This is a genomic window from Pseudomonas palmensis (genome assembly GCF_017848315.1).
GTDB classification, from domain to species: Bacteria; Pseudomonadota; Gammaproteobacteria; order Pseudomonadales; family Pseudomonadaceae; genus Aquipseudomonas; species Aquipseudomonas palmensis.
The window spans coordinates 1-55,134 of sequence record NZ_JAFKEC010000001.1 but is presented as its reverse complement, the minus strand read 5'-3'; the positions used below and the strand labels follow the sequence as shown (position 1 = coordinate 55,134).

Genomic DNA, 55,134 nt, shown 5'->3' with positions numbered 1-55,134 from the left:
TCCGCTCGGACGACGCCTACACCCCGGGTGGCCTGGCCGGCAAGCGCCCCGACCGTGCCAGCCTGGTCTACAGCCAGCGCTGCAAGGAAGCCTACAAGCACGTGCCGATCGTGCTGGGTGGCATCGAGGCCTCGTTGCGCCGCATCGCGCACTACGACTACTGGCAGGACAAGGTGCGGCACTCGATCCTGATCGACGCCTGCGCCGACATCCTGCTGTACGGCAACGCCGAACGCGCGATCGTCGAAGTCGCCCAGCGCCTGTCCTATGGCCACAAGATCGAAGACATCACCGACATCCGCGGCACCGCCTTCGTGCGCCGCGACACCCCGCAGGGCTGGTACGAAGTGGACTCCACGCGTATCGACCGGCCGGGCAAGGTCGACAAGATCATCAACCCGTACGTGAACACCCAGGACACCCAGGCCTGCGCCATCGAGCAGGAGAAGGGCCCGGTCGAAGACCCGCAGGAAGCCAAGGTGGTGCAGATTCTGGCCAGCCCGCGCATGACCCGCGACAAGACCGTGATCCGTCTGCCGTCCTACGAGAAGGTGCGCAGCGATGCGGTGCTGTACGCCCACGCCAACCGCGTGCTGCACCTGGAAACCAACCCGGGCAACGCCCGTGCGCTGGTGCAGAAGCACGGCGAGGTGGACGTGTGGTTCAACCCGCCGCCCATCCCGATGACCACCGAAGAGATGGACTACGTGTTCGGCATGCCCTATGCGCGCGTCCCGCACCCGGCGTATGGCAAGGAGAAGATCCCGGCCTACGACATGATCCGCTTCTCGGTGAACATCATGCGTGGCTGCTTCGGTGGCTGCACCTTCTGCTCGATCACCGAGCACGAAGGCCGCATCATCCAGAACCGTTCCCACGACTCGATCATTCGCGAGATCGAAGAAATCCGCGACAAGGTGCCGGGCTTTACCGGGGTTATCTCCGACCTGGGCGGGCCGACCGCCAACATGTACCGCATTGCCTGCAAGAGCCCGGAAATCGAATCTGCGTGCCGCAAGCCGTCGTGCGTGTTCCCCGGCATCTGCCCCAACCTGAACACCGACCACTCGGCGCTGATCCAGCTGTACCGCAGTGCGCGTGACCTGCCGGGGGTGAAGAAGATTCTGATCGCCTCGGGCCTGCGCTACGACCTGGCAGTCGAGTCGCCGGAGTACGTCAAGGAGCTGGTCACCCACCACGTGGGCGGCTACCTCAAGATTGCCCCGGAGCATACCGAGGAAGGCCCGCTGAACCAGATGATGAAGCCTGGTATCGGCAGCTACGATCGCTTCAAGCGCATGTTCGAGAAGTACTCCAAGGAGGCGGGCAAGGAGCAGTACCTGATCCCGTACTTCATCGCGGCGCACCCGGGCACTACCGACGAAGACATGATGAACCTGGCCCTGTGGCTCAAGGGCAATGGCTTTCGCGCCGACCAGGTGCAGGCGTTCTACCCGTCGCCGATGGCCTCGGCCACTGCCATGTACCACTCGGGCAAGAACCCGCTGCGCAAGGTCACCTACAAGAGCGACGCGGTGACCATCGTCAAGAGCGAGGAGCAGCGCCGCCTGCACAAGGCGTTCCTGCGTTACCACGACCCCAAGGGCTGGCCGATGCTGCGCGAAGCCCTGCAGCGCATGGGGCGTGCCGACCTGATCGGGCCGGCCAAACACCAGTTGATCCCGCTGCACCAGCCGGCGACCGACAGCTATCAGAGTGCGCGGCGTAAGAACTCGACGCCGGCGGGCAGCCACAAGGTGGCCAAGGAAACCAAGATCCTGACCCAGCACACCGGCTTGCCGCCGCGTGCCAGCGACGGTGCCAAGCCGTGGGACAAGCGCGAGCAGGCCAAGGCGGCCGCCTTTGCGCGTAACCAGGAAGCGGCCAAGGCACGCAAGGACGCCGCCAAGGGTGGCAAGGGCAAGGGCAAGAAGACCCGCGAGCCGGTGTTGCCACGCTGATACGCGTCGCGGCCATTGCGGGTCAAGCCCGCTCCCACAGGTACAGTGCAGATCCATAGGCCACTGACTATCCTGTGGGAGCGGGCTTGACCCGCGATGAGGCCCGCAAGGCCACATCCATCCTTCTCCCCATCCCCGCCACACGCTACCCTGCATCACCTGCCGTCACCGAGCACGCCCATGGCTGACCCGCTGGCCTCACCAAGCCCTGCCTCCTACCACGAGATGTTCGCGGCGGATGGCAGCGTGCGCCCGCATTGGCAGCGCCTGCACCAGCACCTGCAACGCAGCGGCCCCACCCAGCTGGCCCAGCGCCAGGCCCAACTGGCGCGCCATCTGCAGGAAAACGGCGTCACCTACAACATCTACGCCGACCCCGACGGCACCGATCGCCCGTGGGAGCTGGACCTGCTGCCGCAGCTGATCCCCGCGCAGGAGTGGCAGGCGCTGGCGGCGGGCATCGCCCAGCGCGCGCACCTGCTCAACGCGGTACTGGCCGACATCTATGGCCCGCAGCGCCTGATCGGCGAAGGCCTGCTGCCGGCTGAGCTGGTGTTCGGCCACAACAATTTTCTCTGGCCGTGCCAGGGCATCACGCCGCCTGGCTCGACCTTCCTGCATGTGTACGCTGCCGACCTTGCCCGCGGCCCCGATGGGCGCTGGTGGGTCACCGCCGACCGCACCCAGGCGCCCTCCGGGGCCGGCTTCGCGCTGGAGAACCGCACGCTGGTCACGCGCACCCTGCCGGACCTGTACCGCGACCTGCACGTGCAGCACCTGGCCGGCTTCTTTCGCAACCTGCAACAGAGCCTGCTGCGCCTGGCACCCAGCGGCCAGGAACCGCCACTGGTGGTACTGCTGACCCCGGGGCGCTTCAACGAAAGCTATTTCGAGCACCTGTTCCTCGCCCGCCAGCTTGGTTACCCACTGGTCGAAGGCAGCGACCTGACCGTGCGCGATGCCACGGTTTACCTCAAGACCCTGGGCGGGCTGCGCCGGGTGCACGCGATCATGCGCCGCCTGGACGACGATTTCTGCGACCCGCTGGAACTGCGTACCGACTCGGCCCTCGGCGTGCCCGGCCTGCTCGACGCGGTACGCCAGGGCCGCGTGCTGGTGGCCAATGCGCTGGGCAGCGGGGTGCTCGAATCTCCCGGCCTGCTCGGCTTTCTGCCGGCCATCAACCAGCACCTGTTCGGCGAGGCCCTGAGCCTGCCGTCGATCGCCACTTGGTGGTGCGGCGAGCCGCCTGCGCTGGAGCAGGCCCTGGCCAGGCTGCCGGAGCTGCTGATCAAGCCGGCGTTCCCCTCGCAGAGTTTCGCTGCGCTGTTCGGGCGCGACCTGGACGAGGCGGCGCGCGATGCCTTGGCCGGGCGCATCCGTGCACGCCCGTATGCCTACGTGGCACAGGAACTGGCGCAGTTGTCCCAGGCGCCGGTATGGCAGGGCACGCTGCAGGCGCGGCCGATCGGCATGCGGGTATATGCGGTGGCCACCGCCGATGGCTACCGGGTGCTGCCCGGCGGCTTGACCCGGGTGGCCGCCCTGGCCGATGCCGAGGTGGTGTCGATGCAGCGCGGCGGGGCCAGCAAGGACACCTGGGTACTCGGCGAGGCGGCCCCGGTCGGCGAACAGTGGCAGGCCAGCCGCACCCTTGGCGTGGCCGATCTGATCCGTCAGGACCCGTACCTGCCGTCGCGGGTCGTGGAAAACCTGTTCTGGTTCGGCCGCTATTGCGAGCGCTGCGACACCAGCGCGCGCCTGCTGCGCATTCTGCTCAGCCGCTACCTGGATGGCGAACATCCATCCACCTGGCAGGCGGCGGTGGCCCTGGCCGAAGAGCTTGAGCTGCTGCCCCCCGAGGGCACTCTGGCCGAGCGCCTGCGCGCCGCCTTGCTCGATGCCGACTGGGCGTTCAGCCTGCGCGCCAACCTGCAGCGCCTGCAGTGGACCGCCGCCCAGGTGCGCGGCAAGCTCTCGCGGGAGAACTGGCAGGCGCTGGTGGAGTTGCAGCACGAAGCCCAGGCGCTGGGTGGGCAGACGGCAGACTTCGGCGAGCAGCTGGATTTTCTCAACCGCCTGGTGATGTCGCTGGCGGCGCTGTCCGGCTTTGCCCTGGACGACATGACCCGCGATGAAGGCTGGCGCTTTCTGATGATCGGGCGGCGCATCGAGCGCCTGCAGGGCTTGAGCCTGAGCCTGGCCAGTTTTCTGCGCGGCCCCGGCGCCTTCGACCAGGCGGGCCTGGAATGGCTGCTTGAACTGGGCAACAGCAGCATCACCTACCGCTCGCGCTACCTGGCGGTGGCGCAGTTGATCCCGGTGCTGGACCTGCTCCTGCTCGACCAGCAGAACCCCCATGCGGTGCTGTTCCAGCTCAAGCTGCTGGTGCGTGCCCTGGAGCGATCCAGCGATGAGTTCGGCAGCCCGCCAGACCCGACCCTGGCCCTGCTCGCCGAGCGCCTGTACCACTTCGACCTGGGCAGCCTGGAGCACGCGCTGTTCGGCAAGGCCAGCGTGCGCGCGGTGCTCGATGGCCTGGCCGAGTTGCTGGGCGAGATCGCCAAGGCCAGCCTGCAGGCCTCCGAGCGACTGGCGCTGCGCCACTTCGTGCATGTCGATGACATCAGCCAGCAGACGGTGTCGGCCTGATGAGCGCGCGCTACCAGGTACTGCACGACACCCATTACCGCTATGACAGCCCGGTGTCCCTGGCCCAGCAACTGGTGCATCTGTGGCCACGCGCCTGTGCCTGGCAGCAGTGCGAAGACCGGCAATTGCAGGTCGACCCCCTGCCGACCCGGCGGCGCGACGAGCTCGACGGCTTCGGCAACCCGCTGACCCGGCTGGCGCTGGAGCGCCAGCATGATCAACTGCGCGTGGTGACGCGGGTGCAGGTGAACGTGCTGTCGCGCGCCGCGCCGGTGCTGGCTGCCTCGCCGCCGTGGGAACAGGTGTGCCAGGCGCTGGCGTATTCGGGGCAGGCGCTGCCTGCGGCCACGCTGGAGGCGTGCCGCTTTCGTTTCGAATCGCCGTATGTGCGGCTGAAGCAGCGTTTCGTCGCGTTTGCCGAGCCGTGTTTCGCCCCGGGCCAGCCGTTGCTGCTGTGCGTGCAGGCCCTGATGCAGCAGATTTTCAGCCAGTTCACCTTCGATGCCGGTGCCACCCAGGTGGCCACCCCGCTGGTGGAGGTGCTGCAGCGTCGCCGCGGCGTGTGCCAGGACTTCGCCCACCTGATGCTCGCGTGCCTGCGCTCGCGCGGGCTGGCGGCGCGCTATGTCAGCGGCTATCTGCTGACGCGCCCGCCGCCCGGGCAGGCCCGGCTGATCGGGGCCGATGCCTCGCATGCGTGGGTGTCGGTGTATTGCCCGGTCAACGGCTGGGTGGATTTCGACCCCACCAACAACCTGCTGCCGGCGCTGGAGCACATCACCCTGGCCTGGGGCCGGGATTTTTCCGATGTGTCACCGCTGCGTGGGGTGATTCTGGGCGGGGGCAGCCATGACCCGCAGGTGCAGGTGACAGTGTTGCCGCTGGATGAAGGCCCGGCGTGACGGCCCATCACTCCGGGCGCGCGAATTCGACGTTGCTGCCAGTGGCACCGCAGGCATAGGCAGCCAGCAGGCTGCGCATCAGACTACCAAGGGACATGTCCTGTACTCCTAATTGAGAGGTTGTCTCATCGTCCCTGAATGGCGCATGATGGTCCCGCGGATTTTGTGTATACAATCCATAGCGAAAATTTACTACCAGCGCGCCTAACCTGCCCCTTGACTCATATCAGGCCGGTGGGGGACGCTCTGGGGCAGTATAGAAACGGATAAAAAACCCCTGCCAAGGAGATTCACGATGTTTGCCAAAGCTGTTGCGGTATCCCTGCTGACCCTCGCCAGTGCCCAGGTCTTCGCTGCCGATTGCAAGGTCACGGTCGATTCCACCGACCAGATGTCCTTCAACACCAAGGCCATTGAGATCGACAAGAGCTGCAAGACTTTCACCGTCGAATTGACCCACTCGGGCAACCTGCCGAAGAACGTCATGGGCCACAACCTGGTGATCAGCAAAGAAGCTGACATGCAGCCAATCGCCACCGACGGCCTGAGCGCCGGTATCGACAAGGATTACCTGAAGGAAGGTGATGACCGCGTGATCGCCCACACCAAGGTGATCGGTGCTGGTGAGAAGGACTCGGTGACCTTCGATGTTTCCAAGCTCAAGGCTGACGAGAAGTACGGCTTCTTCTGCTCGTTCCCTGGCCACATCTCGATGATGAAAGGCACTGTTACCCTGAAGTAACGCGGCGTTGCCAATCGCGGGTCAAGCCCGCTCCCACAGGTACAACACTGGTCTTGAAGGCAGTGATGTACCTGTGGGAGCGGGCTTGACCCGCGATGCTTTTACGGGGCGAACGGCATCTCGCGCTTGTGATGCGTCTTCTCGTACGTGCGCCTGATGATCTCGAACGCTTCCTCGCTCACTGCCTCGCCGTGCAGAAACGCATCGATCTGCGCATAGGTCACCCCATGCGATGCCTCGTCCGGCTTGCCCGGCGCCAGGTCTTCCAGGTCGGCGGTCGGCACCTTCTCCACCAGTGACTCCGGCGCGCCAAAGCTGCGTGCGATGTCGCGCACCTGATGTTTCACCAGCCCGCTCAACGGCGCCAGGTCGCAGGCCCCGTCACCGAACTTGGTAAAGAACCCCATCACCGCCTCGGCCGCGTGATCCGTGCCGATCACCAGCCCGCCACGTGCCCCGGCAATGGTGTACTGCGCCACCATGCGCATGCGCGCCTTGGTGTTGCCCACCACGAAATCCACCAGCGCCGGCTTGCCGTCCCTGAGCGCCTCGACCTCGGCCGCCAGCGCCTGCACCGCCGGCGCGATGTTCACCGTATGGCATTCGTCAGGCTGGATGAAATCGATGCACGCCTGGGCGTCATGCTCGTCATGCTGCACCTGATACGGCAGGCGTACGGCGATGAAGCGGTAATGCACATCGCCCGTCTGTTCGCGCAGCTCGTTGATCGCGCGCTGGGCGAGCAGGGCGCCGGTCAGCGAGTCGACACCACCGCTGATGCCCAGCACCAGGGTCTTGAGCCCGGCGTCCTTCAGGCATTGCTGGATGAAGGCCACGCGCCGGGCCTTCTCCGCCTCGAGCGCGGCCGCGTCGGCGAACGGCGGCTGAACCTTGAGCTGCTGCGCAATCTCTCGCTGGACGGCTTGCATGGGTTACTCCTTGGGCACTTTGAATACGTGGCGCAGGTAGGCGACGAAGTTGGCGTCGCGGCATTGGGTCTTGGCCGCTTCATCGGAAATCTTCGCCACCGGCTGGCCGTTGCAGTCGGTCATTTTAAGTACGATGCTCATCGGCGCCACCCCGGGAATGTCACAGGTGAGGTTGGTGCCGATGCCGAAGCTGACATTGATGCGCCCGCGCAAGGCGCGGAATATCTCCAGAGTCTTGGTCAGGTTCAGCCCGTCCGAGAACACCAGCGTCTTGGTCATCGGGTCGATCCCCAGCTTGCGGTAATGCGCGATGGCCTTCTCTGCCCATTGCACCGGATCGCCGGAATCATGGCGCAGGCCGTCGAAGAGCTTGGCGAAGTACAGGTCGAAGTCGCCGAGGAATGCATCCATGGTGATGCAGTCGGTCAGTGCTATTCCCAACAGCCCGCGGTACTCGCGCACCCAGCAGTCCAGGGCGGCGATCTGGCTGTCGATCAGCCGCGGGCCGAGCTGCTGGTGGGCCATGATCCACTCGTGGGCCATGGTGCCCAGCGGTTTGATATCCAGTTTGCGTGCCAGGTGCACGTTGCTGGTGCCCACGAAGCGCGCCGGGAACTCCGCCGTCAGCACCTTCACCACCTGTTCCTGGACCTTGTAGGAGAAGCGTCGGCGGGTGCCGAAGTCGGCCACCTGCAGTTCGGCCAGCTCCTCGCTGCTGGCATTGGCGCGCAGCCAGTCGAACTTGCGGTACAGCTGGTCGCGTGCATCCACCAGCTTGATCTGTGGATAACGGTGCTGGTTGCGCACCTCGCTGATGATCGCCAGCAGCGGCACCTCGAACAGGATCACGTGCAGCCACGGACCGTGCAGGCGCAATACCAGTTCATCGTGCTCGATGGCCAGGTGCAGGTAGCGCAGGTTGAAGCGAAACAGCCCCAGAAAGCGCAGGAAGTCCGGCTTCATGAAGCTGATCTGCTCCAGGAAGCCCAACTGCTCGGCACTGATGCTCAGCTCGCTGAGGCGCTCGATCTGTGCGCGGATCTGCGCCAGATAGGGGCGCAGGTCTTCGCCGTTGCGGCAGCGGAACTCCCACTCCACATCCACGTTGGGGTAGTTGTGCAGCACCGCCTGCATCATCGTCAGCTTGTAGAAATCGGTATCGAGCAGGCTCTGCACGATGCGGTTGGCGAAGGCACTTTCGCTCATAAAGGACTCCAGGTCGGGCGTGCGCCCATCCGGGGCCGCCAATGCAGCCCATTGTGCCAGTCTTTTTGCCGCTGAGGCCGGCGCCGACGGGGTAATTCGGTAGCAGGCTATGGGTAGCGGCGGTTTTCGCATTGGCCAGCTAGCCTCTTATGGTGCCCGCTGTAGCAGATGCGCACCAAGGATGTGCAGTTCGGTTACGTATCTTGTTACAGGCTGGTTGCACGTAAACACAGGTCAGGGTTGCAATGATGGCACTCAAGGGTTGCGCTTCAAGCGGTTCGTGGGTGGCGCCAGGTGCAGGGCAGGAGGTTGCACGGCCCGTGGAAAAGGCGCGAAAGCGGCGCCTGCCGAACCTGATCGCGAGTTTTTACAGAATAAAAATCCAATGGCACGGCCCTTGCTCATCGCAATTGCTGAACGTTGTAGTGCCAACCAAAAAAACTCAGGAGCACCACCTCATGTCGCAGACGTTTTACAAGAAAGGCTTTCTGGCCCTCGCCGTTGCCACGGCGATGGGCGTGTCTTCGTATGTACAGGCCGACGTCAAGATCGGTGTAGCGGGCCCGATGACCGGTGCCAACGCGGCGTTTGGCGAGCAATACATGAAAGGTGCGCAGGCGGCCACCGACAAGATCAATGCCGCGGGCGGCATCAACGGCGAGAAGATCGTGCTGGTCAAGGGCGACGATGCCTGCGAGCCCAAGCAGGCGGTGGCCGTGGCCAACCGCCTGGTCGACCAGGACAAGGTCATCGGCGTGGTCGGGCACTTCTGCTCGTCCAACACCATCCCGGCGTCGGAGGTGTACGACGAGGCCGGGGTCATCGCCATCACCCCCGGCTCGACCAACCCGCAGGTCACCGAACGTGGCCTGAGCGCCATGTTCCGCATGTGCGGGCGCGACGATCAGCAGGGCATCGTGGCCGGCGACTACATCGTCGATGTGCTCAAGGGCAAGAAGGTTGCCGTTCTGCACGACAAGGACACCTATGGCCAGGGCCTGGCCGACGCCACCAAGGCGCAGTTGACCAAGCGCGGCGTCACCCCGGTGCTGTACGAGGGCCTGACCCGTGGCGAGAAGGACTTCAGCGCCGTGGTCACCAAGATCCGCTCCACCGGTGCCGACGTGGTCTACTTCGGCGGCCTGCACCCCGAAGCCGGCCCGCTGGTACGCCAGTTGCGCGAGCAGGGGCTCAAGGACGTCAAGTTCATGTCCGACGACGGCATCGTCACCGACGAACTGGTGTCGACCGCCGGCGGCAAGCAGTACGTCGATGGCGTGTACATGACCTTTGGCGCCGACCCGCGCCTGCTGCCCGACAGCAAGGCGGTGGTGGACGAGTTCCGCAAGGCCGGTACCGAGCCCGAAGGCTACACCCTGTACGCCTACGCCTCGATCCAGGCCCTGGCCGCCGCGTTCAACGGTTCCAAGTCGAACAAGGGTGAAGACGCTGCCAAGTGGCTCAAGGCCAACCCGGTGCAGACCGTGATGGGCGAGAAGAAGTGGGACGCCAAGGGTGACCTGACCGTGTCCGACTACGTGGTCTACCAGTGGGACAAGGACGGCAAGTATCACCAACTGGAAAAACAAAAATAACAACGGCCGGCACCCCGGGCACTCGCTGCCCGGGGCGCGCCCCGGTTTTTGCCGTACCTGTCTTTTCTCGTAGATCTGCACAACCCGGCGCCGCTTGTACCGCCTCAACGGCAGTGCAACGTGGTCGGCGCTTGTGCAATCTCAAATACGTGAGATTGCGTTATGGATGGTATTTTCCTGCAGCAACTGATCAATGGTCTGACCCTGGGGTCGGTCTATGGTCTGATCGCCATCGGCTACACAATGGTCTATGGCATCATCGGCATGATCAACTTCGCGCACGGCGAGGTGTACATGATTTCCGCCTACCTGGCGGCTATCAGCCTGGCATTGCTGGCGTATTTCGGTATCGAGTCCTTTCCCCTGCTGATGCTCGGGACGCTGATCTTCACGGTGGTGGTCACCGGCGTGTATGGCTGGACCATCGAACGCATCGCCTACAAACCCCTGCGCAACTCCACCCGGCTGGCACCGCTGATCAGTGCCATCGGCATTTCGCTGATCCTGCAGAACTACGCGCAGATCAGCCAGGGCGCCCGCCAACAGGGCGTGCCGACCCTGCTCGAAGGCGCCTGGCGCCTTGAAGTGGGCACCGGCTTCGTGCAACTGACCTACACCAAGATCTTCATCCTGGTGGCAGCCTTCGTCGGCATGGCCGCGCTCACCTACATCATCAAGTTCACCAAGCTGGGGCGCATGTGCCGGGCCACCCAGCAGGACCGCAAGATGGCCTCGATCCTGGGCATCAACACCGACCGGGTGATCTCCTACGTGTTCGTCATCGGTGCGGTGATGGCCGCGCTGGCCGGCGTGCTGATCACCATGAACTACGGCACCTTCGACTTCTATGCCGGCTTCATCATCGGCATCAAGGCCTTCACCGCGGCGGTGCTGGGCGGTATCGGCTCGCTGCCGGGCGCGATGCTCGGGGGCATCATCCTGGGGATTTCCGAGTCGCTGTTCTCCGGGCTGATCAACTCCGACTACAAGGACGTGTTCAGCTTCTCGCTGCTGGTACTGATCCTGATCTTCCGTCCCCAAGGCCTGCTGGGTCGCCCACTCGTGGCCAAGGTGTAAGTATGTCTGCTGCCAAAAACGCTTCCATCGATATCAAGCGCAGCCTGGTCGATATGGTTCTCGCCGGGCTGATTTCCCTGATCGTGTTCGGCCCCATCGTCGGCGTGGTGCTCGACGGCTACAGCTTCAACATGCAGCCCGCGCGTGTCGCCTGGCTGGTGGCGGGGGTGATGCTGGGGCGCTTCGTGCTCAGCCTGTTCCTGCAGACCAGCAAGGGCCAGGCCATCCTGCAGGGCTTCGAGAGCAGTGGCTCGGGTGTGCATGTGCTGGCGCCGGACTACAAGTCGCGCCTGCGCTGGATCATCCCGGCACTGATCGTGATTGCCATCGTGTTCCCGTTCTTCGCCAACAAGTACCTGCTTACCGTGGTCATCCTGGGGCTGATCTACGTGCTGCTGGGCCTGGGGCTGAACATCGTGGTGGGCCTGGCCGGGCTGCTCGACCTGGGCTACGTGGCGTTCTACGCCATCGGTGCCTATGGCCTGGCGCTGGGCTACCAGTACCTGGGGCTGGGCTTCTGGACGGTGCTGCCGCTGGCGGCGATCGCCGCGGCACTGGCCGGCTGCATACTGGGCTTTCCGGTGCTGAGGATGCACGGGGACTACCTGGCCATCGTGACCCTGGGCTTTGGCGAGATCATCCGCCTGGTGCTCAACAACTGGCTGTCGTTCACCGGCGGGCCCAACGGCATGCCGGTACCGTCGCCGACCTTCATGGGCCTGGAGTTCGGGCGCCGGGCCAAGGACGGCGGGGTACCGTTCCACGAGTTCTTCGGCATCGACTACAACCCCAACGTGAAATTCCTGTTCATCTACATCGTGCTGTTCCTGGTGGTGCTGGCGGTGCTGTACATCAAGCACCGGCTCACCCGCATGCCGGTGGGGCGCGCCTGGGAAGCACTGCGCGAGGACGAGATCGCCTGCCGCTCGATGGGCCTGAACCATGTGCTGGTCAAGCTCTCGGCGTTCACCCTGGGTGCGTCCACCGCAGGCCTGGCCGGGGTGTTCTTCGCCAGCTACCAGGGCTTCGTCAACCCGTCCTCGTTCACCTTCTTCGAGTCGGCGCTGATCCTGGCCATCGTGGTGCTCGGCGGCATGGGCTCGACGGTCGGGGTGGTGATCGCCGCCTTCGTGCTGACCGTGGCGCCGGAGCTGCTGCGCAGCTTCTCCGAGTACCGCGTGCTGCTGTTCGGCGTGCTGATGGTGTTGATGATGATCTGGCGACCGCGTGGGCTGATCCGCATCAGCCGCACCGGTGTGGTCCCGCGTAAAGGAGTGGCGCCATGAGCGACGAAGTGATTCTTTCGGTCGACAACCTGATGATGCAGTTCGGCGGCATCAAGGCGCTCAGCGACGTGAGCCTGAAGGTCCGGCGCAATGCCATCTTCGCGCTTATCGGCCCCAACGGCGCGGGCAAGACCACCGTGTTCAACTGCCTTACCGGGTTCTACAAGGCCAGCGGCGGCAAGATCGAGCTGAACCTGCGCGGCACCCGCACCAATGTCATCCAGCTGCTGGGCGAACGCTTCCAGGCGGCCGACTTCGTGTCGCCCAGAAGCTTTGCCAGCCGCCTGTACTACAAGATGTTCGGCGGCACCCACCTGGTCAACCGGGCGGGGCTGGCGCGTACTTTCCAGAACATTCGCCTGTTCAAGGAAATGTCGGTGGTGGAGAACCTGCTGGTGGCCCAGCACATGTGGGTGAACCGCAACCTGCTGGCTGGGGTGCTCAACACCAAGGCCTACCGTCAGGCCGAGAGCGACGCCCTGGACCATGCCTTCTACTGGCTGGAGGTGGTCGACCTGGTGGACTGCGCCAACCGCCTGGCCGGCGAGCTCTCGTATGGCCAGCAGCGCCGCCTGGAAATTGCCCGGGCCATGTGCACGCGCCCGCAGATCATCTGCCTGGACGAACCCGCCGCCGGCCTCAACCCGCAGGAAACCGAAGCGCTCAGCCGCATGATCCGCGTGCTGCGCGACGAGCATGACCTGACGGTGGTACTGATCGAACATGACATGGGCATGGTAATGAGCATTTCCGACCATATCGTGGTGCTGGACCACGGCAACGTGATCGCCGAGGGCGCGCCGCAGGAGATCCGCAACAACCCGACGGTGATCGCGGCCTACCTGGGCGCCGATGAAGAGGAGCTGGCATGAGCGTACCGATCCTCGAACTGAAGGACCTGGACGTGTTCTACGGCCCGATCCAGGCGCTGAAAAAGGTCTCGATGCACATCGACGAAGGCGAGACGGTAAGCCTGATCGGCTCCAACGGCGCGGGCAAGTCCACGCTGCTGATGTCGATCTTCGGCCAGCCGCGCGCGGCGTCGGGGCAGATCCTCTACCGGGGCACCGATATCACCCACAAGTCGTCCCACTACATCGCCTCCAACGGCATTGCGCAGTCGCCGGAGGGGCGCCGGGTGTTCCCGGACATGTCGGTGGAAGAGAACCTGATGATGGGCACCATCCCGATTGGCGACAAGTTCGCCGGCGAGGACATGCAGCGCATGTTCGAGCTGTTTCCGCGGCTCAAGGAACGGCGCAACCAGCGGGCGATGACCATGTCCGGTGGCGAGCAGCAGATGCTGGCGATTGCCCGGGCGCTGATGAGCCGGCCCAAGTTGCTGTTGCTGGATGAACCGTCGCTGGGGCTGGCGCCGATCGTGGTCAAGCAGATCTTCTCGACCTTGCGCGAGCTGGCCAAGACCGGCATGACCATCTTCCTGGTGGAACAGAACGCCAACCATGCGCTCAAGCTGTCGGACCGCGCCTACGTGATGGTCAACGGGCAGATCCGCATGACCGGCACCGGGCAGGAACTGCTGGTCAACGAGGAGGTGCGCAACGCGTATCTGGGTGGGCACTGACGGCGAACATTAAAGAAGACCCCGGCTTGCCGGGGTTTTTTTGTGCGTATTACGACCCAATCGCGGGTCGAGCCCGCTCCCACAGGGGCAGCGGTGAACCTTGTGGGAGCGGGCTTGACCCGCGATCGGGCCGCAGATCGGCCTTGCGGCAGATTGTGGAAAAGTTATTTGAAGGTGTGCAGGTAACGCGACACAACGTCGCTCCAGGCACTTGTTTTCAAAGGCATTGAAGTTGTCCCCGATTCGTGTGGAACCGACTGTGGGTAACTTGGTAGTACATGGCTGAAGACCATGTAATACAAGGCTTACAGAGGTGTGGTTGTTTTTTGAGCAGCGGTTTTTCTGACGCTGCAGCGGGCATTTGTCAAGGCTTTTATGGCGAGGTCAATTGCCCCTCATTTCATCTGTGCAGCCTGTGGATAACTCTGTGGGCAAGCACTGGAAAGACTGGCGCAGGCAGCGAGATCAAAGGCCTCGGGCCATCACTGCAGTTATCCTTTTGCATCTCTGGCTGTCGCGTTGTTCAAGGGGCGGCCGCCAGGTCAAGCGAAATACTTCCCACGCCAGGCCGCAGCCCGCTCAAACCGTGGGCCGCAGCCTGTGCAGTTGCCCCCAGTCTGTGTGGAAGGGCCTGTGGATAACGTGCGTACAGCTCGCGCCGGGCCTTGCGGGGCAAGGCTTTCAGGGTTTTGATCGTTTTTTGTACAGTTGATTTTCGGCTTGCTGCGCAGCGCGGTGGCGGGGCATGCTGCACGCCCTGTCGATCAGTTGCCCGTGGGCACGTTTTCCCGAGGAGATTTTTCATGACTTCCACCGTATTCATCACGGGCGCCACCTCCGGTTTTGGCGAAGCCTGCGCACGTCGCTTCGCCGAGGCGGGCTGGTCGCTGGTGCTGACCGGTCGGCGCCAGGAGCGCCTGGAGGCGCTGTGTGCGGAGCTGTCCAAGCAGACCGAAGTGCATGGCCTGGTACTCGATGTGCGTGACCGCAAGGCCATGGAAGCGGCCATCGAAGGCTTGCCGCCGACCTTTGCCAAGCTGCGCGGGCTGATCAACAACGCCGGCCTGGCCCTGGGTGCCGACCCGGCGCCCAAGTGCGACCTGGACGACTGGGAGACCATGGTCGACACCAACATCAAGGGCCTGATGTACAGCACCCGCCTGCTGCTGCCGCGCCTGATCGCCCACGGGCGTGGCGCGACGATCCTCAACGTCGGGTCGGTGGCGGGCAACTATCCGTACCCGGGCAGCCATGTGTATGGCGGTACCAAGGCGTTCGTCGGGCAGTTCTCGCTGAGCCTGCGCTGCGACCTGCAGGGTACGGGCGTGCGGGTCAGCAACATCGAGCCGGGGCTGTGCGAGAGCGAGTTCTCGCTGGTGCGCTTCGGGGGTGACAAGGCGCGCTACGACGCCACCTATGCCGGTGCCGAGCCGATCCAGCCGCAGGACATTGCCGAGACCATCTTCTGGATTCTCAACCAGCCGGCGCACATCAACATCAACAGTCTCGAGCTGATGCCGGTGAGCCAGGCGTGGGCGGGGTTCTCGATCGATCGTTCGAAGGCCTGAGTGCACTTTCGCCGGCAAGGCCGGCTCCTGCAACTCATGTAGGAGCCAGCGTTGCTGGCGAAGGCATCAGAGGGCGCGCTGCAACCCTTCCAGGCAGGTCGCCAGGTGGTACGGCGTGGTCGACGGCATATCGTGCCGGCTCACCGCGCCACTGGCGTCGCGGCATTCATGCCAGCCGCCGTCATGCAGAAAGTTCTGCTGCAATGCCTGCAGTTGCGCCAGCACCTTGCCCGCGCTGTCGGGCCGCAGCGCCAACGCACGCAGGTATTCGGCCTGGGCCCAGATGCGCTGGGTGGCGTCACGCACGCTGCCGTCGACATTGAGCATCGCCAGCACCGCACCGTCCTTTACCCCCTGTTGCTCGGCATAGCCGAATGCGCGGCTCAACGAGCCATGCAGCGCGCCGCCGCGCAGCAGCGGTGAGGATTCGAGCAGATAGAACCACTCGAACTGGTGCCCGGGTTCGAACCAGTTATCCACAGCGCCGCGCGGTTTCTCCAGCATCACCCCATGTGCCGGGTCGATGAAGTGCGCCTGCATGGCCTCGGTGAGGTTCACCAGCGCGTCCTGTACCACCGCGTCGTGACGCACCGACAGGGTGGCGAGGAAGGCTTCGGCCAGGTGCATCAGCGGGTTCTGCAACGGCCCGCTGCCCAGCGTCGACCAGTCTTCGGCCAGGCTCGCCTCGTACAGGCCCTGCTCGGTGGCAAAGCGCTCCAGCACCACTTCAAGGGCTGCATTCAAGGTCGACTCGGCCATTGCTTCGTTCACCTTGCCCCAGTAATGCGCGCAGGCGAACACGATGAAGGCGTGGGTGTAGAGGTCCTTGGTGCGGTCCAGCGGGTTGCCCTGGGCGTCGATGCTGTAGAACCAGCCACCGTGCTCGGCGTCGTGAAAGTGGCGTTGCAGGGTGCGCAGCAGGGCGGCGGCACGTTCCGCGGCGCCAGGCTGCTCGATGCGGCTGCTGAACAGGTACAGCTGGCGCGCGCAGGCCATGGCACGGTAGCGCTGTACCGGCAGGGGCCGGTGCTGCGGGTCGAGGGCTTCGAATGGCAGGGCCATGTCCGCGTTCCAGCCCGGGCCTTGCCACAGCGGCACGATGCGCTGGGCGAAGTGCTGCTGGACGCTGTCGAGCAGGGCAGGGAGTTCAGGCTGGGCGGTACGAAGGTCGGGCATGGAGAGGCGTCGTCGCGGTGGGCGTTTGTGGCGCATGGTAGCAGGAATTGCGGTTCGGCTTGAGCACCCCTTCGCTGGCAAGCCAAGGGCTCAGCGCAGATCGCCGAGCCCTTGCCAGTACTTGGCCCCGACAAAGATGAAGCGCAACTGCTGGGTGATCTTCGCCTGCGCGCTCAACTGCCCCGATACCGGCTCGGCCGGCGAGTCGATCAGCTCGGGCAGGGTGGCGAACACGGTCTTGACCACCAGGTCGGCCATCACCCCCAGGGCCGCGTCGTCCAGATGCCGCCAGCGCGGCATGCGTTTGAGGTCCGCCGCCAGGTCCGAGCTGATCCCTTCGCGCAGCTTGGCGATGGCCTGGCGCACCGGCTGCGAGCCACCGTACTGCTCGCGGGCCAGGAACAGGAACTGCGCCCGGTTGGCCGCCACCACATCGAGAAAGATGCGCACCGAAGCATCGGTGATGCCGCCCAGTTCGAATTCGTTGTGGCGCACCAGGCGGATGGTCTGGCGGAAGGTTTCGTCCACCTCGTTGACCAGTGCCAGCCCCAGCTGGTCCAGGTCGCAGAAGTGGCGGTAGAAGCCGGTGGGCACGATGCCGGCGGTCTTGGCTACCTCGCGCAGGCTGATGCTGCCGAAGCCTCGGCCGCTCTCCATCAGGTGGCGGGCGGCATCCAGCAGGGCCTGTCGGGTCTGTAGCTTTTGTTCGGCGCGCGGCAGCATGGCGAGTATCGGTTCACAGTCATACAGCCCTGCACTCTAGGGCCTGGGCCGCAAAAAACAAAGCCCGGTCGATGGACCGGGCTGTGGGCGCGGGCACTGGCGCATGGGCTCAGCTCGCGCGGCTGTTGCGTTCGATCAGACGGTCCGAGCCGCCTTCGGCGATGCGAGTGCTGCGTTCGACAAGGCGGTCGGAACCACCTTCGGCAACGCGGTTGCTGCGCTCGATCAGGCGGTCAGAACCGCCTTCGGCCAGGGTCTTGAGGGGCTGTGCAATGACGCTGGCGCTGTCGCGGGCTTCGGCCGAGAGGTTCTGTTCGGTGGCGGGTACGGCGAAGGCGTTGGCAGCCAGCAGGCTGAGGGCAAAACTGAGCAGCAATGGGCGTTTCATGATCTGGCGCTCCTTGGGAGGGCTGGTAAGTGGGTACGGCGCCAATGCTACGCTTGGGGGTCAGATAAAGAAGTTCATAAAGATAATGGTAACAATCGACGGCATTGATAGTCGGAAGTGTTAAGTGCCCTCAACGGGCATGGCTGTTCGCCATGCTGTCATCAGGAGATTCGTGCAATGACGCGCCCTGCCAAAATTCTCACCTGGACCTTCGCCACTGTGCTGTTGTTGCTGGCGGTCCTGATCATCGTCATCGCCACCTTCGACTGGAACCGCATCAAGCCCACCCTCAACGAAAAGGTCTCCGAGGCCTTGCACCGACCTTTTGCGATCAATGGCGACCTGGCCGTGCGCTGGCAGCGCGATCGCGACGAGGGCGGCTGGCGCGCCTGGGTGCCATGGCCGCGCTTCATCGCCCAGGACCTGACCCTGGGCAACCCCGAGTGGCTCAAGGCGCCGCAGATGGTCGGCCTGCAGCGCGTGGAGTTTCGCCTCTCGCCGCTGCCGCTGCTGGCCCAGCGCATCGTGATCCCGCGTATCGACCTGACCCTGCCGGTGGCCAGCCTCAAGCGCCTGGCCGATGGCCGCGCCAACTGGACCTTCGATTTCGGGCCCAAGGACGAGAACGCCGAGCCGTCCAAATGGGTGCTGGATATCGGCGCCATCGGCTTCGACAAGGGCGAGGTGGCCTTCGACGACCAGACCCTCAAGACCGTGGTGAAGGTGCAGGTCGACCCGCTGGGCAAGCCCATCCCGTTCACTGACATCGTCGGCAAGGCCAGCGCCGACAAGGCGGCGAGCCAGGGTTCGGCGCCCCAGGACTACGCCTTCGGCTTCAAGGTCGACGGCCGCTACAAGGGCCAGCCGTTGAATGGCAGCGGCAAGATCGGCGGGCTGCTGGCACTGCAGGACGCCACGCAGCCGTTTCCGCTGCAGGCTGACGTGCGCATCGCCGACACGCGCGTCGCGGTGGCCGGCACCCTGACCGACCCGCGCAACCTTGGCGCGCTCGACCTGCGCCTGCGCCTGTCGGGCGCAAGCCTGGGCAATCTGTACCCACTGACCGGCGTGACCCTGCCCGACTCGCCGGCCTATTCCACCGACGGCCACCTGATCGCCAAGCTGCACGAGCCGGGCGGGGCGGTGTTCCGCTACGAGGGCTTCAACGGCAAGATCGGCGACAGCGATATCCATGGCGACCTGGCCTTCGTCGCCAGCCAGCCGCGGCCAAAGCTCACCGGCAAGCTGGTGTCCAACCAACTGCTGTTCAAGGATCTTGGCCCGCTGATCGGCGCCGACTCCAACGCCGAACAGAAGGCCCGTGGTGGCGCGAGCAAGCAGCCGGCCGGCAAGGTGCTGCCGGTGGAGGAGTTTCGCACCGAGCGCTGGCGCACCATGGACGCCGACGTGAGCTTCAGCGGCAAGCGCATCGTGCACAGCGAAGAACTGCCCTTCAAGGACCTGGCCGCGCACTTCGTGCTCGATGACGGCGTGCTGCGCCTGGAGCCGCTGAGTTTCGGCGTGGCCGGCGGCAAGCTGGATGCGCAGATCCGCCTGGATGGCCGCGCGGTGCCGATGCAGGGGCGTGCGCGCCTGAGTGCGCGCAACTTCAAGCTCAAGCAGCTGTTCCCCACCTTCGAACCGATGAAGACCAGCTTCGGTGCGCTCAATGGCGATGCCGACATCAGTGGCCGCGGCAACTCGGTGGCGGCCTTGCTGGGCACCTCCAATGGCGACCTGCGGCTGCTGATCAACGATGGCGCGATCAGCCGTGGCCTGATGGAGATCGCCGGGCTCAACGTGGGCAACTACGTAGTGGGCAAGCTGTTTGGCGACAACGAGGTGAAGATCAACTGCGCGGCGGCGGACTTCGGCATCAAGGACGGCCTGGCCAGTACGCGCCTGTTCGTGTTCGACACCGAGAACGCGATCATCTACATCGATGGCACGGCCAACTTCGCCACCGAGCAACTGGACCTGAAGATCAACCCCGAGTCCAAGGGCCTGCGCCTGTTCTCGCTGCGCTCGCCGTTGTACGTGCGCGGGCCGTTTGCCAAGCCGAGTGCGGGCGTGCAGGCGATTCCGCTGGCGTTGCGCGGGGCGGGGATGGTGGCGTTGGGGGTGGCGGTAGCGCCGGCGGCGGCGTTGCTGGCGCTGGTGGCGCCCAGCGGCGGGGACGAGAACCAGTGCACGCCGTTGCTGGAGCAGATGCGTTCGGGCAAGGCGCCCAAGACCGTCAAGGCTGGCTAAACGCATCGCGGGTCAAGCCCGCTCCCACAAGGATCACCACGGACCCTGTGGGAGCGGGCTTGACCCGCGATGAAGTCGCTGCGGTTTACAGCCCTTTGAGCAGATCCGCCATATCGTCCGCGTGCTCTTCTTCCTGGGCCAGGATGTCTTCGAAGATGCGCCGGGTGGTCGGGTCGCTGTCACCGATGTACTGGATGATCTCGCGGTAGCTGTCGATGGCGATGCGCTCGGCGACCAGGTCTTCGAGCACCATTTCCTTGAGGGTCTTGCCTGCCACGTACTGCGCGTGGGAGTTCTTGCTCAGGTTGTCGGGGTTGAAGTCCGGTTCGCCGCCCAGCTGCACGATGCGCTCGGCCAGCTTGTCGGCGTGCTCCATCTCCTGGTTGGCGTGCTCCAGGAACTCTTCGGCGGCCACGTTGGCCTTGATCCCCTCGGCCATGAAGTAGTGGCGTTTGTAGCGCAGTACGCACACCCACTCGGTGGCCAGCGACTCGTTCAGCAGGCGCAGGATCTTTTCGCGGTCGGCGGTGTAGCCTTCGGTCACCGCACCGTCTTCCACGTGCTGGCGGGCGCGGTGGCGCAGGGTTTGTACATCGGTCAGTTCAACGTTGCTCATCATGTTCTCCAAGCTGAAAACGGGGTTTCACGCTCTGACGGCGCGTCGGGTGCACAGTGTGTGATTGATTGGCGCGCTAAAAGTTTTACGCGCCGGGAAGGGCCTGTTCGTCCTTCTGGCGTTGCTCGCACGTCTTGAAGCCCTTGGCATCCACATGCCCGGTGGCATCGAAACGCACGTAGTAAGCCTGTTGCTTGCCCTCATGGTTTAGCACGTAGTTGTTGCATGTGCCGCCGTGGGGCAGGTCGATGACGGAGGAAGGGCTGCCGCCGATGGCGATCACCTGCTGCATGGTCATGCCGTTGCCCACCTGCTTGACCAGCGGCTGTTCGCGGTAGGTCACGTAGTCCACAGGGTTTTCAGGGCGGTTGCTGCCGCAGCCTACCAGGGTGGCGCTTGCCAGCAGGGCTGCCAGGGCGTGCTTGTACATGGTCTCGCTCCCTTGTGAAGGCCGTCATGGCCTGATAAGGGTTGGAACCGCAGCGCACGCCGGGAGTTCGATTGCAGTTGCCATTGTTGTGCCTGTAGGGTGGTGCGCACTGCCACGGATCGGGAGGGGCCGCCATGTCGCAAGCGCTTGCAACGCGTTATCCACTGGTACTGGTGCCGGGCATGCTCGGCTTCGTGCGCCTGGTTCTGTACCCGTACTGGTTCGGCATTGTCGCGGCCCTGCGCCGGGGCGGGGCCACGGTGTTCCCGGTGCAGGTCTCGCCGATCCACGGCAACGAGGTGCGCGGTGAACAGCTACTGCGCATCATCGACGACCTGCGCCGCCGCACCGGCGCCGACAAGGTTCACCTGCTGGGCCACAGCCAGGGTGCGCTGACCGCCCGTTATGCGGCGGCCAGGCGCCCGGAATGGGTGGCCTCGGTCACCTCCATCGCGGGCCCCAACCACGGCTCCGAACTGGCCGACTACCTGGACAAACACTACCCCGGCGATTCCGCCCGCGGGCGCCTTCTCAAGTGGGTGCTGCACGGTCTGGCACGGCTGATGGGCTGGCTGGAAACCGGCTGGCGCGGGGCAGGCCTGCCCATCGACGTGCACGCCTCGCACCAGTCGCTGACGTTCGAGGGCGTGGCCCTGTTCAACCAGCGTTATCCACAGGGCCTGCCGCTGACCTGGGGTGGCCAGGGGCCGGCCGAGGTCGACGGGGTGCGCTACTACTCGTGGTCGGGCACCTTGCAGCCGGGCATCACCGACAGCGGGCGCAACCGCTTCGATGGCAGCAACCGCTTCTGCCGCCTGTTCGCGCGCACCTTCGTGCGTGAACCGGGCCAGTGCGACGGCATGGTCGGGCGGTTCAGCTCGCACCTGGGCCAGGTGATCGGCGACGACTACCCGCTGGATCACCTGGATATCGTCAACCAGTCACTCGGCGCGGTGGGCAAGGGCGCCGACCCGGTACGGCTGTTTACCGAGCACGCGGCGCGTCTGAAGGCGGCGGGGCTTTGAGGCGGCGCAGCGGGGTGGTCCAGCGTTCGGCCAGAATCACCCCGGCCAGGGTCAGCACGCCGCCCACCAGGTGATACGGCGCCAGGCGTTCGTCGAGCACCAGTGCCGCGATCACCGCGGTCAGCGCCGGCAGCAGGTTGAAGAACAGCGTGGTGCGGCTGGGCCCCAGGCGCACCACCGCCTGCATCCACACCAGTGGCGCCACGATCGAGGCCAGCACGCAGGCATAGAGCACCAGGCCGATGTTGTCCACGCTCAGCCCGGCCTTGGGCGAGAACAGGTACAGCGGCAACAGCACCACGATCGCCACCAGCACCTGCAGGTACAGCAGTTGCAGCGGCGGCAGGCGCAGCTGCCACTTTTTCAGCAGGGTGCTGTACACCGCATAGGCCAGGGTGGCGATCAGCATCATCGCGTCTCCCAGGTTCAGGCCGTGGGCCAGCAGCGCCGCCGGGTCGCCGCCGGACACCACCACCAGCACCCCGGCGAACGACACCAGCGCACCCAGCAGCGCGCCGGCGCTCAGGCGCTGGCCCAGGGTGGCGATGGCCAGGGCCAGCGACATCAGCGGCATCAGCGACAGGATGATGCCCATGTTGGTGGCGCTGGTGATGGCGGCGGCAAAGTACGCCAGGCTCTGGTACACCGCCATGCCCAGCACCCCGAGGATGATGATCTTGCCCAGGTGCGGGCGGATCGCCGCGCGGTTGCGCAGCACTGCCCGCAGCAGGAACGGGCTGAGCAGCAGGCCGGCGAGCACCCAGCGGTAGAAGCCGATCTCGGCAGGGAAGATGGCGCCGACGGCCAGCTTGTTGACCACGGTGTTGCCGGCCCAGATCAGAATGGCCAGCAGGGGGAACGCATAATTCATGCAACAGGGACTCTTTGAAGATGACGGCGGTCATTATCCGCCTGTCTGTCTGGATGTTTATACTGCGATCCAGACAACCCGCCCATTGATCCAGACAGCATTCGACCGACAGCATGGCACGCAAATACCTCGACATCCCGCAGCTGGACGCGCTACCGGCACCGGTGTACTTCCGCTATGACGAGTTCGGCGCCGACACCCACAGCGCCGCGCACCGTCACGCCTGGGGCCAGCTCAACTACACCGCCCACGGGGTGATGCAGCTGGAGATCGACGGCCGGCGCTTCTTCTCGCCGCCCAACTACGCGGTATGGGTGCCGCCGGACACCGAGCATGGTTGCTACAACCCCCAGGCCGTGGTGTACCGCTCGGTGTACATCACCCGCGAGCTGAGCCAGAGCCTGCCTGCGCAGCCGTGCAGCCTGGTGATCAGCGACATCCTCAAGGCCATCCTCGGCGATTTTGCCCGGCGCGACGTCAAGGTACCGCGCACCGATGCCGACCAGCGCCTGGCCCAGGTGCTGGTGGACCAGTTGCACTGCGCCCCGGTGCACACCGGCTACCTGCCGTACGCCCAGGGCCCGGGCCTGCGCAGCGTGCTGCAGGCCCTGCAGCGCAACCCTGGGGACAACCGTCCGCTGGGCGACTGGGCGGCCAGCGTACATGTGAGCGAGCGCACCCTGGCCCGCCAGTTCATCCGCGAGCTGGGTATCAGCTTTGGCGAATGGCGCCAGCGTCTGCGGTTTCTGCGGGCCATCGAGGCCCTGGAGGGCGAGCAGAGCATCCAGCAGATCGCCTTCGACCTGGGCTACGGCAGCCCATCGGCTTTTATCGCGATGTTCCAGCGCCAGGCCCAGTGCACCCCGGAGCAGTACCGACGCCAGGCGCGCCGCGGCTGACAGGGGTTTGTAAAAATTCTTGTCTACACTGGTGTCGAGGCTGCGCGGATGGCGTGGCGACCAGGAGAATGCCCCATGAAAATGTTGCGTGTGCCGTTGCTGCTGCTTGGCGTCCTGATGTGTTCGCAGGGGTTCGCCGCCACCGCACAGCAGGAGAAGATGAAGACCTGCAATGCCGACGCTACCTCCCAGGCGCTCAAGGGTGACGCGCGCAAGGCGTTCATGAGCACCTGCCTGAAAAAGGCCGAGCCCGCGACCCAGCAGGAGAAGATGAAGACCTGCAATGCCGACGCCACCACCCAGGCGCTCAAGGGCGACGAGCGCAAGGCGTTCATGAGTACCTGCCTGAAGAAGAAATGAGCCCCTGCTGAGGCTCAGTCGCGTGCCGGCAGGCCCACATACACCAGCCGGTCCACGCCCTCGCCAAAGAAGAACGAGAACGGCCGCCCCAGTGCGTCCATGCGCTGGTTGCACTCGGTGTGCAGTTCCCGGGCACGCGCATGGGTCATCTCGGCCATCGGCGCCGATACCAGTGGTGGGCCGATCACGAAGTGCAGGTGAATGTTGTCGGGGTTCAGGTAGTCGAGCCAGTTGCGGGTGCTGAACGCCACCTGCAGGGTGCCGTTATCGACCAGTCGGCGCAGCGCCGCGTCTTCGAACTGCAGGTGCACTGGCACCTGTGCGGCCTGGAAGTCGCGGTTGCGCACGTGCAGCAGGCCCTGACGGCCCGAGCCGAGCTCGCCTGGCCCGGTGGCGAGCATGTAGAACGGCAGTGTCGGAGTCATGCCGGCCTCCAGGGTGCAGAGCATCTGGTCATCGGCCTGCGGCAGCACCTTGAGGTAGGGGTTGCTGTGCGGCGGGGTACCGATGCCCTGGCCAAGGGCAATGTGCAGGTTCTGCGGGGTCAGCACGGTGGTGTCGAAGTGACGCGGCGGCGCGCCCGTGCCCTGACGCTGGCCGGTCAGCCCCTGGGCCTGGTCGGCGTCGAAACGCAGCTTCATGTTCAGGGTCACCGCATTGCGTGCCGGGATGATGGCTTCGAACACCTCGCGAATCTCGTCCAGCTGCTGTGGGCTCAGTGAGTCGTCCGTCAGGCGCAGGTGCACCACCTTGTCGTTGTACTCGTCCATCTCCATCACCAGGCTGTCGGTGGGGATGTGGTGCGCGGCCAGCAGCGCGAAGATCGATTCGCGGTAGCTGTAATGCACGTCCCGGCTGTAGTACAGGTCGCCCACCGGCGCCTGGAAGTGCAGCACCAGAAAGTCCTTGTCACAGCCTGCGAGCAACAGCGCGAGCGCGCACAGCAGTACCTTACGCATGGGGTTCCTTGGCCGTGTCGGCGTGTTCCTGCAGCGGCAGCAGGCGAGGCTGCCACAGGCGCAGGGTTTCGATGAGGGTGGGCCGACCATTGACGCTAAGAATGATGGCCACGCCCCGGCTGAACATCACCTCCACCTCGTTGTGCGGGTCGGTCTTTTCCTCGATGTCCTCCAGCGGCATGTGCACCGCGATGCCCTGGATGCGGTGGTGTGTTTCGCCGAAGTGCTGCAGCGAGTAGCCCCAGGTGTCCAGCGGGCCTTGCAGGCGGTACACCGCAGCGCGCTTGCCGGTGACGTGGGCCAGTTTCTTCCAGGGCAGGTCGGTGGTGCCGACCAGCTTGCGCAGCATGTAGGCCGGGCCGCCGAGAAACGCCAGGGCCTCGCGCTCGCCGTCGTTCAGCTGGCGTATCGGGGTGGCGCGGCGCAGGTACCTGACGCGGTTGAGCCAGGTCATGAAGAACGTCCAGAAGATCGGCGTGATGCGCCAGACAATCAGCACGCAGAGAATCGGCACCAGTATTTCGAGGATATCTTTTTCGCGCATGCGCGCTCCTGCGATTGCGCATGGGCGCGCGGTCATTCCGTGAGGGCGGGCATCATAGAAAGATTGCCCTGGCAACGCCAGCGCGCCGCGCCCCGCGTGCCCCTATGCCTGCTCGTAGAAGGCTGGCAGACTGCCGTCTTTGTGGTCTTTCTGCCTCCGAGGTTGTATGACATTTACCCAGCGCCAGATCGTCCTGGCGAGTTGGCTCATCGTGTTCACCGGGTTGCTGCTGGCGCTGCCGCTCAAGCTGCTGCCCAGCCTGCTGGCCGGCCTGCTGGTGTTCGAGCTGGTCAACATGCTCACGCCCAAGCTGCAGCACCTGATTGCCGGGCAGCGTGCGCGCTGGGTAGCGGTGGCGTTGCTGGGCACGCTGATCGTGAGCGTGCTGAGCCTGCTGTTTGCCGGGGCCATCAGCTTTCTGCTGCACGAGGCGGAGAATCCCGGCGCGTCGCTGGACAAGTTCATGCTGCTGGTGGACCAGGCGCGCGGGCAGTTGCCGCCGTTCATCGACGCCTACCTGCCGGCCAGTGCGGCGGAGTTCAAGGTGGCCATCGGCGAATGGTTGCGCACCCACCTGGCCGACCTGCAACTGGTGGGCAAGGGCGCGGCGCACATGTTCGTGACCTTGCTGATCGGCATGATCCTGGGCGCCATCGTGGCCTTGCAGCGCATCCCCGACCTGACCCAGCGCAAACCGCTGGCCGCGGCCTTGTTCGAGCGCCTGTCGCTGCTGGTGCAGGCGTTTCGCAACATCGTGTTCGCGCAGATCAAGATCTCGCTGCTCAACACCGCCTTTACCGGGGTATTCCTGGCGGTGGTGCTGCCGCTGTTCGGGGTGCACCTGCCGCTGACCAAGACGCTGATCGTGCTGACCTTCCTGCTGGGGCTGCTGCCGGTGATCGGCAACCTGATGTCCAACACGCTGATTACCATCGTCGGCCTGTCGCTGTCGATCTGGGTGGCTGTGGCGGCGCTGGGCTACCTGATCGTGATCCACAAGGTCGAGTACTTTCTCAATGCGCGCATCGTGGGCGGGCAGATTCGCGCCAAGTCGTGGGAGCTGCTGCTGGCGATGCTGGTGTTCGAGGCAGCGTTCGGCTTGCCGGGCGTGGTCGCGGGGCCGATCTACTATGCGTACCTGAAGAGCGAGTTGCGCCGGGCCGAGCTGGTGTAAGGCCGACGGGCCTCTTCGCCAGCCTTGCTGGCGAAGCAGCCAACTCATTTCTGTGGATAAGTGACCGCTTCCACCCGATCCAGCCCCGTACCCATGAAGAACGTATACGGCCGCCCGAGCTTCATCTGCTCGGCGTAGCACTGGCTGTTCAGGGCCTTGACCCGATAGTCGATCTGGTAGGCACGCATCAGCTCGTGCTCGCCCAGGTCCGCCAGCTTGAACGCGATGCTCAGGCTCTTGCGGTTCTGCTCGTCAGCCGGCAGCAGCGCGAGTTCACCCTTGTCGACCTGCTGCTGCAGGCTGGCCTGCTTGAAGCGGTAGCGGGCACTCACCTTCCACAGGCTGAAGGCATCCGCTTCGCCTGTTTCGGCAAACTCCAGCACCACCCGCTGCGGGTCATCGCCCTTGGCCGCGTAGATGTCGGTCATGCCCGGGTAATACTGGCGCGGGCTGATGTACAGCAGGCAACTGACCTCGGCCTGCACCTGTTCGTTGACATCCATCGTGGTGCCCGGCCATTGCTCCGGCATCGCGGCCACCGTACTCACTTCGTCGCCCGGTTCGGCGGGCAGGGTGAACGAGGCGGGCATCGCCTCCAGGGCCTGCAGCTGGCTTGGGGTCAGGCGCTGGCGCTCGGCGGCGGTGGGTTGCAGGGTGACTTCGATAGCGAAGGTGACAGCGTTGCGCGCCTGCACGATGTCCTCGAACAGCCCGCGCAAGGCGGCCTGCTGCTGTTCATCCAGCGGTTGCAGCAGCACCACATGCACCAGGCGCTTGTCCTCGGCATCCACGTCGAAACGCAGGCGCTTGGGGTCGACCTGGCGCTGTTCGAGGGCCTCGCCGATCATCTGCAGGTTGATCGGGTCCAGCCCCCAGCGGGCGGTGCCGACGTCGGTCTGAAAGCGCACGCTCATGAATGTTTCGTCGCCGCAGCCGCCCAGCAGCAGCGCGCTCGACAGTGCCAGGGTTCTGGCCAGGTTCATTGGGTTTCTTCCTTGTAGGTCACCGATTCGAGCCGGTCCAGGCCGTCCCCGACCCGAAAGCTCAGGGGGCGTGGCAAGTGGTTGGCAGCGCTTTCGCACGAATGGATCAGCTGCGAAGCATTGGGTTGCAACGGAAAACTGCGGTACAGCCGCTGTTGCCCCAGGTCCGAAAAGCCCAGCATTACCACCAGTGGGTCCACCGACAGGTAGTTCGGCTCGACGAGCCACAGTTCGCCTTTGTCGATCCTGCCTTGCAGGCCGGCGTCGGTCAGCCGGTAATGCGCCGGGTAGTGCGCTTCGCCCAGCTCGACGCTGACCTGATTGGCCGTGTCCAGCGTCATCTGCCACAGGCCGGTGATGCCCTCCGGCAACGGCTTTACCGGCAGCGCCTGCAGTTGGCAGGTGACCTTGGAGTTGATGCGTTCGGTCACGTCCCGCGGCACGTTGTCGTCGTCCCTGGGCATCAGCGCCATGGTCAGCACCGTCGGGCTGAGCTCCAGCGGGATCAACAACGGTTGCGGCAGCGCGTCGATCCGCTGGCGCTCTGCCGCGCTCAGGGCCTGGCGTTGCTCGGGGGTTATGTCCAGGGTGAGTTCGATCTGCAGCGTGTTCGCCGCGCGTGCCTGCAGGATCTCGTCGAACGGTTCGCGCAACGCCTTGCGCTGCGCCTCGCTCAGCGGCTGCAGTTCCCTCACGTACACCAGGTGTTGGTCTTCGAGGTCGACCCGCCAGCGCAGGCTTTTCGGGTCGATCTGGCGTTGCACCAGGGCCTCGTCGATCATCTGCTGCTTGCGCGCGTCCAGGCCGGTGCCCGACGAGCCGGCCGAGTCCTCGAAGCGCAGGGTCATCAGGTCGTCGTTGCAACCGGCCAGCAGCAAGGCGCTGATCAGCGCCAGGGGTTTGAAACTCATCTGTTCACGTCCTTGTGGGGCGGCGGGCTAGCCGTAACGCTTGCGGGCTTCGATCGCCAGGCCGCTACCGATGCTGCCGAAGATGTTGCCCTCGACGTGGCGCGCGTTGGGCAGCATGGCCGCCACGCTCTGGCGCAGGGCAGGGATGCCGCTGGAGCCGCCGGTGAAGAATACCGTGTCGACCTGCGCCACCCCTACACCGGCCTTGTTCAGCAGCTCGCCGACGCTGCCACGCACACGTTCGAGCAGGCTGTCGATGGACGCCTCGAACAGCGCACGGGTCAACTCCACACTCAGCTCGGGCTGCACGCGCTTGAGGTCGACCAGGCGGCTGTCGCTGTGGGTCAGCTCGATCTTGGTGGCTTCCACTTCCATCGCCAGCCAGTGCCCGGCGCGCTGTTCGATCAGCTTGAACAGGCGGTCGATGCCGTCGGTGTCCTCGATGTCGTAGCGCATGCTGCCCAGCGCCAGCTGGGATTTCTGCGAGTACACCGAGTTGATGGTGTGCCAGGTGGCCAGGTTCATGTGGTGGCTGGTGGGCATGAAGGCACCGCTTTTCATGCGGCTGCCATAGCCGAACAGCGGCATCACGCCCTGCAGGCTCAGCTGCTTGTCGAAGTCGGTACCGCCGATGTGCACGCCACCGGTGGCCAGGATGTCGGCGTGGCGGTCATCGAGCATGTGGCGCTCGGGGGCCAGGCGTACCAGCGAGAAGTCCGAGGTACCACCGCCGATGTCGACGATCAGCACCAGCTCTTCGCCCTGGATGCTCGACTCGTAGTCGAAGGCTGCGGCGATGGGTTCGTACTGGAACGACACGTCCTTGAAGCCGATCTTCTTCGCCACCTCGGCCAGGGTGTCTTCGGCCTCCTGGTCGGCGGCCTGGTCGTCGTCGACGAAATGCACCGGGCGGCCCAGCACCACCTCGTCGAAGTCGCGCCCGGCATTGGCCTCGGCACGCTTCTTCAGCTCGCCGATGAACATGCCCAGCAGGTCCTTGAACGGCAGCGCGGTGCCCAGCACGCTGGTGTCGTGCTTGATCAGCTTGGAGCCCAGCAGGCTCTTGAGCGAGCGCATCAGGCGGCCTTCGTAGCCCTCCAGGTACTCGTGCAGGGCCAGCCGGCCATAGACCGGGCGCCGCTCCTCGATATTGAAGAACACCACCGAGGGCAAGGTGATCTTGCCGTCTTCCAGGGCAATCAGCGAATCCACGCCGGGACGGTGCCAGCCGACGGTGGAATTGGAGGTGCCGAAGTCGATACCGCAGGCGCGGGCCGGGGATGCGTGACTCATGGGTGTGCTTCCGGGGGAAAAACGGCCGCGCAGTTTATGCCAGCCATCGGCAGAATCAAGACCGAATATCTGCTCGACAGCAATCCTTTGTCCGACTTGAAAGGCTATGCTTGACCCCAATCTTCACAGCAGTGATGCATTCGATAACCGATGGTGAATCGTAAAGATGGACTTCAAAGACTATTACAAGATCCTTGGCGTAGAGCCCACGGCGGATGAAAAGGCGATCAAGACCGCCTACCGCAAGCTTGCGCGCAAGTATCACCCGGACGTCAGCAAAGAGCGCGACGCCGAAAACCACTTCAAGGAAGTGAACGAGGCCTATGAGGCCCTGAGCAGCCCTGAAAAGCGCGCCGAATACGACGAGCTGCGCAAGTACGGCCAGCACGGCCGGCCCTTCCAGGGCCCGCCGGGCTGGGAAAGCCGTGGCGGTGGCGGTGGCGGTGCCGACTTTGGCGGCGGCGACTTCTCGGACTTCTTCAGTTCCATTTTCGGCTCGGCCGGACGTGGCAACGGCAATCCCTTTGGCCGTGGCCAGCAACGCAGTGCCGGTCGGCGAGGGCAGGACGTGGAAATGGAACTGGCGATTTTCCTCGAGGAAACCCTGGCCAACGAGTCGAAGAAGATCAGCTTCCAGGTGCCGCAGTACAACGCGGCCGGGCAGCGCACGGGCGACACCACCAAGACCCTCAACGTCAAGATCCCTGCCGGGGTGACCGACGGCGAGCGCATCCGCCTCAAGGGCCAGGGTGCACCGGGCGTGGGCGGCGGCGCCAATGGCGACCTGTACCTGATCATTCGCCTGGCACCCCACCCGCTGTTCGATGTCGAAGGGCATGACCTGATCATCACCGTGCCGCTGGCACCGTGGGAGGCTGCGCTGGGCACCAAGGTCGAGATGCCGACCCTGACCGGCAAGGTCAACCTGACCATCCGCCCCGACAGCCAGAGCGGCCAGCGCCTGCGCATCAAGGGCATGGGCCTGAGCAACAAGCAAGGCCAGCGTGGCGACCTGTATGCGCAGCTGAAGGTGGTGATGCCGACGCAATCGAGCGCCGAAGCCCGCGAACTGTGGACCAAACTGTCGGAGAAGGCCGGGTTCAACCCGCGAACTCAATGGAGTAAGTGACCATGAGCAGTACCCTGATCGTTCAACTGGACATGCGAACCCTTTGTCAGGAGGCCGATGTACCGGCAGCCTACGTGATCGAGATCGTCGAACACGGCATCGTTGAACCTTCGGGGCGAACGCCGGAGGAATGGGTGTTCGACGACCGTGCCCCGGTGCTGGCCAAGCGCGCGGCCAAGCTGCACCAGGAGCTGGAACTGGAGTGGGAAGGGGTGGCGCTGGCGCTGGAGCTGCTGGAGGAAGTGAAGCAGTTGCGCAGTGAGAATTCGATGTTGAAGCAGCGCCTGGGAAGGTTTGTGCAAGGCTGACCGGCCCAATCGCGGGTCAAGCCCGCTCCCACCGATACGCCGTTGGCCTCCAAGCCAGCGCTGTACCTGTTAGAGCGGGCTTGACCCGCGATGAGGCCCTCAGCCCTGTGGGGGCTGCGCCCCCGGTGCCAGCATCAGTTGCATGAAGGTCAGGTCCAGCCACTTGCCGAACTTCACCCCCACCTGCGGCATCTGTCCGTTCAGGGTGAAGCCCAGCCGCTCGTGCAGGCGGATCGACGCCGTATTGCCGCTCTCGATCGCCGCCACCATCACATGCTTGCCACAGCCCCTGGCACGCTCGATCAGCGCCTGCATCAGCAACGGCCCCAGGCCCTGGCCGCGCTGGTCGCTGCGGATGTACACCGAATGCTCCACGGTGTGGCGAAACCCCTCGAACGGGCGCCAGTCGCCGAACGAGGCATAGCCCAGCACGTCCCCTGCCTCATTCACCGCCACCAGTATCGGATAACCCTGCCCCTGGCGCGCCGCGAACCACGCCTGGCGATTGCCCAGGTCGACCGTCTGCTCGTTCCAGATCGCCAGGGTGTTGAGCACCGCATCGTTGTAGATATCACGGATGGCCGGCAGGTCGGCGTGCACGGCGTCGCGGATGTGGTTCATGACAGGCTCTCGAAACGGGACAGGCGCACAGATTAAATCGTAACCAGGCCGCGTACACCTTCGGCCTCCATGTTTTCCCCGCGGCCCTGCTGCACGATCTCGCCGCGGGACATCACCAGGTACTGGTCGGCCAGCTCGGCGGCAAAGTCGTAGAACTGCTCCACCAGCAGAATCGCCATGTCGCCACGCGCGGCCAGTTGGCGGATCACCGCACCGATCTCCTTGATCACCGATGGCTGGATGCCTTCGGTGGGCTCGTCGAGAATCAGCAGGCGCGGGCGGCTGGCCAGGGCGCGGCCGATGGCCAGTTGCTGTTGCTGGCCACCGGACAGGTCGCCGCCGCGGCGGTGTTTCATCTGCAGCAGTACCGGGAACAGTTCGTAGATGAAGGCCGGCACCTCCCGCGCCTGGCTGGCGCCGAAGCGTGACAGGCCCATCAGCAGGTTCTCCTCCACCGTCAGGCGCGGGAAGATCTCGCGGCCCTGGGGCACGTAGGCGATTCCGGCATGCACGCGCTGATGCGGCTTGAGCGTGGTGATGGCCTGGCCCTCCCAGTGCACGCTGCCTTCGCGGGCGGGCAGCAGGCCCATCAGGCAGCGCAGCAGGGTGGTCTTGCCCACGCCGTTGCGGCCCAGCAGGCAGGTGACCTCACCGACCTTGGCCTGGAACGACAGGCCGCGCAGGATGTGGCTGCCGCCGTAGTACTGGTGCAGGGTGTCGATTTTCAGCATGTGACTTGTCCTTTTTTGTCTGTACCGGCAACGCCGGCTCCTACCAGAGCCGCGGTGTCTCTGTAGGAGCCGGCGTTGCCGGCGAAGCTTTTCAGCGCCCCAGATAAACCTCGATCACCCGATCATCGGCCTGCACCTGTTCCAGCGAACCCTCTGCCAGCACGCTGCCCTGGTGCAGCACCGTCACATGGTCGGCAATGCTGCCGACAAACCCCATGTCGTGCTCCACCACCATCAGCGAATGCCGGCCGGCCAGGCTTTTGAACAGCTCGGCGGTGAATTCGGTCTCGGCGTCGGTCATGCCCGCCACCGGTTCGTCCAGCAGCAGCAACTGCGGGTCCTGCATCAGCAGCATGCCGATCTCCAGAAACTGCTTCTGCCCATGGGACAGCAACCCCGCCGGGCGCTGCGCCGACCCGGTCAGGCGAATGGTCTGCAGCACCTGGTCGATACGGTCGCGCTGTTCGCCGCCGAGTCTTGCGCACAGGCTGGCCCATACCGACTTGTCGGCCTTCTGCGCCAGTTCCAGGTTTTCGTACACGCTCAAGGCCTCGAACACCGTCGGCTTCTGGAACTTGCGCCCGATGCCGGCCTGGGCGATCTGCACCTCGCTCATGCGCGTCAGGTCCAGGGTCTCGCCGAACCAGGCCTTGCCGGTGGTGGGGCGGGTCTTGCCGGTGATCACGTCCATCAGCGTGGTCTTGCCCGCCCCGTTGGGCCCGATGATGCAGCGCAACTCGCCCACGCCGATGTACAGGTTCAGCGCATTCAGCGCCTTGAAGCCGTCGAAGCTCACGCTGATGTCCTCCAGCGTCAGCACCGTGCCGTGGCGCACGTCCAGCCCCGGCTGGCGTGCCTGGCCCAGGCCGATGGCATCGCGACCGCTGCCGGCGTCGATGATCGGTTCGAGCATGAACTCGGGGTGTACGGCAGGCAGCGGTACGCTTCTCATTGTTCACCCCTTTTCTTCAGCAGGCCGACCACGCCTCTGGGCAGGTAAAGCGTTACCAGAATGAACAGCGCACCGAGAAAGAACAGCCAGAACTCGGGGAACGCCACGGTGAACCAGCTCTTCATGCCATTGACCACGCCGGCGCCCAGCAACGGCCCGATCAGCGTGCCGCGCCCGCCCAGGGCTACCCACACGGCGGCCTCGATGGAGTTGGTGGGCGACATCTCGCTGGGGTTGATGATGCCCACCTGCGGCACGTACAGCGCACCTGCCAGGCCGCACAGCACGGCGCTCAGCACCCACACGAACAGCTTGAAGCCGCGCGGGTCGTAGCCGCAGAACATCAGGCGGTTCTCGGCGTCGCGCAGCGCCGTGAGCACGCGCCCGAACTTGCTGCGCGCCAGGCGCCAGCCCAGGTACAGGCTGCCCGCCAGCAAGGCCACGGTGAGCAGGAACAGCACCGCGCGGGTGCCCTGGGCGGTGATCTCGAAACCCAGGATGCTGCGAAAGTTGGTGAAGCCGTTGTTGCCGCCAAAGCCGGTCTCGTTGCGAAAGAACAGCAGCATGCCGGCAAAGGTCAGGGCCTGGGTCATGATCGAGAAGTACACGCCCTTGATCCGCGAACGGAACGCGAAGTAGCCGAACACCAGCGCCAAAAGCCCCGGCGCCAGCACCACCAGGCACAGTGCCCAGGCAAAGTGCTGGGTGCCGGCCCAGTACCACGGCAGCTCGCTCCACGACAGAAAGGTCATGAACGCCGGCAGGCCGTCGCCGGCCGCTTCGCGCATCAGGTACATGCCCATGGCGTAGCCGCCCAGGGCGAAGAACAGGCCATGGCCCAGCGACAGCAACCCGGCGTAGCCCCACACCAGGTCCAGCGCCAGGGCAACGATGGCGTAGCACAGGATCTTGCCCACCAGGGTCAGGGTGTAGGCCGACACCTGCAGGCTGTGGCCGGCTGGCAGCAACGACAGCAGTGGCAGGGCGATCAGCACCAGCAGCACCAGGGCGCCGACGGCCAGGGTCAGGCGCGGGCCGGCCTTTTGTGTAGCAGTGACAAGCAGTGGCTGGTTCATCAGTCGATTACCCGTCCCTTGAGGGCGAACAGGCCTTGCGGACGCTTCTGGATGAACAGAATGATCAGCGCAAGGATGAGGATCTTGCCGAGCACCGCACCGATCTGCGGCTCCAGCAACTTGTTGGCTATGCCCAGGCCGAACGCGGCCCACAGGCTGCCGGCCAGTTGCCCGACGCCACCGAGCACCACCACCAGGAACGAGTCGATGATGTAGCTCTGGCCCAGGTCCGGGCCGACGTTGCCGATCTGGCTCAGGGCCACGCCGCCCAGGCCGGCGATACCCGAACCCAGGCCGAAGGCGAGCATGTCCACGCGCCCGGTGGGCACGCCGCAGCAGGCGGCCATGTTGCGGTTCTGGGTGACGGCGCGCACGTTCAGGCCCAGGCGGGTGCGGTTGAGCAGCAGCCAGGTGAGCAGCACCACGCACAGGGCGAAACCGATGATCACCAGGCGGCTGTAGGGCAGCACCAGGTTGGGCAGTACCTGCAGGCCGCCGGAGAGCCAGGCCGGGTTGGCCACCTCGACGTTCTGCGCGCCGAACAGCAGGCGGATGGCCTGGATCAGGATCAGGCTGATGCCCCAGGTGGCCAGCAGGGTTTCCAGCGGGCGCCCGTACAGGTGGCGGATCACCGTGCGTTCGAGCAGCATGCCGACCCCGGCACTCACACCGAAGGCCACCGGCAGTGCCAGCAACGGGTAGAAGTCCAGCGCGCCGGGGGCGTAGCGCTGCACCAGCACTTGCACCACGTAGGTGCTGTAGGCGCCGAGCATCAGCATTTCGCCGTGGGCCATGTTGATCACCCCCAGCAGGCCGAAGGTGATCGCCAGGCCCAGGGCTGCCAGCAGCAGGATCGAACCCAGCGACAGCCCGCTGAAGGCCTGGCCGAGCAGCTCGCCGATCAGCAGCTTGCGCTTGACCTGGGCCAGGCTGGTTTCGGCGGCGGTGCGCACCGTGGGGTCGGTTTCCACACTGGGGTCGAGCAGGCTTTCGAGGCGGGTGCGGGCCATCGGGTCGCCGGTTTCGCCCAGCAGGCGCACGGCGGCCAGGCGTACGGCGGGGTCTGTCGCGACCAGTTGCAGGTTGGCCAGGGCCAGGCCCAGGGCTGCGTGCACGGCGGCGTCGGGCTCGCTGGCAAAGCGCCGGTCGAGGAAGGCGACCTGAGCGGGCTGCGCGCTTTTCTGCAGTTGCTGGGCGGCGGCCAGGCGGACCCTGGCGTCATCGCTGAGCAGTCGATGGCTGGCCAGGGCGTTGTCCACCAGGCCGCGCAGGCGGTTGTTCAGGCGCAGCTTGCGGCTGTCGTCCGGGCCCAGGCGGCCTTGCTGCAGCGAACTCAGCAGTTCGAGGCGCGCGGGGTCGGGTTGCGCCGCCCAGCCTTGCAGCAGGCTGGCCTGTTCGTTGGGCTTGGCGGCGATGAAGTAGTCGGCGTCGCCAGCGGCCCGGGCTGCCAGAGGCAGCAGCAGGAGCAGGGCGAGCAACAGCGAGTGGAGTGCCTTGGGCATGGCGGCTTCCTCGAAAGGTTAGGTGACTGTCAGGGCCTCTTCGCGGGTCAAGCCCGCTCCTACAGAGTTCGGTGATCCCTGTGGGAGCGGGCTTGACCCGCGATGGGCCGCACGGCGGCCCCCTGCCTCAGTTGCCTTTCACGGCATAATCCGGCCGCTTGTCGTTGCCCGGAATGAACGGGCTCCACGGCTGCGCGCGCAGCGGCTGCTCGGTCTGCCACACCACGCTGAACTGCCCGTCATCCTGGATCTCGCCGATCATCACCGGCTTGTGCAGGTGGTGGTTGGTCTTGTCCATGGTCAGGGTGAAGCCCGATGGCGCCTTGAACGTCTGCCCCGCCAGCGCCTCGCGCACCTTGTCCACATCGGTGCTCTTGGCCTTTTCCACCGCCTGGGCCCACATATGGATGCCCACATAGGTGGCCTCCATCGGGTCGTTGGTCACCGCCTTGTCGGCGCCCGGCAGGTTCTTCGCCTTGGCATAGGCCTTCCAGTCGGCCACGAACTGCGTGTTGACCGGGTTGTCCACCGACTCGAAGTAGTTCCATGCCGCCAGGTGCCCCACCAGCGGCTTGGTGTCGATGCCGCGAAGCTCCTCTTCACCCACCGAGAACGCCACCACCGGCACGTCGGTGGCCTTCAGGCCCTGGTTGGCCAGTTCCTTGTAGAACGGCACGTTGGAGTCGCCGTTGACGGTGGAGATCACCGCCGTCTTGCCCCCGGCCGAGAACTTCTTGATGTTGGCCACGATGGTCTGGTAATCGCTGTGGCCGAACGGGGTGTACACCTCCTCGATGTCCTTGTCGGCCACGCCCTTGCTGTGCAGGAACGCGCGCAGAATCTTGTTGGTGGTGCGTGGGTACACGTAGTCGGTGCCCAGCAGGAAGAAGCGCTTGGCCGCGCCACCGTCCTCGCTCATCAGGTATTCCACCGCCGGGATCGCCTGCTGGTTGGGCGCCGCCCCGGTGTAGAACACGTTGGGCGACATTTCTTCACCTTCGTACTGCACCGGGTAGAACAGCAGCCCGTTGAGTTCCTCGAACACCGGCAGCACCGACTTGCGCGACACCGAGGTCCAGCAGCCGAACACCACCGCGACCTTGTCCTGGGTCAGCAACTGGCGGCTCTTCTCGGCGAACAGCGGCCAGTTGGAGGCCGGGTCGACCACCACCGGCTCCAGCAGCTTGCCGTTGACCCCGCCCTTGGCGTTGATCTGCTCGATGGTCATCAGGGCCATGTCCTTGAGCGAGGTCTCGGAGATCGCCATGGTGCCCGACAGCGAATGCAGGATGCCGACCTTGATGGTCTCGGCGGCCTGGACCGTCCAGCTCAGGCCCATCGCGGCAATCGACGCGCTGAGGGTGAATGCCTTGATCAGACTGCGACGCTTCATAGTGCTCTCTCCATGGGATCGAATGGTTCTGCTGGGCAGACGGCGACTTTGTGCAGAGAGCTTTAGCAAGGGCTGTGCCGATGTCGTACACAGGCTTGCCAGCAGCGTGTTCACAAGGTGCAGGGCAGGGTGGGTGCACCGGGATGGCGCTTGCCGTGGTGCAGTACGCGCAAGACTGCACAGCAATAGTTCACGGCGATGCCTTATGCTTGCGCCCTCACTTCAACTCGGCTCAAGGATTTTCGCCATGGAAGCGTCATCGCTGTACTTTCGCTGCAATATCACCCCGGCCCAGTACCAGGCCGCGATGACCTCACCTGCGGCGGGCGCTGGCGAGTTCGATGACTGGCAGCAATGGCTGGACGCCGCCGAGGTGCACGGGGTACGTGATCTTGACCAGAAGGCGCCTGAAAATGCGGTGGCGCTGGGCGATTTGCTTCAGGGCTGGGTCGACTGCATGTACGGCAGCCTGATGCAGTACGACGAGGCGTCGCAGGTCTGGCAGTTCGCGTTGGTGGAGTTCACCAACAATTACGGCGAGATGATCCAGCTGCTGGCCCCTCTGCGTCAGATGGCGAAGTACGCCAAGCCGGAGTCGGACAGCTTCCTGCTGGTCTATTCGTATATCTGGGGTGATGGCGACAATGCGTTCCTCACCCTGGGCCAGCAGCGCAGCCAGTTTGCCAGCGGCCCTTCGCCCGAACAGCGGGCCGAGGCCGATGGCGTGCTGGAAGGGCTTGCCCAAGCCCTCCAGCAGCAGGAGTACGACTACGACTGACGCGGCGTGGTAGCGGGCACCGGCACACGCGCCTGGCGCTTGCGGCGCACGGTCTGGTAGGTCACGGCCAGCAGCACGAACCACAGCGGCGTCACCAGCAGGGCCTGGCGGGTATCGCTCTCCAGGCACAGCAACACCAGGATGAAGGCGAAGAACGTCAGGCATACCCAGCACATGAAGCGCCCGCCCGGCATCTTGTACTTCGAGGCCTGGTGCAGCGGCGCACGCTCCTTGCGGTAGGTGAGGTACGACAGCAGGATCAGCGTCCACACGAACATGAACAGGATCGCCGACACCGTGGTCACCAGGGTGAAGGCCTCGATCAGGTCGGGGATCACGTACATCAGGGCCGCGCCCAGCAGCAGGCAGGTGCACGAGAAGTACAGGCCGTTGGCCGGCACCTTGCGGCTGGACAGGGTCTCGAAGCTTTTCGGCGCATCGCCCTGCTGGGCCAGGCCGAACAGCATGCGGCTGGTGGAAAACACCCCGCTGTTGGCCGAGGAGGCCGCCGAGGTCAGCACCACGAAGTTGATGATGCTCGCCGCCGCCGGCAGCCCGGCCAGCACGAACAGCTCGACGAACGGGCTCTTGCCCGGCACCACGTCGCGCCACGGGGTGACGGCCATGATCGCGATCAGCGCCAGCACGTAGAACATGATGATGCGGATCGGGATCGAGTTGATCGCCCGCGGCAGGGTGCGCTCGGGGTTCTTCGCCTCGGCGGCGGTGGTGCCCACCAGTTCGATGCCGACGAAGGCGAACACGGCAATCTGGAAGCCCGCGAAAAAGCCCATCAGGCCATGGGGGAACATGCCCGCGTCATTCCACAGGTTGCTCAGCTGTGCACTGGTGCCGGTGGGTGACTGGAAGCCGACGAACACCATGTACAGGCCGGTGCACACCAGCGCCATGATCGCGATGATCTTGATCAGGGCGAACCAGAACTCGATTTCGCCGAACAGCTTCACCGTGATCAGGTTCAGCGACAGCAGCACGCCGACGCAGGCCAGGGCCGGCGCCCATTGCGGCAGGTCAGGGAACCAGAACTGCGAGTAGGCGGCGATTGCGATCACGTCGGCAATGCCGGTGATGATCCAGCAGAACCAGTAGGTCCAGCCGGTGAAGTAGCCGGCCCAGGGGCCGAGCAGGTCGGCGGAGAAATCGATGAACGACTTGTAGTTGAGGTTCGACAGCAGCAGTTCGCCCATGGCACGCATGACGAAGAACAGCATGAAACCGATGATCATGTAGACGAAGATGATCGACGGGCCAGCCAGGCTGATGGTCTTGCCCGAGCCCATGAACAGGCCGGTGCCGATGGCCCCGCCAATCGCGATGAGCTGGATATGGCGGTTGGTGAGGTTGCGTTGCAGGTCGTGGGCCGGGGTGTCCGGCGGTTGCTGGTTGGTCATGGGTGGCATTCCATTGAGGAGTCAGTCTTCTTGTGCGTGAAGCGCTCGCTAGGCTATCACGGGCTTTTGCCCTGGCGAGGTGGCAATACGTCTCAAGTTGGTACGTTCGCACCGCTTTGTTGATCGCGGTCAAGGCAGGATTTCCCGGCCAGGCAAGGGCTCAGCGCCAGGCAGCAGTTCAGCGCCGGCGCATCATGCCGATGAAGAACAGCCCGCCGATGGCCGCCGTGGCGATGCCGATGGGCAGGTCTTCAGGGGCGATCAGGGTGCGCGCGGCCACATCCACCCAGATCAGGAACAGGCTGCCCAGCAGCAGCGACACCGGCAGCAGCCGGCGGTGCTCGGCGCCCACCAGGCGCCGCGCAATGTGCGGCACCATCAGGCCGACAAAGCCGATGGAACCGCTGATCGCCACCAGCACGCCGGTCAGCAGCGAGCAGATCAGAAACGCCAGCAGGCGCACCGAGCGTGCGTTCAGGCCCAGGGTCACGGCGGTCTGCTCGCCGGCCATCAGCGCATTGAGCGCGCGTGCCATGCCCAGCAGCAGGCCCAGCCCCAGCAGCACGCTGGCTGCCGGCACCGCCAGCAGTTCCCAGCGCGCCAGGCCCAGGCCGCCGAGCATCCAGAACATCACCGCCGAGCTTGCACGATGATCGCCCATGAACAGCAGCAGGTTGGCCAGCGCCATCATCACGAAGGCCACGGCCACCCCGCACAGCAACAGGCGGTCGCTGTCCAGGCGGCCATGCCGGCTGGCAATCGCCAGCACCAGCAGCATGCTGCACAGCGCGCCGACAAAGGCTGCCAGCGGCAGGGTCAGCACGCCGATCAGTTCACCCACATGCAGCACCACCAGCACCGCACCCAGCGTGGCGCCGGAGGTCACGCCGAGCAGGTGCGGGTCGGCCAGCGGGTTGCGCGTGACCGCCTGCAGCACCGCGCCGATCATCGCCAGGCCGCCGCCCACCAGCGCGCCCAGGAGCATGCGCGGCACCCGGATCAGCCACACGATATGTTCCTGGCCGGCGGTCCAGGCGGGCACCTCGGGGGCAATACCGAACACCTTGAACAGCAGCACCCGGGCGACCACCTCGACCGGCACCGGGGCCGAACCGAACCCCAGCGAGAGCACGCACGACACCAGCAGCAGGCCGCTCAGCGCCAGCAGCATCAGGCGATAGCGAGTTTTCATGCGCCGTGCAGGCCCTTGGCGATGGCCTCGATCGCCTCGACGTTTTCCAGGCTCGGCGTGGCGGCCACATAGGGGATGACCACGAAGCGCCGGTTACGCACCGCGTCGACCGATTGCAGGGCCGGGTGCTGTTCCAGAAACTGCTGCTTCTGCGCGGCGGTGATCTCGCCATAGTCGACGATCACGATCACCTCGGGGTTGCGTTCGACCACGCTTTCCCAGTTCACGCGGGTCCAGCTGGCCTCGATGTCATCGAGGATGTTGCGCCCGCCGGCGGCGTTGATCAGCGCCTCGGGCATGCCCAGGCGCCCGGAGGTCATGGCGCGGTCTTCGCCGCTGTCATACAGGAACACCCGCGGGCGCTGCGTCGGCAGGTGCTGCTGCACGCTGGCCACGCGCTGCTGCATCTGCTCGATCAGCTGGCTGGCGCGGGCCTGCACGTCGAAGATCCGGCCCAGGTTGCGCAGGTCGGTGTAGGTGTCGTCCAGGCTCGCCGGCGGGCGCTTCATCACGAACGCGCACGATTCGGTCAGCTCGTACACCGCGATGCCCAGCGGCGCCAGGCTCTGCGGGGTGAGGTCGCCGCCCACGCGCATGCCGTAGTCCCAGCCGGCGAAGAAGAAGTCGACGTTGGCGTTGAGCAGGGTTTCCACCGAAGGGTACTTGCTGGCCAGCTCCGGCAGGCCGTCGAGTTCCTTGCGCAGCGCCGGGGTCACTGCCTTCCAGCCGCTGACGCCGCTGTAGCCGACCATCTTCGTGCGCAGGCCCAGGGCGAGCATCATCTGGGTCATGTTGATGTCGTGGCTCAGGGCGCGTTCGGGGGCCTTGGCGAAGGTCACCTCGCGGTTGCAGCTGTGCACCGTGAGCGGGTAGTGCGTGACCTCGGCCAGGGCCGGGCCGGCGACCAGCAGCAGCGCGGCAAGCAGGGCGGATCGAATCATTGGGGGGCTATCCAGGTGATGCGTGGATGGTCGGCCAGCGGGTGGCGGTCGATCAGCGCCTGAACGCCGAACACCTCGCGCAGCAGCTCGGCGGTGAGGACCTGGTGCGGTGTGCCACTGGCCACGATGCGGCCGTGGTCGAGCACGTACAGGCGGTCGCAGAAGGCCGCGGCCAGGTTCAGGTCGTGGATGCTGGCCAGGGTGGCGATGCGCAGCTGGCGCACCTGGTGCAGCAGGGCCAGTTGGTAACGCGGGTCGAGGTGGTTGGTCGGTTCGTCGAGGATCAGTACGCGCGGTTGCTGCACCAGGGCGCGGGCCAGGATCACGCGCTGCTTTTCACCGCCCGAAAGGGTGGCGAAGGCGTGGTCGTCGAAGCCGTGCAGGCCGACATCGAGCAGCGCCTGCTGTACACGCTGGCGGTCTTGGCGGCTGTCGCCGTCGAACAGGCCCTGGTGCGGAATGCGCCCCATGGCGACCACTTCGGCCACGCTCAGGCCAAACGCGTCGGGAAACTCCTGCAGCACCACCGCGATGCGCTGGGCACACCAGCGCGGCGATTGTTGCCAGAGGTTGTGGTCGTCGAGGGTGATGTGCCCGCGTTCGGGCGCGTTGAAGCGGTAGGCGCACCGCAGCAGGCTGGTCTTGCCGCTGCCGTTGGGGCCAATGAGGCCGACGAATTCGCCGGGGCGCACCTGCAGGTCGACGCCACGCAGCTGGAACTGGTGGTGGCAGTGGCCGTGGCCTTTGGGGGACCAGTGCAGGTTGTGGATATTCAGGGTGGTCATGTGTCGTCTATTCGGGCCTCTTCGCCGGCAAGGCCGGCTCCTGCAGGACCGGTGTGGTGTGTAGGAGCCGGCCTTGCCGGCGAATGGGGCGACGCGGTCAGAAGGTGTAGTCGGCCGTCACGAAGAACGCGCGCGGCTCACCCAGGATCCATTGCTGGCCGTCATTGTACTGACTTTGCGCGTACCGACGGTCGAACAGGTTGTTCAACTGCAGGCCCAGCGTGGTATCGCTGAGCACCTGCCACGCCACCGAGGCATCCACCACCGTGTAGCTCGGCAGCCGGGTAGTGTTGCCCATGTCGGCATAGCGCCCGTCCACATAGCGCACCCCGGCGCCGGCGCGCAGGCTGTCGGTCAGGCCCTTGCTCAGCCACAGGTTGGCGGTGCGCCCCGGTACGTCGGTGGGGCGGTTGCCGGCCCGCGATACCATCACGCCGTTCACCTCCTGCTCGAATTCGTCATAGCGTGCACGCACGAACGCGGCGTTGGCCTGTACCTGCCAGTCGTGCGGCAGCTGCAGGTCCAGGCTGGCCTCGATGCCGTCGGACGACTGCTTGCCCACCTGCAGTTGCCGGCCGGTGCCGATCTGCGACGGGTCGTCGGTGAGCAGGTCCTTCTTGACGATGTGGTATGCCGCCAGGGTCCATTCGCCACGCTGCTGCCAGAACTGCTGCTTGACCCCGACCTCGGTCTGGCGCGCCTTGGCCAGGCCGTACTGCTGCTGGTCGGGGCTCAGCGAGATCAAGCCGCCAACGCCATCGGTGCTGGTGGCGTGCTGGGCATACAGCGACGTTTCGGGGGTGAGGGCGAACACCAGCCCGGCCTTCCAGTTGTTGCCGTCCAGGCTGGTGTCACTGCGTGTGTTGCCGGTCACTTCGCTGCGCAGGTCGTTGCGGTCCAGGTGCACCACGTCGCGGCGCACGCCCGTCACCAGCGACAGGCGCTCGGTGAGCTGCAGGCGGTTTTCGGCGAACAGCGCGAACTGGTGGGTCAGGCTGTCGAACTGCGGACGGTACGCCGAATCGCTGGCAAAGCCGCTGCGCTGCGGGTGGCGCAGGTCGATCGGCTCGCCGCCGACGATGCTGTCGTTGAACGGCGCGTTGCTGTTGAGCTGGAAGCGGATGCGGTTGTAGTCGGCGCCCACCAGGGTCTGGCTGTCGAGGCCGAACAGGCTGTGCCTGAAGGTGAAGGTCTGGCGATCACCCACCTGCTCCTGCTGGTGCTTGATGCCGAAGTTGCCACTGCGCAGCAGTTGCTGGCTGGCCGCATCCCAGGTGTAGTTCTCGGCGTTCTGCCAGCGGCGGTTGGCCTTGAGGTAGTACAGCTCGTTGGTGGAACTGACGCTGTCGCTGATCTGCCACTCGGTGGTCAGGCGCGTCCACTGGTCGTTGTAGTGCTGCTTGTCGTTGCTGATGTTGTAGTTCTTGTCGCGCAGGCTCTCGCGCAGGTGGCCGTTGATCAGCGGCGTGCCGAAGTAGTTCATCGGCTTCTGGTCGCCATAGTCGTGCGCCAGGGTGAAGGCCAGGTCGTCATTGGCCTGCCAGCGCAGCGCCGCGCTGATGGCGGTGCTGCTGGAGTCGCCGTGGTCGATCCAGCCGTTGCTGCGCAGCTGGTTGATGTTCAGGCGGTAGCTCAGGCTGTCGGTGAGCGAGCCGCCGCTGTCGAGGGCGGTCTGCTGGCTGTCGTGACTGCCGTAGCCCAGGCGCAGGTGGTTGACGATCTCGCCCTCGAAGGGCTTTTTCGGCACCACGTTGACCACCGCACCGGTGGCGCCTTCGCCATACAGCACCGAGGCCGGGCCGCGCAGAACGTCGATGCGTTCCACCGACCAGGTGTCCACCGGGAAGGTCACGGTGCCCATGCCGGTGTACATGCGGTTGCCGTCGAACAGCTGCATCACCGAGCTCTGCCCGGTGAAGCCGCGGGCCTGCAGCGAGGTGCCGCCATCGCCCGGGGTGCCGGTGCGGCTGATGCCGGTACTGCGCGACACGCCGTCCTGTACGCTGCGATCGCCACGTGCGCGTACCTGCTCGCCGCTCAGGCTCTCGACGCTGCCCGGGGTTTGCAGGGCGTTCAAGTTCAGGCGCGAACCGGCGCTGGTCGGGGTATCGAGGCTGACCCGCTGTTCGGCGTCGGCCGTGGCGGTGATGGTGCCGGCAGGCAGGGTCAGGGTGTTGGCCAGGGCGCAATCGCACGCGGCCAGCAGGCTCAGGGAGCCGATCAGGTACTTGTTCATCGGAAGGGAAATCGCTTGTCCATAAGGCCCGGGCGCGTCGGTGCGCCGGGTTCGAGGCGGGTGTTTTTCGGGGCGTATAATGTAACATTTTGCCGATTGGCGGTAGCGCAGCGTGCTCATGTGCTGCATGAGCAGGGCTCAGGTTGGCGCCGCCGGTCTGCCAGAGGGCACGGCCAGTGGCCGCGCCCGTGTGGTGCATCAGAAGCTCAGGTCGACCTTGGTCCAGAGGGTACGCCCTGGCTCGTTGATCGCCTGCGGATCACTGGCCGGGTAGCCGAAGCCGGCATTGCCCGCCAGGTTCAGGTGCTCGGCGTAGGCCTTGTCGAACAGGTTGTCGACGCCGGCACTGAGCTTGATGTTCTTGCTCACGCGGTAGGCGCCGTTGAGCGAGAACACGCCGAAGCCTGCGCTTTTCTCGTAGTCCTTGCCCACCACGTTGCCGGAACCCTCGGCGATGCGGTTCTGCGCCGAGACCAGGCGCCACAGCGCACCGGCGCTCCAGGCGTCGCGGCTGTAGGTCAGGCCCAGGCGGCTTTCCAGCGGCGGCATCTGCGGCAGCGCCTTGCCATCGCTGCTGTTCTTGCCCCAGGCGTAGGCCAGGGTGGCGTCGGCTTTCCAGTTGGGCGCGAACTGATAGGCCGCGCCCAGCTCGCCGCCCATGATACGGGCATCGATGTTCTGCGCCTGGGAGCTGAGCATGCCCATCATGCCGGGACGGTAGTCGAACAGGATGTAGTCGCGCACCTGGCCGACATAGCCCGAGGCCCAGGCTTCGAGCTGCTCGGTCTTGTACTGGATGCCCACGTCCAGCTGGGTGGTCTTCTCCGGCTTGATCGAGTCGAACGCATTGAGCGAGCCGGCCGGGCCCGACTTGGGCGAGAACAGCTCCCAGTAGTCGGGGAAGCGCTGGGCATGGCCCAGGCCCACATAGGTGGTGGCCGGGAGGTCGAGCAGGTCGTGCTCGTAGCGCACGAACCCGCTGGGCAGGGTGTCGGCGCGGGTGTTGCCGCGGGTGGCGCTGGCTTCACGAAAATCCTTGGCCGAGGCGCGGTCCAGGCGCGCGCCGCTGACCAGGCGGTCCTGGCTGGAGGTTTCCCAGGTCAGCTCGCCGAACACGCCGTAGTTGTGAAAGTCCGCGTCCTTGGTCCAGGGCTCGGCCTTGTGCGCATCCACGCCCATGCCGCCGCGCTGGCGATGTTCGTTGGTCTGCGCATCGACACCGCTGACCAGGGTCACGTCCTCCCAGCGCCAGGTGGCCTTGAGCCGCCCGCCGAGGGTGCGGCGGTCGACGTTGCTGACCATCGGTCCGGCCATCATGCCGCTGGTGGGCGAGGTGCGCAGGCTGTAGTTGTCCATCACGTGGTCGGCGTAGTTGTAGTAGACCTGGGCTTCGAGCTTGTCGAGCACCCCGCCCAGGTTGGATTTCTCAAAGCGCAGGCCCAGGCTTTCGCGCTTGAACTGCGAACCGTCCATGCCGCGCCCGGCATAGCGCGCCTCGCCATCGCCCTTGCCGGCAGTGAGTTCGAGCAGGGTGTCGGCATCCGGGGTCCAGCCCACGGCCACGTCACCGTTCCACTTGTCCCAGCGCGAGGGCACGGTGTCGCCGTTGCCGTCCTTGTAGTCGTCGGAGCGCGACTGGTTGCCGACAAAGCGTGCATAGCCCTGTGCGTTGCCTGCCGCAGCATCCAGCACCTTGTCGAAGCGCCCGTTGGAGCCGGCCAGCAGGCTTGCGTTGACGCGGCTGCCGAGCTCGCCGAACTGTTCGGGCTCGCGGTCGAAGAGGATGGTGCCGGCCGAGGCGCCGGGGCCCCACTGCACGCTCTGCGGGCCCTTGATTACGGTGAGGCGGTCGTAGGTTTCCGGCGAGATGTACGAGGTGGGTGCGTCCATGCGGTTGGGGCAGGCGCCGAGCATCACGCCGCCGTTGGTAAGGATGTTCAGGCGCGAGCCGAACATGCCGCGCAGCACCGGGTCGCCGTTGGTGCCACCGGCGCGGATGGCCGAGAAGCCCGGGATGGTCTTGAGGTAGTCGGCGCCGTCGCTGGCCGGTACCGGCTGGCGTGGGTCCTTGGGGTTGGTGACGATGGTCAGCGGCGAGCTGGGCGCCACGGCAGTGATCACCGTGGGGCTCAGTTCGGTGTGGTCGTGGCCTTCGTGGCCGCTGTCGGCGGCCAGGGCCACGTGGCTGAACAGGGTGCCGCACAGCAGGGCGATGGTGCCTTGCAGCGACAGGCGCAGGGTAACGGTAGAGCCGGACATAGTATTTCCAACATCGTGTGGTCGTGAGGGTGCGCAAGAGCCTCGGCAGCAAGCCGGGCCCTGGGGCGCATGCAAAGTGGGTTCAGACGACGATGTGGGCAGGTGGCGCGCGGCTGCGGGCGCCGGGGAAGATGGCCTGGCGCGCATGGCCCTGGCGCGGCTGGGCGCGCAGGGTGGTGTGGGGCGAGACGGCCTCGGTGTCGAGCAGGCTGAGCGTCTGCGGCAGCGCCGGGCAGTGGAAGAACAGGCTGCAGTAGCCGCACTTTTCCCAGATGACGTGCAGCGCTGCCGGGTTGTCGGCCGGGCTGCTGGCGTGGCTGCCTGAGTGGCAGTCCATGGCCATGTCCATGCCGGGCATGGAGGCACGGTGATCCATCGGCATCGACTGGGAGACCAGTGGGCCGATGAAGATCATCAACATGGCGAACAGGCTCAGCCAGCTGCCGCGTGCTCGTTGGAGGTCAGCGGGGCGGGCGAGCCTGCCGCAGGGCAGGCGCATGGCGTGCAGCCGTCAGCGAATCAATGGCTGTGGGCGGTGCCCTCGGGGGCCTGTTTCTGCACGGCCACTTCGACCGTGATGTTGCCGGCCTTCTGGAAATGCAGGGTCAGCGGGAAGCGCTTGCCGTCGCTGAGCAGGCTGCGGTCCTTGGGCTGCATCAGCATCACGTGGTAGGCGCCGGGGGCGAACACCAGGTCGGCGCCGGCGGGGATGTCGACACCCTGCACCTGCTGCATCTTCATCAGGCCGTCCTTGTGCACATGCTCGTGCAGTTCGGCGTTGTCGGTGATCGGGCTGTCGACGCCGAGCAGGCGGTCGGCGCTCTTGCCGTTGTTGTGCACGATGAAATAGGCGGCCACGTTGGGGGCGTTGGGCGGCAGCTCCTGCGACCACGGGTGGGCGATATGCAGGTCGCCCACGGTGTATTCATGGGCGTTGGCAAAGGTGGCGGGCAGCAGCAGGGCGGCCAGCAGCAGGGCGTTCTTGAGCATGGTCAATCTCCGTTCGGGTCAGGTTCGCAACTGGTAGCGTAGTGAACTCAGGCCTGGGGGGAGGCGCGGGGATTGAGCGCGGGCCATTGCTGGCGTGGCGTGGGGTGGTAGCTGGCGAGTAGCGGTGACGGGGTGTTGAGGGTGTGCTCGGACGTCACCAGCCGTGGCGGGTGGCCGGGCAGGGCCAGCAGCGGGGCAGTGCCGGAGCAGCACCAGCAGTGCTGCATGGTGGAGTGGTCGTCGTTCTGCTGTTGGCCGTCGGGGGCATTCAGCGAGATGGCGATCATCTTGGTCACGCCGCTGGAGCAGAAGGTGCCCCACAGCAGTTGTTCGGGTTGGGCTTTTGCAGCGGCGGCGGACAACGGCATGGCCAGCAGATTGAACAGCACTGCGAAGCAGGCGATCCAGGCGTAGGCGAGCCGGTGTGCGGGCATGGGGAGATCCGGTCAGGAATCGAGTGGGGCTATTTAGCCAGATGTCGAAGTATATGTAAAAAAGCCGGGGTGTGATGGAGTGTCGCAGGTGGGGTAACTGCGTCGACAGCGCATCTATCCTTCCCCTGACCTTGTGTCAGCCTTTTTTGATCGACTCTGGAGCTGTGTGCACCCGTCAAAGCGCCGCCAGCACATCGGCGACGCCCACGAACTCCCGATCCACCCCCGCCAGCGCCGGCCGCTTCAGGATCAGTACCGGCACACCCCGCTCGCGCGCCACTTCGAGCTTGGGCTCGGTCGCGGCGCTGCCACTGTTCTTGCTGATCAGCACATCCACCCGGCAACGCTCGAACAACGCCCGTTCATCCTCCAGGCGAAACGGCCCCCGCGCGCCGATCACTTCGCATCGCGCATTCCCCTCGCACGCCTCCAGCGCGCGCAAGGTCCAGAACTGCTGCGCGGGTATCTCGTGCAGGTGCTGCAACGGCTCGCGCCCCAGGGTGAACAAGGGCCGGCGAAACGGTTTCAATGCCTCGATCAACTGCGTCCAGTCCGCCACTTCCCGCCAGTCGTCACCGGCCTGCGCCTGCCATGCCGGGCGCCGCAACGCCCAGCATTCAACCCCGGCCAGGCGCGCTGCCTGCGCCGCATTGCGGCTGATCTGCGCCGCATACGGGTGGGTCGCGTCGATCACCAGACCGATGCCTTCGGCCCGCAGGTAAGCGGCCAGGCCCTCGGCCCCACCATAGCCGCCCACCCGCACCTGGCACGCCAGGTCGCTGGGCACCCGGCCGATACCGGCCAGGCTGTAGACGTGCTGCGGGCCCAGCTGACGGGCTATCAACAGCGCCTCGGTCACGCCGCCCAGCAACAGGATGCGCCGGCTCATCGAACACCCGCCCGGCCGACGATGCCGCCCTGGCGGTCGATGGCGAACACCTCTACCTGTACCTGCGCCGGCACCACGCTGCGGGCGAAAGCCAGCGCGTGCTCGCACACCGCATCCCCCAGCCCGACCCCCGCCGCACTGGCCAGGGCCAACGCCTGTTGGCTGGTGTTGGCGCCGATGATCGCCGCCTGCAACGCGGCGTCGGCACCCACCGCCGCCGCCCAGCCAGCCAGTTGCGGCAGGTCGATGCTCGAATGCCGGCTGTGCAGGTCCATGTGCCCGGCCGCCAGTTTGCTGATCTTGCCGAAGCCGCCGCAGATGCTCAGCTTGCCAACCGGCACCTTGCGCAGGTGCTTGAGCACCGCGCCGACAAAATCGCCCATCTCGATCAGGGCGATGTCGGGAATGCCGTAGACCCGGCGCATGGTGTCTTCGCTGGCATTGCCGGTACACGCGGCAATGTGTTCATAGCCATTGGTCTTGGCCACGTCGATGCCCTGGTGGATCGAGGCAATGTAGGCCGCGCAGGAAAACGGCCGCACGATGCCGCTGGTGCCCAGAATCGACAGCCCGCCGAGGATGCCCAGGCGCGGGTTCATGGTCTTGAGGGCCAGGCTGTCGCCGTCCTGCACGTTCACGGTGACCTCGAAGCCCCCCGCGTAATCGCACTCCAGGGCCAGACGCTGCAGGTGCTCGGTCATCATGCGCCGCGGCACCGGGTTGATCGCCGGCTCGCCCACCCCCAGCACCAGCCCGGGGCGGGTCACGGTGCCCACGCCGATGCCGGCGACAAAGCGCACGCCCGGCTCGGCCAGCAGCCGCACCTGGCTGTAGAGCAGCGCGCCATGGGTCACGTCGGGGTCGTCGCCGGCATCCTTGAGGGTGCCGGCTTCGGCGCCTGGCCCGGCCAGCCGGCAGAACTCCAGGCGCATCTGCACCTGTCTGCCCTTGGGCAGGGTGATCTGCACCGCGTCGTCGCATTGCCCGCTCAACAGCAGGCGCGCCGCCGCCAGGCTGGTGGCGGTGGCGCAACTGCCCGTGGTCAGGCCGCTGCGCAGCGGCGCCGGCTGTTCTGCGGTTTCGTCACGCATCGAGGGGCTTTACCACATCAAGCAGGGTGATCGGCAGCGCCTGGCGCCAGGTGTCGAACTCGCCCAGCGGCTGCGCCTGGGCCACATGGATACGGGTGAGCTCGCCGCCATGACGTTCGCGCCAGCTCATCAGCAGGGTCTCGCTCTGCAGGGTCACGGCATTGGCCACCAGCCGGCCACCGGGGCGCAGGTGCGCCCAGCATTCGTCCAGCACGCCCTCGCGGGTCACGCCGCCACCGATGAAGATCGCGTGGGGCCGCTCCAGGCCCTGCAACGCCTGCGGGGCGCGCCCGCGCACCAGTTGCAGGCCAGGCACGCCCAGGGCGTCGCGGTTGTGTTCGATCAGTTGCTGGCGGCCGGCGTCGGCCTCGATGGCCAGCGCCCGGCAGCTGGGGTGGGCGCGCATCCATTCGATGCCGATCGAGCCGCTGCCGGCGCCCACGTCCCACAGCAGCTCGCCCGGCTGCGGGGCCAGGCGGGCGAGGGTGATGGCGCGCACGTCGCGCTTGGTGATCTGCCCGTCGTGCGCGAAGGCCGAATCGGGCAGGCCGGCCAGCGGCGACAGGCGTGGTGCATCGGCGCCGGCCCGGCAGTCGATGGCCACCAGGTTGAGGTCGGCGAAGTCGGCGTCCTGCCAGCCATCGGCACGGGCATCGATGCGCCGTTCGTCGGCGCCGCCCAGGTGCTCCAGCACGCTCAGGTGGCTGGGGCCGAAGCCGCGCTCGCGCAACAGGGCGGCCAGGGCGGCGGGGCTGCTGCGGTCATTGCTCAGCACCAGCAGGCGCTGGCCGCTGTACAGGTGGGCGGCCACGGCGGCGACCGGGCGCGCTACCACCGACAGCGTGACCACGTCCTGCAGGGGCCACCCCAGGCGGGCGGCGGCCAGCGAGTAGGAAGACGGTGCAGGCAGCACCCGCATGGCCTCGGCCGGCAGCTGGCGCGCCAGGCTGGCGCCTACGCCGTAGAGCATCGGGTCGCCGCTGGCCAGCACGCACACCGGCTCGCCACGTTCGGCCAGCAGTGGCGCCAGGGAAAACGGGCTGGGCCAGGCGACCCGTTCGGCGCGCGAGCAGTGGGGCAGCAGGGCCAGCTGGCGCGGGCTGCCGAACACCTTGGTGGCTCGCAGCAGGGCATGCCGAGCCTGTTTGCCCAGGCCCGTGAAGCCGTCTTCGCCAATACCTACTACCGTCAACCAGGGCGCCATGCCGTTCCTCTTCGCTTGCCTATCCGACCGGCTGGCTTAGCCTGCCGACGGACAAAGCAGGCATAATACCGCGCCTTTGTGCTACCAGCGCCTTTTGACGATTGCCGGGTGATCCCTTGCCGCAACCCCTGCCCACTCCAGCTCTTCGCCCCTCGGCCTGCCCGGGGTTGTGGCGTATCGTGCAGGCGCTGGACGGCGGCATTTCACGCATCAAGCTCGACGCCGGCACCCTGAGCGCGGCCCAGGCACACGCAGTGGCCGACGCCGCCGAGCGCTTTGCCGGCGGCGTGATCGAGGTAACCAACCGCAGCAACCTGCAGATTCGCGGCATCGGTGCCGACCACGCCGGGCTGGTGGCATGCCTGCTCGACGCCGGCCTGGGCCCGCGCCAGGCGGCGGGCGACGATGTGCGCAACCTGATGCTCAGCCCGGCGGCCGGTCTCGACCCGGCCATGCTGTTCGACAGCCGGGCGCTGGCGGGGCAGATCCTCGAATCGCTGCAGACCTGCGAGCGCTTTCATCAGTTGTCTGCCAAGTTCGCCGTGCAACTGGACGCTGGCGAAGACCTGGCCATGCTCACCCACCCCCACGACCTGTGGCTGTCGGCACTGCGCCTGGACGGCGAGGTGTGGCTGGCCTTCGGCCTGGCCGGCTGCCCGGCCGAGGAGGGTGCGCTGGGCGCGGTGCCGCTGGCCGCTGGGCACGCGCTGGTGCTGGCGGTGTTGCAGCGGTTTCTCGACCTGGCCACTGCGCAGCAGGCGCGCATGCGCCAGTTGCTGGCCGAATGCGGCAGCGAGGCGTTCGTGCAGGGCATTGGCGTGGCGCTGCGCCGCGACCACGCGGTGCTGGGCTGGCGCCGGCCGCGACGTGACCAGGCCCGCCATCTGGGTGTCTACCCACAGCGCCAGACGGGCAGGGTCGCGGTGGGCGCCGCCGCACCGCTGGGCGCCTGAGCGCCGCGCAGTTGCGTGGCGCCGCGCACCTGGCCAGCAGCCTGGGCGACGCCAGCCTGCGCATGACGCCCTGGCAAAGCCTGCTGCTGCCCAATCTTGCCGCCACCGACGCCGAGCTGGCACTGGCCGGGCTGGCAGCGCTGGGCTTGCTGTGCGACCCGGCGCAGCCGCTGGCGCGCATGGTGGCCTGCACCGGTTCGGCCGGCTGCGCCAAGGCCCTGGCCGACACCAAGGCCGACGCCGTGCAGCTGGCGGCGCTGCTGCGCGAGCCGGGCCCGGTGGCCGGCATTCACCTGAGCGGCTGCGCGCGTTCCTGCGCGCTGGCCCACCGTGCACCGGCCACCCTGCTGGCGGTCGGGCCCGGGCATTACGACCTGTATTTTCACGACCCGGCGCAGCCGGGCCTGGGCGCCCCTGGCGGGCGCAACCTGACATTGAAAGAAGCGGGCGCGCAACTCGACGCCCGCCTACGGAGCAACCCCGATGATTGATTACATCCGCGACGGCCAGGAGATCTACCGCAACTCCTTCGCCATCATTCGCCAGGAGGCTCGCCTGGAGCGGATCCCGGCCGACCTGGAAAAACTCGCGGTGCGGGTCATCCATGCCTGCGGCATGGTCGAGGTGGTCGACAAGCTGCGCTTCAGCGAAGGCGCCGGCAAGGCCGGGCGCGAGGCGCTGGCCAACGGTGCGCCGATCCTGTGCGATGCGCGCATGGTCGCCGAAGGCATCACCCGTGCACGCCTGCCGGCCAACAACGAGGTGATCTGCACCCTGCGCGACGACAGCGTGCCGGGCCTGGCCAAGGAGCTGGGCAACACCCGCTCGGCGGTGGCCCTGGAGCTGTGGCGCCCGCACCTGGAAGGCAGCGTGGTGGTGATCGGCAATGCGCCGACCGCATTGTTCTACCTGCTCGAGATGATCGATGCAGGGGCGCCGAAGCCTGCGCTGATCCTCGGTTTCCCGGTCGGTTTCGTCGGCGCGGCCGAGTCCAAGGCGATGCTCGCGGCCGACAGCCGTGGCGTGCCGTTCGTGATCGTCGAGGGCCGCCTGGGCGGCAGCGCGATGGCAGCAGCGGCAGTCAATGCCCTGGCCACGGAGGTCGAATGATGCAGCCACGCGGACGACTGCTTGGCCTGGGCGTGGGCCCCGGCGACCCCGAACTGATCACGGTCAAGGCGCTGCGCCTGCTGCGCGAGGCGCCAGTGGTGGCGTATTTCGTGGCCAAGGGCAAGCGCGGCAATGCCTTCGGCATCATCGAGGCGCACCTGCAGCAGGCGCAGACATTGCTGCCGCTGGTGTACCCGGTGACCACCGAGGCACTGCCGGCGCCGCTGTCGTATGAGCAGGTGATCAGCGACTTCTACGACGGCGCCAGCCTGGAAGTGGCCGCGCACCTGGATGCCGGCCGCGACGTGGCGGTGATCTGCGAAGGCGACCCGTTCTTCTATGGCTCCTACATGTACCTGCACGACCGCCTGGCCGAGCGCTACGAGGCCCAGGTGATCCCCGGCGTGTGCTCGATGCTCGGGGGCGCCTCGGTACTCGGCGCGCCACTGGTGTACCGCAACCAGAGCCTGTCGGTGCTGTCGGGCGTGCTGCCGGCCGACGAGCTCAAGCGCCGCCTGGCCGATGCCGACGCGGCGGTGATCATGAAGCTGGGGCGCAATTTCCCCAAGGTGCGCCAGGTGCTGGCCGAACTGGGCCTGGCCGAGCGAGCGCTGTACGTGGAGCGCGCGACCATGGCCAACCAGAAGATCGTGGCGCTGGATGCAGTCGACCCGCAGTCCTCGCCATACTTCTCGCTGATCATCGTGCCGGGTGAACGGTGGCAAGGGTGATGACATCTCACGCACCGGCCATCGTGATTCTGGGCAAGGGCAGCCTGGCCACTGCCCGCAGGCTCCAGCAGCTGTACCCCGATGCATTGATCCACGGCCTGGCCGGGCGGGTCGAGGGCACGGACCGCAGCTACCAGGACTTCGGCGCCACCCTGCGCCAGCTGTACCAGCAGGACACCCCGATCATTGCCCTGTGCGCCGCCGGCATCGTGATTCGCAGCCTGGCCAGCGTGCTGCTGGAGAAGGGCGCCGAACCGCCGGTACTGGCCGTGGCCGAAGACGGCAGCGCCGTGGTGCCGCTGCTGGGCGGGC

At 65.9% G+C, this 55,134-nt stretch carries 50 protein-coding genes and 3 pseudogenes (1 of these 53 only partly in view); 22 read left to right on the top strand and 31 right to left on the bottom strand.

Translation table 11 applies throughout. The annotated features are described in order from the left end of the window. The 4 genes from JZZ72_RS00265 to azu all read left to right on the top strand — a co-directional run. Nucleotides 1-1,961, top strand: the 3' portion of a protein-coding gene (locus tag JZZ72_RS00265; RefSeq protein WP_043863520.1) for a YgiQ family radical SAM protein. It extends 343 nt beyond the left edge of the window; only the last 1,961 of its 2,304 coding nucleotides appear in the window; the start codon falls outside the window, past its left edge; the stop codon is at nt 1,959-1,961. A gap of 180 nt (nt 1,962-2,141) precedes the next feature. Next, nucleotides 2,142-4,613, top strand: a complete 2,472-nt coding sequence (locus tag JZZ72_RS00260; protein WP_210013880.1) for a circularly permuted type 2 ATP-grasp protein — start codon at nt 2,142-2,144, stop codon at nt 4,611-4,613. Beyond that, a complete protein-coding gene (locus JZZ72_RS00255; RefSeq protein ID WP_100632902.1) occupies nt 4,613-5,515 on the top strand; it encodes a transglutaminase family protein in 903 nt (300 codons plus the stop codon). Before JZZ72_RS00260 ends, JZZ72_RS00255 begins: the two co-directional genes overlap by 1 nt. Nucleotides 5,516-5,810: 295 nt before the next feature. Further along, a complete protein-coding gene (gene azu, locus JZZ72_RS00250; protein WP_043863517.1) occupies nt 5,811-6,257 on the top strand; it encodes an azurin in 447 nt (148 codons plus the stop codon). A gap of 101 nt (nt 6,258-6,358) precedes the next feature. Here azu and nadE read toward each other — a convergent pair whose 3' ends face one another. Together nadE and pncB are read right to left on the bottom strand one after the other, a co-directional pair. Next, on the bottom strand, nt 6,359-7,186 hold the full coding sequence (gene nadE / locus JZZ72_RS00245; protein WP_210013879.1) for an ammonia-dependent NAD(+) synthetase: 828 nt from the start codon (nt 7,184-7,186) through the stop codon (nt 6,359-6,361). A gap of 3 nt (nt 7,187-7,189) precedes the next feature. Continuing rightward, a complete protein-coding gene (gene pncB, locus JZZ72_RS00240) occupies nt 7,190-8,392 on the bottom strand; it encodes a nicotinate phosphoribosyltransferase (protein WP_043863515.1) in 1,203 nt (400 codons plus the stop codon). A gap of 458 nt (nt 8,393-8,850) precedes the next feature. On the opposite strand from pncB, the gene JZZ72_RS00235 reads away from it, so the two are divergent. The 6 genes from JZZ72_RS00235 (at nt 8,851) to JZZ72_RS00210 (ending at nt 15,503) form a co-directional block, all read left to right on the top strand. Further along, nucleotides 8,851-9,987 carry a branched-chain amino acid ABC transporter substrate-binding protein gene (locus tag JZZ72_RS00235; RefSeq protein ID WP_043863514.1) on the top strand — a complete coding sequence of 379 codons (1,137 nt, stop codon included), beginning with the start codon at nt 8,851-8,853 and terminating at the stop codon, nt 9,985-9,987. A gap of 162 nt (nt 9,988-10,149) precedes the next feature. Then, nucleotides 10,150-11,064 carry an ABC transporter permease subunit gene (locus JZZ72_RS00230; protein WP_043863513.1) on the top strand — a complete coding sequence of 305 codons (915 nt, stop codon included), beginning with the start codon at nt 10,150-10,152 and terminating at the stop codon, nt 11,062-11,064. 2 nt (nt 11,065-11,066) lie between these two features. Next, complete coding sequence (livM, locus tag JZZ72_RS00225) at nt 11,067-12,350, top strand: high-affinity branched-chain amino acid ABC transporter permease LivM (RefSeq protein WP_043863512.1); 1,284 nt, start codon at nt 11,067-11,069, stop codon at nt 12,348-12,350. Further along, complete coding sequence (locus JZZ72_RS00220) at nt 12,347-13,222, top strand: ATP-binding cassette domain-containing protein (RefSeq protein ID WP_054916169.1); 876 nt, start codon at nt 12,347-12,349, stop codon at nt 13,220-13,222. Before livM ends, JZZ72_RS00220 begins: the two co-directional genes overlap by 4 nt. Continuing rightward, on the top strand, nt 13,219-13,935 hold the full coding sequence (locus JZZ72_RS00215) for an ABC transporter ATP-binding protein (protein WP_043863511.1): 717 nt from the start codon (nt 13,219-13,221) through the stop codon (nt 13,933-13,935). The genes JZZ72_RS00220 and JZZ72_RS00215 overlap by 4 nt, the downstream gene beginning before the upstream one ends. A gap of 803 nt (nt 13,936-14,738) precedes the next feature. Then, nucleotides 14,739-15,503: an SDR family oxidoreductase gene (locus tag JZZ72_RS00210; protein WP_043863510.1), complete on the top strand. Its 765-nt coding sequence runs from the start codon at nt 14,739-14,741 to the stop codon at nt 15,501-15,503. Nucleotides 15,504-15,569: 66 nt separating this feature from the next. Here JZZ72_RS00210 and JZZ72_RS00205 read toward each other — a convergent pair whose 3' ends face one another. The 3 genes and pseudogenes from JZZ72_RS00205 to JZZ72_RS00195 form a co-directional block, all read right to left on the bottom strand. Further along, complete coding sequence (locus JZZ72_RS00205; protein WP_210013878.1) at nt 15,570-16,679, bottom strand: AGE family epimerase/isomerase; 1,110 nt, start codon at nt 16,677-16,679, stop codon at nt 15,570-15,572. 90 nt (nt 16,680-16,769) lie between these two features. After that, the gene (locus JZZ72_RS00200; protein ID WP_210013877.1) at nt 16,770-17,402 is read right to left on the bottom strand and encodes a TetR family transcriptional regulator; all 633 of its coding nucleotides are present in this window, start codon (nt 17,400-17,402) and stop codon (nt 16,770-16,772) included. Nucleotides 17,403-17,514: 112 nt separating this feature from the next. Further along, nucleotides 17,515-17,790 (bottom strand): annotated as a pseudogene (locus JZZ72_RS00195) (phage infection protein); the annotation flags it as partial. Between the two features lie 177 nt (nt 17,791-17,967). Here JZZ72_RS00195 and JZZ72_RS00190 point away from each other — a divergent pair. Continuing rightward, a complete protein-coding gene (locus JZZ72_RS00190) occupies nt 17,968-20,040 on the top strand; it encodes an AsmA family protein (protein WP_043863507.1) in 2,073 nt (690 codons plus the stop codon). 85 nt (nt 20,041-20,125) lie between these two features. On the opposite strand, the gene JZZ72_RS00185 is transcribed toward JZZ72_RS00190, so the two are convergent. Both JZZ72_RS00185 and osmE read right to left on the bottom strand, forming a co-directional pair. After that, nucleotides 20,126-20,656 carry a ferritin-like domain-containing protein gene (locus tag JZZ72_RS00185; protein ID WP_043863506.1) on the bottom strand — a complete coding sequence of 177 codons (531 nt, stop codon included), beginning with the start codon at nt 20,654-20,656 and terminating at the stop codon, nt 20,126-20,128. An 85-nt stretch (nt 20,657-20,741) separates the two neighbouring features. Then, nucleotides 20,742-21,086, bottom strand: coding sequence for an osmotically-inducible lipoprotein OsmE (gene osmE / locus JZZ72_RS00180; protein ID WP_043863505.1), 345 nt, complete (start codon nt 21,084-21,086; stop codon nt 20,742-20,744). Nucleotides 21,087-21,220: 134 nt separating this feature from the next. Between osmE and JZZ72_RS00175 the strand changes: the two genes are divergently transcribed. Continuing rightward, entirely contained in the window at nt 21,221-22,111 is an 891-nt protein-coding gene (locus tag JZZ72_RS00175; RefSeq protein WP_210013876.1) for an esterase/lipase family protein, read from the top strand. Here the strand turns inward: JZZ72_RS00175 and JZZ72_RS00170 are convergent. Continuing rightward, the gene (locus JZZ72_RS00170) at nt 22,071-22,982 is read right to left on the bottom strand and encodes a DMT family transporter (RefSeq protein WP_088514148.1); all 912 of its coding nucleotides are present in this window, start codon (nt 22,980-22,982) and stop codon (nt 22,071-22,073) included. The two genes, JZZ72_RS00175 and JZZ72_RS00170, sit on opposite strands and share 41 nt — an antisense overlap. A 113-nt stretch (nt 22,983-23,095) precedes the next feature. On the opposite strand from JZZ72_RS00170, the gene JZZ72_RS00165 reads away from it, so the two are divergent. Continuing rightward, nucleotides 23,096-23,881 (top strand): AraC family transcriptional regulator, encoded by a 786-nt coding sequence (locus tag JZZ72_RS00165; protein WP_043863502.1) that lies wholly within the window; start codon nt 23,096-23,098, stop codon nt 23,879-23,881. A 75-nt stretch (nt 23,882-23,956) separates the two neighbouring features. After that, nucleotides 23,957-24,241 carry a PsiF family protein gene (locus JZZ72_RS00160; protein WP_043863501.1) on the top strand — a complete coding sequence of 95 codons (285 nt, stop codon included), beginning with the start codon at nt 23,957-23,959 and terminating at the stop codon, nt 24,239-24,241. Between the two features lie 14 nt (nt 24,242-24,255). Here the strand turns inward: JZZ72_RS00160 and JZZ72_RS00155 are convergent, their stop codons facing one another. Further along, complete coding sequence (locus JZZ72_RS00155) at nt 24,256-25,200, bottom strand: hypothetical protein (RefSeq protein WP_058541581.1); 945 nt, start codon at nt 25,198-25,200, stop codon at nt 24,256-24,258. Then, nucleotides 25,193-25,744 carry a hypothetical protein gene (locus JZZ72_RS00150; protein WP_116052605.1) on the bottom strand — a complete coding sequence of 184 codons (552 nt, stop codon included), beginning with the start codon at nt 25,742-25,744 and terminating at the stop codon, nt 25,193-25,195. Before JZZ72_RS00150 ends, JZZ72_RS00155 begins: the two co-directional genes overlap by 8 nt. Nucleotides 25,745-25,910: 166 nt before the next feature. Here JZZ72_RS00150 and JZZ72_RS00145 point away from each other — a divergent pair, with 166 nt between their 5' ends. After that, entirely contained in the window at nt 25,911-26,918 is a 1,008-nt protein-coding gene (locus tag JZZ72_RS00145; RefSeq protein ID WP_054916161.1) for an AI-2E family transporter, read from the top strand. A 44-nt stretch (nt 26,919-26,962) separates the two neighbouring features. Here JZZ72_RS00145 and JZZ72_RS00140 read toward each other — a convergent pair whose 3' ends face one another. The 3 genes from JZZ72_RS00140 to JZZ72_RS00130 are packed head-to-tail and all read right to left on the bottom strand — an operon-like array spanning nt 26,963 to nt 30,105. Beyond that, on the bottom strand, nt 26,963-27,901 hold the full coding sequence (locus JZZ72_RS00140) for a hypothetical protein (protein ID WP_104572983.1): 939 nt from the start codon (nt 27,899-27,901) through the stop codon (nt 26,963-26,965). After that, the gene (locus tag JZZ72_RS00135) at nt 27,898-28,812 is read right to left on the bottom strand and encodes a hypothetical protein (RefSeq protein ID WP_043863496.1); all 915 of its coding nucleotides are present in this window, start codon (nt 28,810-28,812) and stop codon (nt 27,898-27,900) included. The genes JZZ72_RS00140 and JZZ72_RS00135 overlap by 4 nt, the downstream gene beginning before the upstream one ends. A gap of 27 nt (nt 28,813-28,839) precedes the next feature. After that, nucleotides 28,840-30,105 (bottom strand): Hsp70 family protein, encoded by a 1,266-nt coding sequence (locus tag JZZ72_RS00130; protein WP_043863495.1) that lies wholly within the window; start codon nt 30,103-30,105, stop codon nt 28,840-28,842. Nucleotides 30,106-30,271: 166 nt separating this feature from the next. Here JZZ72_RS00130 and cbpA point away from each other — a divergent pair, with 166 nt between their 5' ends. Next, a complete protein-coding gene (cbpA, locus tag JZZ72_RS00125; RefSeq protein ID WP_043863494.1) occupies nt 30,272-31,234 on the top strand; it encodes a curved DNA-binding protein in 963 nt (320 codons plus the stop codon). 2 nt (nt 31,235-31,236) lie between these two features. Then, on the top strand, nt 31,237-31,542 hold the full coding sequence (locus tag JZZ72_RS00120) for a chaperone modulator CbpM (protein WP_043863493.1): 306 nt from the start codon (nt 31,237-31,239) through the stop codon (nt 31,540-31,542). A gap of 99 nt (nt 31,543-31,641) precedes the next feature. Here the strand turns inward: JZZ72_RS00120 and JZZ72_RS00115 are convergent, their stop codons facing one another. The 6 genes from JZZ72_RS00115 to urtA all read right to left on the bottom strand — a co-directional run bounded on the left by JZZ72_RS00115 (nt 31,642) and on the right by urtA (nt 37,817). Then, nucleotides 31,642-32,163, bottom strand: coding sequence for a GNAT family N-acetyltransferase (locus tag JZZ72_RS00115; RefSeq protein WP_078479886.1), 522 nt, complete (start codon nt 32,161-32,163; stop codon nt 31,642-31,644). Between the two features lie 32 nt (nt 32,164-32,195). Continuing rightward, nucleotides 32,196-32,894, bottom strand: coding sequence for an urea ABC transporter ATP-binding subunit UrtE (gene urtE / locus JZZ72_RS00110; RefSeq protein ID WP_043863491.1), 699 nt, complete (start codon nt 32,892-32,894; stop codon nt 32,196-32,198). A 91-nt stretch (nt 32,895-32,985) separates the two neighbouring features. Next, nucleotides 32,986-33,846 (bottom strand): urea ABC transporter ATP-binding protein UrtD, encoded by an 861-nt coding sequence (gene urtD, locus JZZ72_RS00105; RefSeq protein WP_167400197.1) that lies wholly within the window; start codon nt 33,844-33,846, stop codon nt 32,986-32,988. Beyond that, nucleotides 33,843-34,922: an urea ABC transporter permease subunit UrtC gene (urtC, locus tag JZZ72_RS00100; protein WP_043863489.1), complete on the bottom strand. Its 1,080-nt coding sequence runs from the start codon at nt 34,920-34,922 to the stop codon at nt 33,843-33,845. The genes urtD and urtC overlap by 4 nt, the downstream gene beginning before the upstream one ends. After that, nucleotides 34,922-36,424 carry an urea ABC transporter permease subunit UrtB gene (gene urtB / locus JZZ72_RS00095; protein WP_043863488.1) on the bottom strand — a complete coding sequence of 501 codons (1,503 nt, stop codon included), beginning with the start codon at nt 36,422-36,424 and terminating at the stop codon, nt 34,922-34,924. Before urtB ends, urtC begins: the two co-directional genes overlap by 1 nt. Nucleotides 36,425-36,551: 127 nt before the next feature. Beyond that, entirely contained in the window at nt 36,552-37,817 is a 1,266-nt protein-coding gene (gene urtA / locus JZZ72_RS00090; protein WP_043863487.1) for an urea ABC transporter substrate-binding protein, read from the bottom strand. A 247-nt stretch (nt 37,818-38,064) separates the two neighbouring features. Here urtA and JZZ72_RS00085 point away from each other — a divergent pair, with 247 nt between their 5' ends. After that, nucleotides 38,065-38,595: a hypothetical protein gene (locus tag JZZ72_RS00085; RefSeq protein ID WP_196932992.1), complete on the top strand. Its 531-nt coding sequence runs from the start codon at nt 38,065-38,067 to the stop codon at nt 38,593-38,595. Here JZZ72_RS00085 and cycA read toward each other — a convergent pair. The 12 genes from cycA to JZZ72_RS00025 all read right to left on the bottom strand — a co-directional run bounded on the left by cycA (nt 38,586) and on the right by JZZ72_RS00025 (nt 52,028). Next, on the bottom strand, nt 38,586-40,007 hold the full coding sequence (gene cycA / locus JZZ72_RS00080; protein ID WP_054916158.1) for a D-serine/D-alanine/glycine transporter: 1,422 nt from the start codon (nt 40,005-40,007) through the stop codon (nt 38,586-38,588). The two genes, JZZ72_RS00085 and cycA, sit on opposite strands and share 10 nt — an antisense overlap. Before the next feature lie 178 nt (nt 40,008-40,185). Continuing rightward, nucleotides 40,186-41,199, bottom strand: coding sequence for a FecCD family ABC transporter permease (locus JZZ72_RS00075; RefSeq protein WP_210013875.1), 1,014 nt, complete (start codon nt 41,197-41,199; stop codon nt 40,186-40,188). Further along, nucleotides 41,196-42,140: an ABC transporter substrate-binding protein gene (locus tag JZZ72_RS00070; protein WP_210013874.1), complete on the bottom strand. Its 945-nt coding sequence runs from the start codon at nt 42,138-42,140 to the stop codon at nt 41,196-41,198. Before JZZ72_RS00070 ends, JZZ72_RS00075 begins: the two co-directional genes overlap by 4 nt. Continuing rightward, complete coding sequence (locus tag JZZ72_RS00065) at nt 42,137-42,925, bottom strand: ABC transporter ATP-binding protein (protein ID WP_043863482.1); 789 nt, start codon at nt 42,923-42,925, stop codon at nt 42,137-42,139. The genes JZZ72_RS00070 and JZZ72_RS00065 overlap by 4 nt, the downstream gene beginning before the upstream one ends. A gap of 97 nt (nt 42,926-43,022) precedes the next feature. Continuing rightward, nucleotides 43,023-45,161 (bottom strand): TonB-dependent receptor, encoded by a 2,139-nt coding sequence (locus JZZ72_RS00060; protein WP_104572977.1) that lies wholly within the window; start codon nt 45,159-45,161, stop codon nt 43,023-43,025. A gap of 198 nt (nt 45,162-45,359) precedes the next feature. Further along, on the bottom strand, nt 45,360-47,420 hold the full coding sequence (locus JZZ72_RS00055) for a TonB-dependent copper receptor (RefSeq protein ID WP_078479890.1): 2,061 nt from the start codon (nt 47,418-47,420) through the stop codon (nt 45,360-45,362). 82 nt (nt 47,421-47,502) lie between these two features. Further along, complete coding sequence (locus JZZ72_RS00050; protein ID WP_210013873.1) at nt 47,503-47,919, bottom strand: DUF2946 domain-containing protein; 417 nt, start codon at nt 47,917-47,919, stop codon at nt 47,503-47,505. Nucleotides 47,920-47,939: 20 nt separating this feature from the next. Next, nucleotides 47,940-48,410 (bottom strand): copper chaperone PCu(A)C, encoded by a 471-nt coding sequence (locus JZZ72_RS00045; protein ID WP_043863478.1) that lies wholly within the window; start codon nt 48,408-48,410, stop codon nt 47,940-47,942. 47 nt (nt 48,411-48,457) lie between these two features. Beyond that, a complete protein-coding gene (locus JZZ72_RS00040) occupies nt 48,458-48,844 on the bottom strand; it encodes a DUF2946 domain-containing protein (RefSeq protein ID WP_054916153.1) in 387 nt (128 codons plus the stop codon). Between the two features lie 175 nt (nt 48,845-49,019). Next, entirely contained in the window at nt 49,020-49,733 is a 714-nt protein-coding gene (locus JZZ72_RS00035; protein ID WP_054916152.1) for a cobalt-precorrin-6A reductase, read from the bottom strand. Further along, nucleotides 49,730-50,824 (bottom strand): cobalt-precorrin-5B (C(1))-methyltransferase, encoded by a 1,095-nt coding sequence (locus JZZ72_RS00030; protein ID WP_043863475.1) that lies wholly within the window; start codon nt 50,822-50,824, stop codon nt 49,730-49,732. The genes JZZ72_RS00035 and JZZ72_RS00030 overlap by 4 nt, the downstream gene beginning before the upstream one ends. Beyond that, on the bottom strand, nt 50,817-52,028 hold the full coding sequence (locus JZZ72_RS00025) for a bifunctional cobalt-precorrin-7 (C(5))-methyltransferase/cobalt-precorrin-6B (C(15))-methyltransferase (RefSeq protein WP_043863474.1): 1,212 nt from the start codon (nt 52,026-52,028) through the stop codon (nt 50,817-50,819). Before JZZ72_RS00025 ends, JZZ72_RS00030 begins: the two co-directional genes overlap by 8 nt. A gap of 101 nt (nt 52,029-52,129) precedes the next feature. On the opposite strand from JZZ72_RS00025, the pseudogene cobG reads away from it, so the two are divergent. From cobG to JZZ72_RS00005, 4 genes and pseudogenes are all read left to right on the top strand, one after another. Then, nucleotides 52,130-53,472: pseudogene (gene cobG, locus JZZ72_RS00020) on the top strand (precorrin-3B synthase). After that, a complete protein-coding gene (locus tag JZZ72_RS00015) occupies nt 53,465-54,091 on the top strand; it encodes a precorrin-8X methylmutase (protein ID WP_054916150.1) in 627 nt (208 codons plus the stop codon). Before cobG ends, JZZ72_RS00015 begins: the two are co-directional and overlap by 8 nt. Next, entirely contained in the window at nt 54,091-54,822 is a 732-nt protein-coding gene (locus JZZ72_RS00010; RefSeq protein WP_054916149.1) for a precorrin-2 C(20)-methyltransferase, read from the top strand. The genes JZZ72_RS00015 and JZZ72_RS00010 overlap by 1 nt, the downstream gene beginning before the upstream one ends. Further along, nucleotides 54,822-55,134 (top strand): annotated as a pseudogene (locus JZZ72_RS00005) (cobalt-precorrin 5A hydrolase); the annotation flags it as partial. The gene JZZ72_RS00010 and the pseudogene JZZ72_RS00005, both read left to right, overlap by 1 nt.

What these genes read in the sequence shown, in the direction of transcription:
- JZZ72_RS00260 (WP_210013880.1), top strand. Translation starts at nt 2,142, where the DNA reads ATGGCTGACCCGCTGGCCTCACCAAGCCCTGCCTCCTACCACGAGATG.
- JZZ72_RS00255 (WP_100632902.1), top strand. Translation starts at nt 4,613, where the DNA reads ATGAGCGCGCGCTACCAGGTACTGCACGACACCCATTACCGCTATGAC.
- azu (WP_043863517.1), top strand. Translation starts at nt 5,811, where the DNA reads ATGTTTGCCAAAGCTGTTGCGGTATCCCTGCTGACCCTCGCCAGTGCC.
- nadE (WP_210013879.1), bottom strand. Translation starts at nt 7,186, where the DNA reads ATGCAAGCCGTCCAGCGAGAGATTGCGCAGCAGCTCAAGGTTCAGCCG.
- pncB (WP_043863515.1), bottom strand. Translation starts at nt 8,392, where the DNA reads ATGAGCGAAAGTGCCTTCGCCAACCGCATCGTGCAGAGCCTGCTCGAT.
- JZZ72_RS00235 (WP_043863514.1), top strand. Translation starts at nt 8,851, where the DNA reads ATGTCGCAGACGTTTTACAAGAAAGGCTTTCTGGCCCTCGCCGTTGCC.
- JZZ72_RS00230 (WP_043863513.1), top strand. Translation starts at nt 10,150, where the DNA reads ATGGATGGTATTTTCCTGCAGCAACTGATCAATGGTCTGACCCTGGGG.
- livM (WP_043863512.1), top strand. Translation starts at nt 11,067, where the DNA reads ATGTCTGCTGCCAAAAACGCTTCCATCGATATCAAGCGCAGCCTGGTC.
- JZZ72_RS00220 (WP_054916169.1), top strand. Translation starts at nt 12,347, where the DNA reads ATGAGCGACGAAGTGATTCTTTCGGTCGACAACCTGATGATGCAGTTC.
- JZZ72_RS00215 (WP_043863511.1), top strand. Translation starts at nt 13,219, where the DNA reads ATGAGCGTACCGATCCTCGAACTGAAGGACCTGGACGTGTTCTACGGC.
- JZZ72_RS00210 (WP_043863510.1), top strand. Translation starts at nt 14,739, where the DNA reads ATGACTTCCACCGTATTCATCACGGGCGCCACCTCCGGTTTTGGCGAA.
- JZZ72_RS00205 (WP_210013878.1), bottom strand. Translation starts at nt 16,679, where the DNA reads ATGCCCGACCTTCGTACCGCCCAGCCTGAACTCCCTGCCCTGCTCGAC.
- JZZ72_RS00200 (WP_210013877.1), bottom strand. Translation starts at nt 17,402, where the DNA reads ATGCTGCCGCGCGCCGAACAAAAGCTACAGACCCGACAGGCCCTGCTG.
- JZZ72_RS00190 (WP_043863507.1), top strand. Translation starts at nt 17,968, where the DNA reads ATGACGCGCCCTGCCAAAATTCTCACCTGGACCTTCGCCACTGTGCTG.
- JZZ72_RS00185 (WP_043863506.1), bottom strand. Translation starts at nt 20,656, where the DNA reads ATGAGCAACGTTGAACTGACCGATGTACAAACCCTGCGCCACCGCGCC.
- osmE (WP_043863505.1), bottom strand. Translation starts at nt 21,086, where the DNA reads ATGTACAAGCACGCCCTGGCAGCCCTGCTGGCAAGCGCCACCCTGGTA.
- JZZ72_RS00175 (WP_210013876.1), top strand. Translation starts at nt 21,221, where the DNA reads ATGTCGCAAGCGCTTGCAACGCGTTATCCACTGGTACTGGTGCCGGGC.
- JZZ72_RS00170 (WP_088514148.1), bottom strand. Translation starts at nt 22,982, where the DNA reads ATGAATTATGCGTTCCCCCTGCTGGCCATTCTGATCTGGGCCGGCAAC.
- JZZ72_RS00165 (WP_043863502.1), top strand. Translation starts at nt 23,096, where the DNA reads ATGGCACGCAAATACCTCGACATCCCGCAGCTGGACGCGCTACCGGCA.
- JZZ72_RS00160 (WP_043863501.1), top strand. Translation starts at nt 23,957, where the DNA reads ATGAAAATGTTGCGTGTGCCGTTGCTGCTGCTTGGCGTCCTGATGTGT.
- JZZ72_RS00155 (WP_058541581.1), bottom strand. Translation starts at nt 25,200, where the DNA reads ATGCGTAAGGTACTGCTGTGCGCGCTCGCGCTGTTGCTCGCAGGCTGT.
- JZZ72_RS00150 (WP_116052605.1), bottom strand. Translation starts at nt 25,744, where the DNA reads ATGCGCGAAAAAGATATCCTCGAAATACTGGTGCCGATTCTCTGCGTG.
- JZZ72_RS00145 (WP_054916161.1), top strand. Translation starts at nt 25,911, where the DNA reads ATGACATTTACCCAGCGCCAGATCGTCCTGGCGAGTTGGCTCATCGTG.
- JZZ72_RS00140 (WP_104572983.1), bottom strand. Translation starts at nt 27,901, where the DNA reads ATGAACCTGGCCAGAACCCTGGCACTGTCGAGCGCGCTGCTGCTGGGC.
- JZZ72_RS00135 (WP_043863496.1), bottom strand. Translation starts at nt 28,812, where the DNA reads ATGAGTTTCAAACCCCTGGCGCTGATCAGCGCCTTGCTGCTGGCCGGT.
- JZZ72_RS00130 (WP_043863495.1), bottom strand. Translation starts at nt 30,105, where the DNA reads ATGAGTCACGCATCCCCGGCCCGCGCCTGCGGTATCGACTTCGGCACC.
- cbpA (WP_043863494.1), top strand. Translation starts at nt 30,272, where the DNA reads ATGGACTTCAAAGACTATTACAAGATCCTTGGCGTAGAGCCCACGGCG.
- JZZ72_RS00120 (WP_043863493.1), top strand. Translation starts at nt 31,237, where the DNA reads ATGAGCAGTACCCTGATCGTTCAACTGGACATGCGAACCCTTTGTCAG.
- JZZ72_RS00115 (WP_078479886.1), bottom strand. Translation starts at nt 32,163, where the DNA reads ATGAACCACATCCGCGACGCCGTGCACGCCGACCTGCCGGCCATCCGT.
- urtE (WP_043863491.1), bottom strand. Translation starts at nt 32,894, where the DNA reads ATGCTGAAAATCGACACCCTGCACCAGTACTACGGCGGCAGCCACATC.
- urtD (WP_167400197.1), bottom strand. Translation starts at nt 33,846, where the DNA reads ATGAGAAGCGTACCGCTGCCTGCCGTACACCCCGAGTTCATGCTCGAA.
- urtC (WP_043863489.1), bottom strand. Translation starts at nt 34,922, where the DNA reads ATGAACCAGCCACTGCTTGTCACTGCTACACAAAAGGCCGGCCCGCGC.
- urtB (WP_043863488.1), bottom strand. Translation starts at nt 36,424, where the DNA reads ATGCCCAAGGCACTCCACTCGCTGTTGCTCGCCCTGCTCCTGCTGCTG.
- urtA (WP_043863487.1), bottom strand. Translation starts at nt 37,817, where the DNA reads ATGAAGCGTCGCAGTCTGATCAAGGCATTCACCCTCAGCGCGTCGATT.
- JZZ72_RS00085 (WP_196932992.1), top strand. Translation starts at nt 38,065, where the DNA reads ATGGAAGCGTCATCGCTGTACTTTCGCTGCAATATCACCCCGGCCCAG.
- cycA (WP_054916158.1), bottom strand. Translation starts at nt 40,007, where the DNA reads ATGACCAACCAGCAACCGCCGGACACCCCGGCCCACGACCTGCAACGC.
- JZZ72_RS00075 (WP_210013875.1), bottom strand. Translation starts at nt 41,199, where the DNA reads ATGAAAACTCGCTATCGCCTGATGCTGCTGGCGCTGAGCGGCCTGCTG.
- JZZ72_RS00070 (WP_210013874.1), bottom strand. Translation starts at nt 42,140, where the DNA reads ATGATTCGATCCGCCCTGCTTGCCGCGCTGCTGCTGGTCGCCGGCCCG.
- JZZ72_RS00065 (WP_043863482.1), bottom strand. Translation starts at nt 42,925, where the DNA reads ATGACCACCCTGAATATCCACAACCTGCACTGGTCCCCCAAAGGCCAC.
- JZZ72_RS00060 (WP_104572977.1), bottom strand. Translation starts at nt 45,161, where the DNA reads ATGAACAAGTACCTGATCGGCTCCCTGAGCCTGCTGGCCGCGTGCGAT.
- JZZ72_RS00055 (WP_078479890.1), bottom strand. Translation starts at nt 47,420, where the DNA reads ATGTCCGGCTCTACCGTTACCCTGCGCCTGTCGCTGCAAGGCACCATC.
- JZZ72_RS00050 (WP_210013873.1), bottom strand. Translation starts at nt 47,919, where the DNA reads ATGCGCCTGCCCTGCGGCAGGCTCGCCCGCCCCGCTGACCTCCAACGA.
- JZZ72_RS00045 (WP_043863478.1), bottom strand. Translation starts at nt 48,410, where the DNA reads ATGCTCAAGAACGCCCTGCTGCTGGCCGCCCTGCTGCTGCCCGCCACC.
- JZZ72_RS00040 (WP_054916153.1), bottom strand. Translation starts at nt 48,844, where the DNA reads ATGCCCGCACACCGGCTCGCCTACGCCTGGATCGCCTGCTTCGCAGTG.
- JZZ72_RS00035 (WP_054916152.1), bottom strand. Translation starts at nt 49,733, where the DNA reads ATGAGCCGGCGCATCCTGTTGCTGGGCGGCGTGACCGAGGCGCTGTTG.
- JZZ72_RS00030 (WP_043863475.1), bottom strand. Translation starts at nt 50,824, where the DNA reads ATGCGTGACGAAACCGCAGAACAGCCGGCGCCGCTGCGCAGCGGCCTG.
- JZZ72_RS00025 (WP_043863474.1), bottom strand. Translation starts at nt 52,028, where the DNA reads ATGGCGCCCTGGTTGACGGTAGTAGGTATTGGCGAAGACGGCTTCACG.
- JZZ72_RS00015 (WP_054916150.1), top strand. Translation starts at nt 53,465, where the DNA reads ATGATTGATTACATCCGCGACGGCCAGGAGATCTACCGCAACTCCTTC.
- JZZ72_RS00010 (WP_054916149.1), top strand. Translation starts at nt 54,091, where the DNA reads ATGCAGCCACGCGGACGACTGCTTGGCCTGGGCGTGGGCCCCGGCGAC.